Annotated in this window: 53 protein-coding genes (2 of these 53 cut by a window edge); 22 read left to right on the top strand and 31 right to left on the bottom strand. The window is 50.7% G+C overall.

Annotated elements, in window-relative coordinates:
• Positions 1-328 carry the end of an AI-2E family transporter gene (locus tag GmarT_RS29295; protein WP_002644936.1) on the top strand. It extends 1,004 nt beyond the left edge of the window, so only the last 328 of its 1,332 coding nucleotides appear in the window; its start codon lies off the left edge, out of view; the stop codon is at positions 326-328.
• Positions 329-362: 34 nt separating this feature from the next.
• Here GmarT_RS29295 and GmarT_RS29290 read toward each other — a convergent pair whose 3' ends face one another.
• The 18 genes from GmarT_RS29290 to GmarT_RS29205 form a co-directional block, all read right to left on the bottom strand.
• Positions 363-1,568: a type II secretion system F family protein gene (locus GmarT_RS29290; protein ID WP_002644937.1), complete on the bottom strand. Its 1,206-nt coding sequence runs from the start codon at positions 1,566-1,568 to the stop codon at positions 363-365.
• A 15-nt stretch (positions 1,569-1,583) separates the two neighbouring features.
• Entirely contained in the window at positions 1,584-2,654 is a 1,071-nt protein-coding gene (locus GmarT_RS29285; RefSeq protein WP_002644938.1) for a type IV pilus twitching motility protein PilT, read from the bottom strand.
• Between the two features lie 59 nt (positions 2,655-2,713).
• On the bottom strand, positions 2,714-4,462 hold the full coding sequence (locus GmarT_RS29280) for a GspE/PulE family protein (RefSeq protein WP_002644939.1): 1,749 nt from the start codon (positions 4,460-4,462) through the stop codon (positions 2,714-2,716).
• Between the two features lie 18 nt (positions 4,463-4,480).
• The gene (locus tag GmarT_RS29275) at positions 4,481-4,816 is read right to left on the bottom strand and encodes an STAS domain-containing protein (protein WP_002644940.1); all 336 of its coding nucleotides are present in this window, start codon (positions 4,814-4,816) and stop codon (positions 4,481-4,483) included.
• A gap of 10 nt (positions 4,817-4,826) precedes the next feature.
• Positions 4,827-6,338, bottom strand: coding sequence for a GGDEF domain-containing protein (locus GmarT_RS29270; protein ID WP_002644941.1), 1,512 nt, complete (start codon positions 6,336-6,338; stop codon positions 4,827-4,829).
• A gap of 37 nt (positions 6,339-6,375) precedes the next feature.
• Positions 6,376-6,765, bottom strand: coding sequence for a response regulator (locus GmarT_RS29265; RefSeq protein ID WP_002644942.1), 390 nt, complete (start codon positions 6,763-6,765; stop codon positions 6,376-6,378).
• A gap of 57 nt (positions 6,766-6,822) precedes the next feature.
• Entirely contained in the window at positions 6,823-8,289 is a 1,467-nt protein-coding gene (locus tag GmarT_RS29260) for a sensor histidine kinase (protein WP_002644943.1), read from the bottom strand.
• Between the two features lie 211 nt (positions 8,290-8,500).
• Positions 8,501-9,580 (bottom strand): tetratricopeptide repeat protein, encoded by a 1,080-nt coding sequence (locus tag GmarT_RS29255; protein ID WP_002644944.1) that lies wholly within the window; start codon positions 9,578-9,580, stop codon positions 8,501-8,503.
• A gap of 2 nt (positions 9,581-9,582) precedes the next feature.
• Positions 9,583-11,949 carry a secretin GspD/PilQ domain-containing protein gene (locus GmarT_RS29250; protein WP_044236813.1) on the bottom strand — a complete coding sequence of 789 codons (2,367 nt, stop codon included), beginning with the start codon at positions 11,947-11,949 and terminating at the stop codon, positions 9,583-9,585.
• A gap of 59 nt (positions 11,950-12,008) precedes the next feature.
• Positions 12,009-12,665, bottom strand: coding sequence for a hypothetical protein (locus tag GmarT_RS29245; RefSeq protein WP_149303563.1), 657 nt, complete (start codon positions 12,663-12,665; stop codon positions 12,009-12,011).
• A 107-nt stretch (positions 12,666-12,772) separates the two neighbouring features.
• A complete protein-coding gene (locus tag GmarT_RS29240) occupies positions 12,773-13,381 on the bottom strand; it encodes a type IV pilus inner membrane component PilO (protein WP_002644947.1) in 609 nt (202 codons plus the stop codon).
• Positions 13,374-14,258 carry a PilN domain-containing protein gene (locus GmarT_RS29235; protein WP_002644948.1) on the bottom strand — a complete coding sequence of 295 codons (885 nt, stop codon included), beginning with the start codon at positions 14,256-14,258 and terminating at the stop codon, positions 13,374-13,376. Before GmarT_RS29235 ends, GmarT_RS29240 begins: the two co-directional genes overlap by 8 nt.
• A complete protein-coding gene (pilM, locus tag GmarT_RS29230; protein WP_002644949.1) occupies positions 14,213-15,283 on the bottom strand; it encodes a pilus assembly protein PilM in 1,071 nt (356 codons plus the stop codon). Before pilM ends, GmarT_RS29235 begins: the two co-directional genes overlap by 46 nt.
• Before the next feature lie 38 nt (positions 15,284-15,321).
• Positions 15,322-15,948, bottom strand: a complete 627-nt coding sequence (locus GmarT_RS29225; RefSeq protein ID WP_002644950.1) for a GspH/FimT family pseudopilin — start codon at positions 15,946-15,948, stop codon at positions 15,322-15,324.
• Positions 15,949-15,966: 18 nt separating this feature from the next.
• Positions 15,967-17,934, bottom strand: coding sequence for a hypothetical protein (locus tag GmarT_RS29220; protein WP_002644951.1), 1,968 nt, complete (start codon positions 17,932-17,934; stop codon positions 15,967-15,969).
• The gene (locus GmarT_RS29215; RefSeq protein WP_002644952.1) at positions 17,918-18,847 is read right to left on the bottom strand and encodes a PulJ/GspJ family protein; all 930 of its coding nucleotides are present in this window, start codon (positions 18,845-18,847) and stop codon (positions 17,918-17,920) included. Before GmarT_RS29215 ends, GmarT_RS29220 begins: the two co-directional genes overlap by 17 nt.
• Entirely contained in the window at positions 18,828-19,430 is a 603-nt protein-coding gene (locus GmarT_RS29210; RefSeq protein WP_002644953.1) for a type IV pilus modification PilV family protein, read from the bottom strand. Before GmarT_RS29210 ends, GmarT_RS29215 begins: the two co-directional genes overlap by 20 nt.
• 444 nt (positions 19,431-19,874) lie before the next feature.
• A complete protein-coding gene (locus GmarT_RS29205; protein WP_002644954.1) occupies positions 19,875-20,741 on the bottom strand; it encodes a HEAT repeat domain-containing protein in 867 nt (288 codons plus the stop codon).
• Positions 20,742-20,914: 173 nt separating this feature from the next.
• On the opposite strand from GmarT_RS29205, the gene GmarT_RS29200 reads away from it, so the two are divergent.
• The 7 genes from GmarT_RS29200 (at position 20,915) to GmarT_RS29170 (ending at position 30,144) form a co-directional block, all read left to right on the top strand.
• Entirely contained in the window at positions 20,915-22,138 is a 1,224-nt protein-coding gene (locus GmarT_RS29200) for a protein-L-isoaspartate(D-aspartate) O-methyltransferase (RefSeq protein WP_002644955.1), read from the top strand.
• A 288-nt stretch (positions 22,139-22,426) separates the two neighbouring features.
• Positions 22,427-23,503 (top strand): CAF17-like 4Fe-4S cluster assembly/insertion protein YgfZ, encoded by a 1,077-nt coding sequence (gene ygfZ, locus GmarT_RS29195; protein WP_002644956.1) that lies wholly within the window; start codon positions 22,427-22,429, stop codon positions 23,501-23,503.
• 98 nt (positions 23,504-23,601) lie between these two features.
• The gene (locus GmarT_RS29190) at positions 23,602-24,939 is read left to right on the top strand and encodes a hypothetical protein (RefSeq protein ID WP_002644957.1); all 1,338 of its coding nucleotides are present in this window, start codon (positions 23,602-23,604) and stop codon (positions 24,937-24,939) included.
• Positions 24,940-25,185: 246 nt separating this feature from the next.
• Positions 25,186-26,418 (top strand): LL-diaminopimelate aminotransferase, encoded by a 1,233-nt coding sequence (locus tag GmarT_RS29185; RefSeq protein ID WP_002644958.1) that lies wholly within the window; start codon positions 25,186-25,188, stop codon positions 26,416-26,418.
• Between the two features lie 351 nt (positions 26,419-26,769).
• Positions 26,770-27,486 carry a BamJ family beta-barrel-assembly machinery protein gene (gene bamJ / locus GmarT_RS29180; protein ID WP_002644959.1) on the top strand — a complete coding sequence of 239 codons (717 nt, stop codon included), beginning with the start codon at positions 26,770-26,772 and terminating at the stop codon, positions 27,484-27,486.
• A gap of 275 nt (positions 27,487-27,761) precedes the next feature.
• Positions 27,762-28,928, top strand: coding sequence for a hypothetical protein (locus GmarT_RS29175; protein ID WP_002644960.1), 1,167 nt, complete (start codon positions 27,762-27,764; stop codon positions 28,926-28,928).
• A 175-nt stretch (positions 28,929-29,103) separates the two neighbouring features.
• Positions 29,104-30,144, top strand: a complete 1,041-nt coding sequence (locus tag GmarT_RS29170) for a ThiF family adenylyltransferase (RefSeq protein ID WP_002644961.1) — start codon at positions 29,104-29,106, stop codon at positions 30,142-30,144.
• A 6-nt stretch (positions 30,145-30,150) separates the two neighbouring features.
• Here the strand turns inward: GmarT_RS29170 and GmarT_RS29165 are convergent, their stop codons facing one another.
• Positions 30,151-31,674, bottom strand: coding sequence for an alpha/beta hydrolase-fold protein (locus GmarT_RS29165; RefSeq protein WP_002644962.1), 1,524 nt, complete (start codon positions 31,672-31,674; stop codon positions 30,151-30,153).
• A 117-nt stretch (positions 31,675-31,791) separates the two neighbouring features.
• On the opposite strand from GmarT_RS29165, the gene GmarT_RS29160 reads away from it, so the two are divergent.
• From GmarT_RS29160 to GmarT_RS29150, 3 genes are all read left to right on the top strand, one after another.
• Positions 31,792-32,025, top strand: a complete 234-nt coding sequence (locus GmarT_RS29160; RefSeq protein ID WP_002644963.1) for a SlyX family protein — start codon at positions 31,792-31,794, stop codon at positions 32,023-32,025.
• A gap of 234 nt (positions 32,026-32,259) precedes the next feature.
• Positions 32,260-33,741, top strand: coding sequence for a sulfatase family protein (locus GmarT_RS29155; protein WP_002644965.1), 1,482 nt, complete (start codon positions 32,260-32,262; stop codon positions 33,739-33,741).
• A 320-nt stretch (positions 33,742-34,061) separates the two neighbouring features.
• Positions 34,062-35,108, top strand: coding sequence for a fatty acid desaturase family protein (locus GmarT_RS29150; RefSeq protein ID WP_002644966.1), 1,047 nt, complete (start codon positions 34,062-34,064; stop codon positions 35,106-35,108).
• Between the two features lie 76 nt (positions 35,109-35,184).
• Here GmarT_RS29150 and GmarT_RS29145 read toward each other — a convergent pair whose 3' ends face one another.
• On the bottom strand, positions 35,185-36,204 hold the full coding sequence (locus tag GmarT_RS29145; RefSeq protein WP_002644967.1) for a sugar phosphate isomerase/epimerase family protein: 1,020 nt from the start codon (positions 36,202-36,204) through the stop codon (positions 35,185-35,187).
• A gap of 196 nt (positions 36,205-36,400) precedes the next feature.
• Complete coding sequence (gene ahcY / locus GmarT_RS29140; RefSeq protein ID WP_002644968.1) at positions 36,401-37,732, bottom strand: adenosylhomocysteinase; 1,332 nt, start codon at positions 37,730-37,732, stop codon at positions 36,401-36,403.
• Between the two features lie 455 nt (positions 37,733-38,187).
• Here ahcY and metF point away from each other — a divergent pair, with 455 nt between their 5' ends.
• Positions 38,188-39,081: a methylenetetrahydrofolate reductase [NAD(P)H] gene (gene metF, locus GmarT_RS29135; protein ID WP_002644969.1), complete on the top strand. Its 894-nt coding sequence runs from the start codon at positions 38,188-38,190 to the stop codon at positions 39,079-39,081.
• A gap of 22 nt (positions 39,082-39,103) precedes the next feature.
• Here metF and GmarT_RS29130 read toward each other — a convergent pair whose 3' ends face one another.
• Positions 39,104-40,303, bottom strand: coding sequence for a tetratricopeptide repeat protein (locus GmarT_RS29130; RefSeq protein ID WP_002644970.1), 1,200 nt, complete (start codon positions 40,301-40,303; stop codon positions 39,104-39,106).
• A 219-nt stretch (positions 40,304-40,522) separates the two neighbouring features.
• On the opposite strand from GmarT_RS29130, the gene aroE reads away from it, so the two are divergent.
• The 7 genes from aroE (at position 40,523) to GmarT_RS29095 (ending at position 46,082) form a co-directional block, all read left to right on the top strand.
• Positions 40,523-41,380 carry a shikimate dehydrogenase gene (gene aroE, locus GmarT_RS29125; protein ID WP_002644971.1) on the top strand — a complete coding sequence of 286 codons (858 nt, stop codon included), beginning with the start codon at positions 40,523-40,525 and terminating at the stop codon, positions 41,378-41,380.
• A 1,487-nt stretch (positions 41,381-42,867) separates the two neighbouring features.
• Entirely contained in the window at positions 42,868-43,308 is a 441-nt protein-coding gene (locus GmarT_RS29120; RefSeq protein WP_157158910.1) for an NUDIX hydrolase, read from the top strand.
• A 72-nt stretch (positions 43,309-43,380) separates the two neighbouring features.
• Positions 43,381-43,653 carry a hypothetical protein gene (locus GmarT_RS29115; RefSeq protein WP_002644974.1) on the top strand — a complete coding sequence of 91 codons (273 nt, stop codon included), beginning with the start codon at positions 43,381-43,383 and terminating at the stop codon, positions 43,651-43,653.
• A gap of 76 nt (positions 43,654-43,729) precedes the next feature.
• The gene (locus tag GmarT_RS29110; RefSeq protein ID WP_002644975.1) at positions 43,730-44,197 is read left to right on the top strand and encodes a hypothetical protein; all 468 of its coding nucleotides are present in this window, start codon (positions 43,730-43,732) and stop codon (positions 44,195-44,197) included.
• 44 nt (positions 44,198-44,241) lie between these two features.
• Positions 44,242-44,484 (top strand): hypothetical protein, encoded by a 243-nt coding sequence (locus tag GmarT_RS29105; RefSeq protein ID WP_149303559.1) that lies wholly within the window; start codon positions 44,242-44,244, stop codon positions 44,482-44,484.
• Positions 44,485-44,628: 144 nt separating this feature from the next.
• Positions 44,629-45,450 (top strand): hypothetical protein, encoded by an 822-nt coding sequence (locus GmarT_RS29100; RefSeq protein WP_002644977.1) that lies wholly within the window; start codon positions 44,629-44,631, stop codon positions 45,448-45,450.
• Positions 45,451-45,752: 302 nt separating this feature from the next.
• On the top strand, positions 45,753-46,082 hold the full coding sequence (locus GmarT_RS29095) for a GNAT family N-acetyltransferase (RefSeq protein WP_081459409.1): 330 nt from the start codon (positions 45,753-45,755) through the stop codon (positions 46,080-46,082).
• A gap of 4 nt (positions 46,083-46,086) precedes the next feature.
• Here the strand turns inward: GmarT_RS29095 and scpB are convergent, their stop codons facing one another.
• The 4 genes from scpB to GmarT_RS29075 all read right to left on the bottom strand — a co-directional run bounded on the left by scpB (position 46,087) and on the right by GmarT_RS29075 (position 49,199).
• Entirely contained in the window at positions 46,087-46,842 is a 756-nt protein-coding gene (gene scpB, locus GmarT_RS29090) for an SMC-Scp complex subunit ScpB (RefSeq protein WP_002644980.1), read from the bottom strand.
• Positions 46,843-46,918: 76 nt separating this feature from the next.
• Entirely contained in the window at positions 46,919-47,392 is a 474-nt protein-coding gene (locus GmarT_RS29085; RefSeq protein ID WP_002644981.1) for an anti-sigma factor family protein, read from the bottom strand.
• A 159-nt stretch (positions 47,393-47,551) separates the two neighbouring features.
• A complete protein-coding gene (locus tag GmarT_RS29080; protein WP_002644982.1) occupies positions 47,552-48,307 on the bottom strand; it encodes a Crp/Fnr family transcriptional regulator in 756 nt (251 codons plus the stop codon).
• A gap of 193 nt (positions 48,308-48,500) precedes the next feature.
• Positions 48,501-49,199, bottom strand: coding sequence for an NAD(P)H-hydrate epimerase (locus GmarT_RS29075; RefSeq protein ID WP_002644984.1), 699 nt, complete (start codon positions 49,197-49,199; stop codon positions 48,501-48,503).
• A gap of 209 nt (positions 49,200-49,408) precedes the next feature.
• Here GmarT_RS29075 and GmarT_RS29070 point away from each other — a divergent pair, with 209 nt between their 5' ends.
• From GmarT_RS29070 to rpsR, 3 genes are all read left to right on the top strand, one after another.
• A complete protein-coding gene (locus GmarT_RS29070) occupies positions 49,409-50,215 on the top strand; it encodes an SDR family NAD(P)-dependent oxidoreductase (protein ID WP_230682394.1) in 807 nt (268 codons plus the stop codon).
• 165 nt (positions 50,216-50,380) lie between these two features.
• Positions 50,381-50,650 (top strand): 30S ribosomal protein S14, encoded by a 270-nt coding sequence (gene rpsN / locus GmarT_RS29065; RefSeq protein WP_002644987.1) that lies wholly within the window; start codon positions 50,381-50,383, stop codon positions 50,648-50,650.
• A gap of 119 nt (positions 50,651-50,769) precedes the next feature.
• Positions 50,770-51,051: a 30S ribosomal protein S18 gene (rpsR, locus tag GmarT_RS29060; RefSeq protein ID WP_044236819.1), complete on the top strand. Its 282-nt coding sequence runs from the start codon at positions 50,770-50,772 to the stop codon at positions 51,049-51,051.
• A 95-nt stretch (positions 51,052-51,146) separates the two neighbouring features.
• On the opposite strand, the gene GmarT_RS29055 is transcribed toward rpsR, so the two are convergent.
• The 5 genes from GmarT_RS29055 to GmarT_RS29035 form a co-directional block, all read right to left on the bottom strand.
• On the bottom strand, positions 51,147-51,647 hold the full coding sequence (locus tag GmarT_RS29055; RefSeq protein WP_002644989.1) for a 6-pyruvoyl trahydropterin synthase family protein: 501 nt from the start codon (positions 51,645-51,647) through the stop codon (positions 51,147-51,149).
• A gap of 54 nt (positions 51,648-51,701) precedes the next feature.
• Positions 51,702-53,105, bottom strand: coding sequence for a hypothetical protein (locus tag GmarT_RS29050; protein ID WP_002644990.1), 1,404 nt, complete (start codon positions 53,103-53,105; stop codon positions 51,702-51,704).
• A 25-nt stretch (positions 53,106-53,130) separates the two neighbouring features.
• Positions 53,131-53,616 carry a phosphoribosyl-AMP cyclohydrolase gene (gene hisI / locus GmarT_RS29045; RefSeq protein WP_002644991.1) on the bottom strand — a complete coding sequence of 162 codons (486 nt, stop codon included), beginning with the start codon at positions 53,614-53,616 and terminating at the stop codon, positions 53,131-53,133.
• 503 nt (positions 53,617-54,119) lie between these two features.
• Positions 54,120-55,109, bottom strand: coding sequence for a helix-turn-helix transcriptional regulator (locus tag GmarT_RS29040; protein WP_002644992.1), 990 nt, complete (start codon positions 55,107-55,109; stop codon positions 54,120-54,122).
• Between the two features lie 439 nt (positions 55,110-55,548).
• On the bottom strand, positions 55,549-57,671 hold the 3' portion of the coding sequence (locus GmarT_RS29035) for a TolC family protein (RefSeq protein WP_052301227.1). Its footprint extends 181 nt past the window's final position; 2,123 of the gene's 2,304 nt are visible here — the last part of the coding sequence; the start codon falls outside the window, past its right edge; it ends in the stop codon at positions 55,549-55,551.

The raw sequence follows: 57,671 nt of genomic DNA, 5'->3' as shown, positions 1-57,671 counted from the left end.
CAGTGTGCTGGGAGGACTGCAGGTCATGGGGCTCTGGGGCGTGTTTATTGGTCCGATTGTGGCCTCCTGTCTGCATGCTCTGATTCAGATCTTTAATACGGAACTGAAAGCCTTTTCCCAGGAAAAGTTTCAGTCGCAGGGTCTGCTGGAAACCATGGCAGAAGTTCAGTCTGAACCACAGTCTGCCGAAACAGACGAAAAACCAGCTGAGTCACCCAGAAGTGAGTCTCCTGCAGAAGCTTCAAAAGAGGCTGAGAAAGCGGAAAGCAAACCCGCTTCAGAACCAGTGAAAACGTCTCCGCAGAAGAAAAAGAAACGTCGCCGATAGACGATCGAAGTCTTTTACTTCTCTTGGAAACGAATCAGTGACTGGTGCTCAATGTGAAGATCGGCAGTAACATCGAGAGTGCAATAAAGCCGATGATCGAACCCATGCAGACCACCATGACTGGTTCAATCAGAGTGGTAGCAGATTTGATTGCGATTTTGACTTCACGGTCGAAGTAATCACTGAGTTTATTCAGTACCATACCCAGGCGACCCGTCGATTCACCAGAGGCAATCATCTGCTGCATGGTGGGAGGGAACAGTGTTTTTCCTTCCATCGCTTCATGAATCTGTTTTCCCGTTGTCACCAGTTCGCTGATTTCCAGCCAGCTCTGTCTGAAATGCACATTGTCGGTCACGCCTGAGCTGAGTTCGAGTGCTTCCAGCATGGGAACCCCGGCATTGACTGTGGTTGCCAGAGTACGAATACTGCGACTGATCGCCAGTTTTTTGAGCATGGAACCGAAGACAGGCATGCGGATTAAAACCCAGTCAAAGGCGGATTTTCCCCAGACCTGCTTTCGAACATAACAGAAGACACCCACAAAGGCTGCCAGAAACAGTAAAATCAGATACCAGTAGGAAGTGATTGCCGTTGAGACCATGATCATGATTTTGGTCGGTGCCGGTATCGCGGCTCCGCGTGAGGCGAACATCGGCATCAGTTTTGGAAAAACATATGTCAGCAGAAAAATACAGATACCAACACACATCACCAGCATGATGGCGGGATACATCAATGCCCCTTTGACCTGCTGAATGGTTTCCTGCTCTTCTTCCGCCTGGGCAGCGATCCGGTTCAGCATCTGTGGCATGGTACCACTGGCTTCACTGGCTTTAATCAGATTGACATACGTGCGATCAAACTGTCTGGGAAAATCTGCCAGCGCAGCCGAGAAGTCACTACCGGATTCTACACTTTTTTGAATATGTGCTAATATCTCTGCCAGAACAGGATTTTCAATCTGTTTCGAAATGCCTTCCAGGGCAGTGGCTACAGGCACACCGGCGTCGACCATAATGGCCATCTGGTTGGTGAAATAAATGATTTCCTTACGGGGAACCCGTTTTTTTTGTGCGATGCTGATCGTATTAGTGGTACTGGTATCTGATTCCTCCAGCGCCAGCAGGTACAGGCCTTCCTGCCGCAGTTTTGCGACGGCCTCTTCCCGGGAATCCGCAACCAGCTCACCGGTCTGGTTCTGGCCACTTGTATTGCGTGCTGTATATGTAAACTGCATGGGAGTGCTTTCTGATTACGCGAGTAATCCCTGTGAATATTCTTTCGGTGACTCTCCTTTTAACTCCTGCAGATGTTCATCAATGATGTCCGGATCAACTTTTCCATTCAGTAGCTGTTCTTTCAACGCCTGTTCCATGGTCTGCATCCCCATGCGTCGGCTCGTCGAAATGATCCCGGGGATCAAATGCGAAGTCGATTCACGAATACTGGTCTGCACGGCCCGGTTCATGAGCATGATTTCGAGCGCGGCAACGCGCCCGTTACCATCAGCCGCTGGTAACAGTTTCTGTGTGATGACTCCGCGCAACGTTTCGGCAAGGTGACTGCGAACCTGGGACTGTTCTTCCGGCGGAAAAACTTCAACCAGACGATCCACCACGCCGGCTGCGCTGGAAACGTGCAGAGATGACAGCACCAGATGCCCCGTTTCTGCGGCCTGCAAAGCGACGCGGATTGTATCCAGATCCCGCAACTCGCCGATGAGAATGACATCCGGATCCTGGCGGAGAACGTGTTTCAGACCGGACGCAAATCCCGGACAGTCTTCGCCGATTTCCCGCTGTTCGATCAGGGATCGACCATGCTGAAACTGATATTCAATGGGGTCTTCGAGCGTAATAATATGCTTGGCATCCCGTTGATTAATGGCTTCGACCATCGCGGCAAGCGTCGTTGATTTACCGGAACCGGTCTGCCCGGTCACCAGGATCAAACCTGTTTTCAGTCGCGTCAATTCTTCCACGACCGGGGGTAAATCCAGGCTGCTCAATGAACAGATTTCATTTGAAAAACGGCGGATCGCTGCTGCATAGGTGCCGCGCTGGACATGGATGTTGAAACGAAAACGTCCCAGACGCGGGATAGTAATGGCAAAATCAACGTCCTTCTGCCTGTCGAGTATTTCTTTCTGTTGTGGATTGAGAACCTGATCGCACAGGTCGCTGATCGTAACCGGATCGAGTGGTTCAAGCGCCGTTTTTTTCAGTGTTCCATCAATGCGAAACATCGGCGCAGCATCGATGGCGAGCAGGATATCAGACGCATTGCTGTCAACAGCTGCATGTAACAGATCATTCATTTCCATAGTGGAGTCGCTTTCACGAGAATCTATATCTATTCACACCGAGAGGTTAATAACGGTGATTAATGTTTGAGTGAGGACTTTCGGGGAATCCAGCCTTCATCGCTGACTTTAAGGGCTTCCTCGATGGTGGTCATTCCTTCTTTTGCTTTTCGCAGCGCATCATACCGTAGTGGAATCATGCCATTATTCTGGGCATACTCTTTGACTGCCGCCACGGTGGGATTCGTGGTGATGATTTCCCGCAGTGGATCATCGATCGTCAGAATTTCGTGGACGCCGATCCGGCCGGAAAAACCGGTATTGCGACAGCGTTTACAGCCTTTACCTCGATAAAACTCTTCTACATCCAGCCCGATACGTTCCACAGCCAGCTGCATCGCCTTGGGCAATTCATAAGGTGTTTTGCATTTCGGGCATAATTTGCGACACAGTCGCTGGGCGAGCGCCATATTCAGGGCGGCGCCAATGAGGTAATCATCAACCCCCATATTAATCAGTCGTGTCACAGCTGAAATGGCATCATTGGTATGCAGCGTACTGAAGACCAGGTGGCCTGTCAGAGCAGCCTGGATCGCAATCTTGCCGGTTTCCTGATCGCGAATTTCGCCGACCATGATGACATCGGGGTCCTGTCGCAGCAGACTTCTCAGAATGGAAGCAAAAGAGAGCCCAATCTTTTCGTTGACCTGAAACTGGTTGATCATCGGCAGCTGATATTCGATCGGATCTTCGACCGTACACACATTTTTTTCAATGGAACTGACGGCGTTCAGCGCTGCATAGAGAGTGGTACTCTTACCACTACCCGTGGGACCGGTCACCAGAATAATACCGTTGGGTTTATCAAGCTGTTCGGTAAAATGTTCCAGAACTTCGGAACTGAAACCGAGTTGTTCCAGTGAAATATTCACGCTGCGGTTATCCAGAATACGGATCACCACTTTTTCACCGGTGGGCATCGGCAGGGTACTGACGCGCAGGTCAATCGGGCGGCCTTCCATCAAGACGTGAATTCGACCATCCTGGGGAAGTCGACGTTCACTGATATCGAGGCTGGCCATAATCTTGATACGGGAAGAAACCGCGGGTGCCAGGTGCACTGGTGGTTCCAGTGCCTGCTGTAACACCCCATCCACACGGTAGCGGACCCGCAGTTGCTGTTCGGTCGGTTCAATGTGAATATCACTGGCGCCTTCTCGAACGGCGTTGTAGATGATGTAATTCACCAGTTTGATGATCGGGCTCTGGCCGGCAAACTCGGCATCAAAGCCGATGTCATCGATCGACTCTTCAATCAGCTCGACATTCGTGCCGTTCGCATCGTCAATGATATCGTCGATAACAAAGACATTCGTATTCGGCATATAGGTTTGCACCATCCGCCGAATCTCGCGGGCACTTGCCGCAACGATTTGAATTTCCGTTTTGGTCAGGTCTCTGAGTTGATCTACCAGGAAGACGTTCGTTGGTTCAGCGACGGCAACGGTCAGAACATTTCGGACTTTAAACAGCGGCAGAACGGTATGTTTTTCGACAAAATCGCGGGGCAGGATATCAAAAATCTTCGAATCGAACATGCGGCTGTCGAGCTGCACGTAGGGAATCCGGTACTCGAGCGCCAGGCATTCCAGTACCTGATCCTCGGTACAATATTCATTATTGACCAGCAGTTCGCCCAGCAGCTGACTGCCGTCTCCCTGTGACTGTGCTTCCAGCGCGGACTCTAACTGTTCCAGAGTGATATACTCTTTGTAAACGAGCAGATCACCGAGTCGCATTTTCGGTTGGAGCAGTGAGTTGGTATTCATAATTTACGCATCAATTTATTATTGAAAACTGGAGACCGCATCGATCACGGAATCGAACAGATCGATTCGCTGATCAATGCGTGTGATTTCCAGAATCTTCTTGCCTGGATCTTCCAGGCCACTGATCTTGAGATTTCCACCCTGTTCGCGGGTCAGATCCTGAATATCCAGCAGAGCTTCCAGGCCCGCACTATCCAGGGTTTCACTGTGGTCCATCTGCAGCACGACCTGAAAATGTTGTTCATTGATGGCAGCAGTCAGGGCATTGACGAATTCGGTGGAAGTATCATCCGTCAATTCGTCCGGCGTATGAGCCACCATGACATTTCCAAAAATTTCGGTTGTGATCTGCATGATTTCGTATCTAAATACTGGGTTTTCTGGTGGAATTAGGATCGAGTCCGACAACCTGATTTCGACCGCTTTCTTTGGCTTTGTATAAATTCTCATCGGCAATCCGAACCAGTTCATTTGTCGTTGTGGCAGGATATTTGAATTCGGTGACGCCGAAGCTGGCAGTAACCTGCAACTGTTGTCCTTCAAACAGGATCGGGCAGTTTACCAGAGTTTCACGCAGGTCTTCGGCAATCTGCATGGCTTGTGAATATTCATGATCCAGCAGAACTCCGATGAATTCTTCTCCGCCGTAGCGGGCAATAATTGCTTTTTCCGGCATGACGGTTTTCCAGATCCGTGCCACTTCCTTCAACACAAAATCACCAGCCTGATGGCCGTAGGTGTCGTTGAATGATTTGAAGTGGTCAATGTCGCTCATGATGATACTGAGCTGACTAGACTGGGCATCCGCCTGTGTAACCAGCTCGTGCAGTTTTTCCTGGAAGGTGGCATGATTGAACAAACCAGTCAGACCATCGCGGCTGGCCATTTCTTCAATGCGTTTAAACAACTGGGAATTCTTGATACCCAGGGCATAGATATTGGAAAGAATATACAGAAGCCGCCCTATCGTGGGTGATTCCACATCCACTTTATCAATCACCATCAGACCAATCAGGTCGGAACCAACGGTGAGGGGCGCGATGGCATCGGGCATATTGGGATCTTCATCCAGAATCCGTTTGAGTCGATAATCCTGTTCGGCATCGTTTCGCATGACAATCTGACGATGTTCAATCACCCAGGCAGCCACACCGCTGTTGGGAACCGGACGATAATTCAACTGATCGCGGGCACGGGCCGGCAGCGCATTTTTCAGAGAGCGTGATTTACTGTCCCATAGATATACCTGGCAGTACTCACACTGCAGCGAAGCTTTCGCCGTGCTGATGACCGTGGGAATCAGAGATTCATTGGACTGATTTGTAGAGATACGTCGACCAATATCCTGAAGTGTCAGCAGAAGCAGCGGATAATTGACGCCGACTTCTCCTGTAGAAGTATCCCTGGATTCCGCGAGTTGTCTGTTTTTTGTTTCATCGGCGTCTACGGTCTTCTGCTGATGCGTGAATGACTCTTTCTGAGATTCGTACAATTGACGTACCAGATCATCGTTCTGCTGATGAATTTGAGAAAGCTTTCTTCTTAACTTGCCTATGTACAGATCGATCAGTAAGACGAGTCCAATCAGAACGGCAGCGCTTAATATGCTGAGTATGTAGCTGTTTTTTCCGTTTACGGAGTCTGTGCGGAAGTACGTTTCCGCGAAACAGGAACCGACGGAAATGGCCGTGATGGTCCAGTAACAGATCCGCGGTGATGAAACCGCAGCGAGGACCGTGGGCGGTGCAAGCAGCAGCAATGGCGCCACGCCCAGTGGCCAGTTCATGTACGAGCCCAGAAAAACGGCCAGCGGACAAAGACAGACTACCAGCAGCGAATAAGACCAGAACTGGATGGCAGTATAATAATTTCGCATAAATAAGAGTTTCAGAATGTTTGTTTCGTTGAGCGACTTAACCAATTACATCGTTGGTCAGATTGAGCGATTCCTGAACCTGCATCAGCAGTTTTTTGGGGCTGAATGGTTTTACCATCACGTTGGTGATTTTCAGTGTCTGCATATACTCATCATGATCGAATTCAAAACCTTTCCCGGTTAATAACGTAATCGGGATCAATCTGGTTGTTTCCAATGCTCGAATTTTCTCACAAAGTTCCAGGCCGTTCATACGAGGCATCTGCAGGTCTGTGATAATCATATGGGGCGCCTGTTGCCGGGATTTTTCCCAGCATTCAAAACCATCGGGAAAACATTCTACATCAAAGCCTGCTTTTCTCAGCTTCATGCTGATGGCACGAACGATATGCGAGTCGTCATCACAAATATAAATCAGGTGATTCATTTTCTCACTCCTTTTCTCACTACTTCTTTCATTGGGGCTGTGAACGGTACGTTCTACTCAGGCGTTTGCTGGCGGGGCCAGTTGCTTTTTTCGCTTCTGTTCTTTGTGACCCAGTGGGATCGTAACAGTAAAGCAGGTCCCCTCATCGACTTGGGATTGTACTGAAATCGAACCGTTGTGTACGTTGGTGACAATAAAATGAACCAGGGCCAGTCCCAGGCCGGTTCCTGCAGCGGAACGGTTATTTTCCGGAACACGGTAGAAACGATCAAAAATATGAGGCAATGAATTTTCCGGGATACCCAGTCCGGTATCGCGGACTTCAATCACGGCAGTTGTATCTTCCATTCTACTGCGAAGCCGGACTTCTCTACCGTTGGGTGTATACTTCACCGCATTGGAGAGCAGGTTGATGATCGCCTGTCCCAGCATGTCTTTGTCAACAAATACAGGCAGGTACATATCACTCAGTTCTGCGGTAAACTTGATATCCTTTTCGGTGGCGGTAGGCGAAATCACATCCGCGGCTGTTTTCAGAATGTCGTTCAGTTCATGATCGTGTCTTTTAATTTCGACCACACCACTCTCGATGCGGGCCAGGTTCAGCATGCTGTTGACCAGTCGGGTCAATCGATCAATCTGGTCATTGATGAATCCATAAAGCTCGTCTGCTTCCTCTGGTTCACAATCACCGTCAATCAGCATTTCAATGTAGGCTTTGATTCCCGACATGGGAGTTTTGAGTTCGTGTGCGACGGAGGAGACGAATTCGGCGTGTTGCGTTTTCTCATCGGCTTCTACGCCGATATTTTCAACGACGACCACGGTGCCCAGCGCGACCTGATTCTCATCTGTGAGATTCGTCGCAATCGCCCGATACTGGTTTGAGATCCCGTTGCTGGTAAATTCAAATTCGGTACGTCTGCGAAAGGTGGCTTCTTTGCGTTCAATCGTTTTCGCCAGCAGTTTTGCCAGTTCCGGAATGACTGTTTGCTCCACAACCGGTTTTCCCAGCGAGAGACCGGATTCACTCGTCGTTTGTTTCTGATCTGTTCCCGCCAGCAGAAATGAATTTGCAGCCTGGTTGGTAAATTCCAGTTCCTGTTTCGCGTCAAAAACCAGAATTCCGATTTCCAGGTTATCGAGGACGGATTCGACCAGGGCTTCTTTTTTTAACAGCGAATTAACCCTGGCTTTGAGCATGGTTTTGACCTGGTTTGTCGTGGAAAGCTCCGTATCAGATTCTTCCATTTTGTGCATCGCTTCAGCGAAAACAGATCCATAGAAGTTCTTACGTTGAAAATCGGGGCGCGCCAGTTCCGGGTTTCTCAGGCAGGCTGCGATCTGCTGCTGATCGTGTTTGATGCTTTTCATGAACCAGGCCCAGCCAGCCAGTGATGCGGCAAAAGCGATCAGGAACGCATAAGCCGGGCTTACCGTCTGGCTGATGACCAGCAGGTTGTCTACACAACTCACTGTCAGCAGGAGCAGTATCAGAAACCAGTATTTGCCAGATATATTCATTGCCAGTTCTTTCTCAGTCGAATGAATTCCACTGAAAAACGTTGTTCACATTAAAAGTTCCGAAAACGAGTCATTCTTCACAGATTCCAACAGGGCCGTCAGGAAGATAACTCACTTTTTAAATCTAGGTTACAATCTGCCGATTGTCCAATTTCGGAATAGAGAATGTGATTGGCACTTGAATATGTGTAAATGCGGTCACGTGGCGAAGTTACCGTACGGTTGGCTGTTCTGGCGGAATCAAAGCGGCGACTTCCAGCAGGGTCTCATCGTTCGGCCATTTTTTGCGGGCTGTAGCAATAATGTTTTTTGCACTGGTACTCTGGCCCCGGTTTATTGCGCACAATCCGCGTAATATTTCTACATGGATTAACTGGCGCTGATACTTCACGGAAAGACCATCAAACAGCGATTGAGCTTTTTCCAGGTTACCAATCTGTAAGGCAGCGTCACCAAAGGCGATGATTTCCGCGAGCGACAACGATTCAGGATCGTTTTTCTGACAGGTGGAGAACTCTTCGAAAGCCGCTGTAAAATTACCGGAATAATACAGGCAGCGTGCCCGCTGTTTTCGCCAGACATGGTTCTCGGGGAAATGATTGACGACCATGGCGTAATAGACGCTGGCCTGACTCCACTGCTGGCTGGCTTCGCAGATCCGACCCAGGGCAATCGGTAAACGTCGACTTCCCGGCGTGGTGTGCAGTGCTTTTAACAGGACTTTCTGGGCTTCCTCGGTTCTGCCCGCCTGTTCGTAAAAGGATGCGAGTTTGAGCGCATAGTTTTCATCATGCGGTTTTAACTCGATGGCGCGATTCAGACAGGCGATCCCTTCCTGCGTCTGACCTGCCTGAAAGAACAGGGTTCCGATGGCACTCTGCTTTTCGGAATCATCAGGACTGGCCGCCCGGATGGCCCGCAGCGATTGCAGAAACTGATTGCGGTCTCCCATGTCGTAAGAGAGCTGGGCCTCGATTTCGAAAGTGCCAATATGACCAGGATCAATTTCACGTGCGGAGGCCAATAGCACTTTGGCGCGATTTAATTCCCCATTCGAATAATGTTCGAGCGCCTGCTGAATGAGTTGATTCGCCTGCTGATTATAGGGAGATGCAGACTGTCTTTGCGCAGCTTCCTCGGCATGTGGTTCTGCTGTTTTCTGTATCGAACCAGCTTCAGGCAGAAATGCCAGGCTGGTGACGGGCACGGTTTGACAACCACTCAAGACGAGACCCGCTGCACAGAACATCATTCTGACATAATGAAAGGCCCTGTCGTGAACTCGAAGCATGCTCAGGGTGCTCCTTCCAGAGTGGGAGCATGAACTTCCGGACCAGACACGGGCGGTAACCCGATCATTCCCCGGTTGCGATTGATCAATGCCTGTTCGATGTAGTTTTTCAGCTGAATCGCTTCGATATTGTTTTTGTCCAGTCGTACGGCAATTTTGATCTGTTCTCTGGCTTTGGGCAGATTGCCGATTCGCAGGAATTTCTTTGCTCTGTCAATATGTGACTGTACGATGCGCACCTGATTGATGGGCAGGAAACTCTTCTTGAAGTTTTCGAGACGTTCTGCACCTTCGTGTTTCAGTATTTCACCTTCGGCCAGCGCGGCTTCTGCACGCACGATTCGTGGAGTAATCAATACGATCAATTCCGTCCGGTTCGTGATTTCGCGCTGCTGACGAAACGCATTGCCAATCACAGGAAGCGCTCCCAGGAAGGGAACCTGATTCCGGGTATCAGAAGTTCGTTCTTCGATTAAACCACCGATGACAACGGTATGGCCGTCTCGAACCATGACGTTGGTGGTAACCTCGGTCGTTCGCAGGTCGGGCAGATTGGTACTCGGGTTGATGGTGGCAGAACTGCGTTCGGGATGGACTTCCATGCGGATCTGACCATCGGGAGTGATGAATGGCCGCAGGTTCAATACAATCCCGGAGTCCAGAAAGTTTACATTCTGGATCGAAGTGTTTCCATTCTGAGTCACTGTGGAATAACTGATACGGTCACCGATAATCAACTCGGCTTTCTGTTTGTTCAACGCGCGCAGTTGTGGTGAAGCGATCAGATTCGTCTCTGTCACATCTTCCAGTGCTTCGATAAAACCACTGATATCTCCATGCAGGAAACCATATTTCAGACCTGCTACATCTGCTATAAACTGACCCGTAGGCGGCACTATGGAAGAAGAACCTGAACCAGGGAAACCACTGGCATTATTGAGTGTATTTCCATTTCCATCCACGACCAGATTTTTGTTATTTCCACCCAGCATGGCAAAATTGACGCCAAATTTCATATCGTCGTTCAGGGCGACGCTGAGAATCATCGCTTCGATCACGACCTGCATCGGAGGGATGTCCATCTTTTCCAGCAGACGGTCTACTTCTTCCAGAATTTCCGGATAATCGCGTACAAGGATCGAATCTGTCTGCGCAAAGGAGTCGCCACCTGCACTGGTAGGATCGGGTGCGATGCCGACCTCACTGGGGGAGGTCAGTGAAACGATGCCGACATTCTCAGTCAGAATGGGAGTGATCAGGTTCTGTAGCTCTTTGGCACTGATATAGAACGGGCTATATAACTTGGTGATGACTTTGCGGCTGGATTTCTTTTTAAGCTCAAGCTGAGCCTGGGTCATTACATAGATGAACTCGCCTTCTTTTTCGGAGGTCAGATCGCGCGAACGCAGGATGGCATCCAATGCCTGGGCCGGTGTGACATTTTTCAAATTTGCCGAGATCGTACCGGTTACGCCCTGCCCTGTCAGGATATTCAAACCGGAAAGTTCGCCGAGCATGTCCAGGACCTGCATGATTTCGGCATCCTGAATCTGGAGCGAAAATGTTTCGCTGGAATCGTTGTTCGGGCTGATTTTCAAGACCGGTTTTTTCTTTGTCGTTTCTACCGTCTCTGCTGCAGGTGCTTCTGTGACAGGCGGTTCCGCATTTTTTTCTGTCGCTGCGGGGCCGGCCGGGTCTTTGCCCTGCATGCCGTCCAGTTTCCGTTCCAGATCCCGGAGCTGATTCATCTGTTGCATCTGTTGCAGGAGTTGCGTCGCCTGTTCCAGGCGGTTGGTATTCTGCGCCAGTTCCATGTTGGACTGCTGTTGTGCCTGCAGTTGCAGACTGGTCAGCCGGTCGACCTGTTGTGTCAGACTGGCCAGGCGGAGTTCCATTTTTGATGATTTCGGCTGCGGTGCCACCAGGTCGTCATCACTGGCGACGTTGAATTGAATGGATCGCGCACGGGGACTGGCATCTGGAATCGTAGAAATTTCGATACCCGGTTCTACCAGCAGTCGCGATCGTGCAGGCTCTTTTCTGAGCGATACATTTTTTGATGCCGCTTTCGCTGGTAGAACAGCGGATTCCACCGGCGGCGGTAGTTCAGTGGTTTGAGTGAGTTCCGGTTCTGATACAGGTCGAGATTGCGGAGGCAACGTACTGGTTGCTTCAGGCTGTGCCGGAACCGCTGCTGGCTGCGCATCTGCGACCCTGTTCTCAGGAACATCCTGTGGTGTCTTCACTGAGTGTTGAGGGGAAATAAACAGAGACTGTGGCGTTTTGACGTCTGTCATGGCAGCAATCAGCAGCAGTGACAGTCCTGTGAGAGTTGCCCAGAAAGCCGGTAAAAAAAATTGTCTGTTCATGTTTCGACCATCATCCATGATCGTTCGAATCAATCTAAATCAGCCAGTGATGCGAACTGTTATTGTTCATATTTAATAAAAGCGGAAGGGTCATTTTGAATTTTCAGTTCAAACTTGTGAGTCCCCTGGCTCAAGATCACATTCCGTGCAGCGACCTGCTCCAAAACGTAAGTCGACTCGTTGTGCTCAAATGATTTGCCTTCGTAGTACAGTTTGTTATTGATGATTGCGGCTTTACGAGTTTTACCGATGATGGTGGTTTTCAAAACCAGATCTTCAGGCAGTACCGGTGCAGGCTTGGGTGTGCTCTTCTTAGGAGCCTGAACCGGTTCTCGGGGCTCTTCAGCAAACAGAACGGGAGGCGAGAATTGATCCCGGTCGACCTCAAACGGATTCTTCTGCATTGCTCCCATCTGCACCGACTGCACGAGCGGATCGGTCTGCATTAACGTATCAAATTTTTCCCAGGAATGACGTGGTTCGTCCGCCGGTTCACTCTGTGCAAAACTCATTTCCGTTTTCACAGGAGGACGTTGAGGAATTTCTTTTACAGTGGTCCTGGCCGAAGCGCTCGACGCACTCGCGCTTCCTCGAATGGCACGATAGAGTGGTGGAATCCAGAAATAGATCCCTACCAGTAGCAACAGACTCAATATGAGTGTCTTCTGCCAGCTTACTTTTAAATCGTGTATAAGTTGTTCACTGAAAGTTTTCACGCGTGAATCACCACTTTAAATCCATAAGAGACCTGAAGTTACATCAACTGGCCTAAACTGTTTTTCACGAGGAACAGTCTGAGAGCAACTTGAATCAGAGTGCACCCTTATCTCTTATCGGCCGAAAGAAACGTCTTGCTAACCCTATTTTCGGAAAAATCAGAATAATCCCTCTGGTTCTCGCGTAATGCGTAAACCGACAGGTCTATGGTTCCCTTGATAAGTCCCGCAGAATCTCCATTTTGTTTGATGAGTGAGACCTGATTGACGGTAAACACGCGTTTTTCTTTGTCCAGCTCATTCAGAAACTGCAGGAGCCCCGAGTAGTGACCACTGATACTCAATTTAAAAGGCTGCCTGATATAGGTGGCATGTTCTGCCGTCTCGCCCGGATTCAATTCTGAAACGGTGAGCGAAGCCGTTTTTGCCAGCAAAGCAACGCGTTGCAGTACCTGGTGCGTGTCTTTGCCGACAGGAATTCTCTGGCTGAGGCGATTGATGAATGCGATACGTTGATCAAGCTGCTGATGCAGTTCCTCCAGCTGCTTCACCTTGGCTGGAATGGCAGAGATTTTCTGATGATAATCTTCGATTTCCTGGTTCAGCCGCTGTTTGCTTTTCAGGCCGGGCAAATAAACGACAAAGGTAAACAGAGCCACAACTACGGACAGGCCAATAATGGTAATCAAACTGTCGCGACGTAATTTATCATTCATGGAACAAGCCTCCTGCCGTGATCCAGCGATCCAGACCGGCGGTTAAATGCGTATCAATTTTCGGGAGATACATACCAGGTGAATTCACGACCATTCTGAGTCGAAACACCCGCAGGGTTTGCCCCTCAAACATGGTTTCATTCGACTGAATCAGGTCGATTTCTCTGAAGACGCCGATCTGATCCAGATTTGACATAAATCGGGAAATGGAAAGGTGGTCTGGTGAGATTCCCTGCAGACTGACAACCAGGTTTTCCCTGGCGCGCAGCCCCTGCAGGTATTTCAGATCCACCAGTTCCGGTTGTTCGTTTTCCGGTTTTTGGGGTGGACTTTTTTTAGCCTGTGTATCTTCTTTGACAGAAATTTTTTCAAACGTGAACTGAAATTCATTCAGGGAAACGTACTGAGGCAAAGCGTGGCTGATCATATTCAGCAGCTGCGCCGGCGATTCGTCCAGTTGCAGGCCTGCCAGCAGATCGGCCCGAATGTCGGTCTGTTGAATCTGGAGAGTCAGTTGTGTGGGGTCTTCCAGTTGCTCGTTCATCAACTGTGCCCGTTTTTCCAGTGCTTCTTTTTTCGTCTGCAGCTGATGTTGAATTTCGCGCTGGCGCACCGTACTCAGGGTGACCAGTGTCAGAAAAATCAACACGATCGTTCTTCGCCAGATGCGGTTTCGTTGCCGCCTCCTGACTTCGCGATAGCTGGCTGGTAAAAAATCAATTTCAGGTATCATATTCTCGCCCTTAGCGGGGTCTTTTCGAATCGTCTGATTTACACGTCCGTTTGTTTCAATCAGGTTGTCTGTAATGTTGTGTTGACCGGGTTCCGGTTCTAAATCGTTTTTTCTTTCATGGCCAGGCCCAGCGCCGTAGTCCATCTGCCGGGACGTTCCAGAATGGATGTGGAAATCGGCCAGCGTTCCAGGCTTTCAAAGGGGTTGCCCATTTCGCAATCGGTATTTAATCGTTCTGAAAGAAAGTCAATCAGCCAGGGACTGCATTCATTGCCTGTGACGATCAACTGATTCAGTTTTTTCCCGCGGAAGGTCACTTTGTAATAGCGCAGACAGTTTTCAATTTCGGTGCTGATCGATTCCAGCAGTGATCGAATCGAATCGATGACCGACCGGTGCAGTTCATCACTGGCATCCAGTGATGTGGAATTGGTGACGATATTTCGCATGCGAATCGCTTCGGAAAGCGGCAGGTCCAGATTGTCGGCGACCGCGCGATCGAGGTGATTGCTGCCCTGCATGATGTACTTCAGAAACAGCACATTTTGCTGATCTGCAAATATGACGGTTGTGGCCGCTTCGCCAAAATTCAGATAACAGTTGGCAGAATTCGAATGGGCACCCCGCGCGCCGCCATGAAAACACCTCAGAGTTGCCGAAGGTTCCACATCAATGGCAACGGCATTTAAACCGGACTGCTCCAGGAGATTCAGATGACGTTCCAGAATTCCCTTATGGCAGGCCAGTAGGATGACTTCCTGTTTGGTATTGGCTTCCTGTCGCACCTGACCGGCGGGCAAATGACGGATTTCTGCGTCGACCACGGGATAAGGCAGACGTTCTTCTGCTTCCCAGGCAACCACTTTTGTGAGTTCCTCAGTCGGCAGCTGTGGTAATCGAATATTCTGAATGAACAGTTCCTGTGAGCCCAGGCAGCTGATTGCGCGGCGACCTTTAAAATGATGATCGGAAAGAATTCGACGGATTTCCCCAGCGATTTTCGCATCACGTTCATCGAGCGTCAGTTTATCGTCAAAGTCAAACTGTTCCTGCGCAATTGCATGTACCACGCGATTATTGCGCGGCCCGGTCAGTTGAACGAGGGTCACGGAATTCGGGCCCAGCTGTAAACCGATGGGACTGTATTGTGATCGTTTGATTGAAATCATGTTTTCAGTTTCGTTTTCAGTAAATGAATCGCCTGGTGTTATAATGTCTGAATCTCATCCACCCACGCCTGGCCTGTGACCCAGGAAACGGTGATGAGGATGTAAAACGTATTTCCGTTTTTTTGAGTAGTTAACATCAGCACTGTATCTTCGTTGCGTGCAGGGCCCGTGCCGCCCATCGGGCCAAATGTAAGGTCGCTGACCGCTGAATCTGATGTTTTCAATTTGATCTGCCTGAGTACCGCCTGCCCGGGCAGATTCAGAGAATCGATCTGTATCTGTTTGAGGTAGCGGTCTGGATCGGCGGCTGATCCTGCAAGGTTGTTTTTGGGAACCGGTAAATCCCCGGAGCCGGTATGCAGTATTTCATAGGTTTGTGCATTGAGATCAAAATCGACTTTGTATTCGGAATTGAATTTAATGGCGTGGTTTCGTGCAAGATGCAAATCAGCCACCAGCATGCGTGCGGTGGCATCCAGGGCCAGCGCACCACTGCTGTCTGTTGAGACCAGTGATACGGTTGCCAGAATGGAAAGCAGAAGTACCACAATCATCAGTTCGACCAGTGTGAAACCGTCTCGATCGGCGCGCAGGATTTCTGTGGGTCTCCTCCTTTCCAAAGGAGACATGCCGCTGTGCCGATATTTTCGATCATGGTGTTGCATCTGATCTCACAAATAAAACTATTGCGTCTCTTTCCAGTCGATCAGCGACCAGCGATACCCGGAGAGCTCCGGAGTCGTCTCTCCACCATCAAAAGGCTGAAATAAGGGTGGTTCCCAGCGATATTCCTGGTCTTTCAAATGTTGAATATGCAGGGTGGGCTCCAGGCTGAGTCCATACGACTGGTAGTACGAGCCCCAACCCGTAAAGTTGTAAGGGTTCTCCAGCCACTCACTGAATCCGAGTTCCGAATAGCCGAAATAACGCCGCAGATTATTATCGTAGTCCCATTTTTGTTTACGGTCATACCAGTACGAGCTGGAGAGCACCCATTCATCGAGACGGTTAAAATTAAATGTTTCAGCACAAATGGGACCACGAATTTGTGTCAGTTCCTGCTTGTGCCGTTTGATCTCGTAGCCGGTGGGCGAGGCGATATCAATTTCACCGCGTACCGTTACCTGCTGGTGTGCACTGTCCACACCGGTGATGGGATACCAGGATCCGGTCGCTCCGGTTTGCCCGGTTCCCGTTGTTTCGAGCCAGATCGCATATTTTCCATTGGCGGAAATCAGGTCGAGCAGCCTGTATTCCTGGAGCGTCACTGTGCTATAAGGCTGTTCGATCGAAGTCGCCGTGGCAGTGCCCGTGTAGGTGATGTTAGAAACGTTCGCATAATCGACGGAGCCGCCGGCACCGCTGACGTCTCCCTGACATACGACTGCTCCTTCGAGTGTGGTTTGTGTTTCGCGGATAAATTCAATGTCATCGGCTACGACAGTTGGCAGCCTCGGCCAGCGATCTGCATCGCGAACCAGTGATCCCCCGTCAGCGCCTTTCCAGTTGAAGGAGGTAACGTGGATACCTTTGCCGTGGAATGTGATTTTTGACGTTGCGACCAGTGTTCCCTGAATGACAACATTGTCATAAACATTGAGGCTTCCACTGCGGTAGAAGATGCCCAGAGGGTTGGCTGCAGTCGGCTTCAAGGTCACATTATATAATGAGGAATTCAGTGAAACTGCCTGATAGAGCGGGCCGCCCTCATACAGTCGATAGCTGGAGAATGCAGAAAAATCAGAACTGGGAATCCGCAGTCGGTTATTCGTGGTCGACCAGTGCAGTTTGAGATCTGACAAATCTCTACGGCTGGAAGAAGAAGGGTAGTCATAATAGGTCACAGATCCCGCGATGGGATGGGGATACGAAACAGTGGCCTCCGAAAGACTGCTGGAACCTGCTGGAATGGATACAAACCGTTTTCCCACGTCTTCCAGGAACTCTTCCCGTACAGACGAACTCCAGGCAGGGTCCTCGTACAGTACCAGGTTATCGTAGAGCCAGATATTGCCATCAATGCGGTCGCAGGGATCCAGAATGAGTGAACTGGAACCTGTTTCGGCAAATAACGCGTATTGCCGGATCTGATCGAAGTCTCCCGAGTTTGCCGTTTGATCGGTGGCTTCCGCCGCGTCACCCGGTAATATTGAGCGGCCTGCCAGCCTGGGAACCAGTCGCATTTTTGCCGTGATCAGATATTCGGATCGCATGTTGCTGTTGGCAGCTGATGTCCAGGCACCCAGTGAGTGGACTTTGAGTTCCAGAACGGAACCAATGGAATCCCCGATTGTTTCAAAGGAAATAGAGTAAGTACTGTCTCCATCCGAGTCAGAGAAAAACGTGCGCTGGTACTGGTCATTGACCCCGGTCCATTCCAGTGAATTCAAACGATTCAAAGCGTCCGTCATTCCTGCCCGGGCGGCATTCATTGCCAGATCGCGTCTCGAACCATTTTCGGTAACCTGGGTGAGTACGCTCTGGGTCTGGATAAAGGAGTAGGTCAACACAAGCGACATACTTAAAGCGAACATCACCAGGATCATCGAGATCCCCGCGCGCGAAGTGCGCACCGTCAGCCACTGCCGACGATGACTTTCATTGCCCGCTTTCTGACTTCGTAGCTGCTTTGCTTTATGGTGTGTATGCATAGTACCTCGAACCGGATGCAAAAAATGGCAAGGCAGATGTGGAATTGATTTCATTCCATTCTGTCTGTTCTGCAGTTTCGAATTGCACTTCGCAGTTAACGGTTACCTGACGCAGTCCGCTGCTGGCACTGGCGGTCCCCTGAGGCCAGGAAAGATTCATCCAGTCAGCCGTTCCGGGTGAAACACTGCTCAAGCTGGAATCGCTGGGAGTTTTAACCAGGCTGAAAAAAACATTTCCAGCGATTGGTCCCCAGGGATTTCCGCCGAGGACATACTGACTGCATTTAATCCGATTGCTCAACAACGCAGATTCCGCCTGGCTCGATTGAATGGCGGAGCGGATCGTGTTGTTGAAGGACGAACTGTTAAAATCAATTGTGGTACCGGCATTGGGAAACGCGATTTCAATCAGGTTGTGTGGGTCTGCCGGATCGACTGTATAGATCAGAATTTCACTCAGTTCAGGCAGACGTGTGATCGTCCCCTGTTCGCTGAGACCGCCGTTACGTCCTCCGGACCAGACTACCAGTGTGTTGGGAATATCAATGCTGTTCCAGGAATTAGAGACGACCGCAATTCCGGCCCGCGGAGATTGCCCACTGACATGATAAACGCCTGCCTGCGAGATCATCAGTTTGATTCGATCAAAGGCCGCATTGATCTGCGCCTGGGAATCTTCAATTCCCCGCGTATGCTGCCAGGCGGACTGCGTGGCGGTGACAATACCTGCCAGCGCGACAATCAGAATCGAAGAGATCGCCATGGACATCAGCAGCTCGACGAGTGTGAAACCACGATAAAAATGTTCTTTTCGAACTGCGCAGCAACGTACGCAAGTCCGTTTTGAATTGAACGGACCCTCTGAAAACACAGGCACAGCAGCCTTCAGGTTATCAGGGCGAAAGTGGAACATAACTGAATATTCTTGTTGCCTCCGTAATTACATGACTTTGTGAGTCTGCATTCATTGCCAGTTTGATCGTGACGGTGACCCTGCGATAATTCGTATTCGTTTGAGTCACGACCCAGCCTGTGCCGTCGTTGTCGGGCTGGATTCGTTCCACCAGCACTTCTCGAGTCAGTCTGTTTAAAAATCCGGTATCCGGTATCAGCAGGCTGGGACGGGAAATCGGATATCTTTCCAGAATCGTGACAGGTTCTCCGCCCAGCGAGTAACCCTGTTTGTTTTCCGGTGGTGTAGAGGACCAGCTGTCGTAGTCATCCAGATCATCAAAGTATTCCCGGGAACTTTGAAACCCGGGCCTGGTGTCACTGGCGAGGGGAAAACGGACCGCGGCGAGTTCTTCCAGCATCTGGTCAGCGAGACCGGTTCCGATGTTATGATTCAAAGCGGAGTAACAGGTGCCCAGGGACGCACCGATGGCAGAGAATAGAGCGGCTCCGGCAATCGCAGTGATCGTCACAGAGACCAGCGATTCAATCAGAGTAAATCCGTTGCGGCAGGATCGCTGCAACCACAGTTTTCTGGTTGCCATGAGCTTTTCCAATGTAATACCGCTTGAGGGTGCTGATCTGCGGCCCTGCTATCCACCATTTCAGAAGCAGTACACGCGATCTGAGTATCCAGCACCATCAAGCCAGATGGTTCCAAGACAAAAAAGAGCGCGGCAAGGTCCCCTCAAAGCTCCCAGCTTTCCTTGCCGCGCTGTAAATCCTCGCCTCGATAAGAAGCGGAGGAAATTGTTGACTGTGTTCGATGAGCGGGTCAGTTGCCCCTCTCTGCCAGTAAAAGTAGTTCACGCAATTTGTTAGTCAAACAGAATTGCGCAAGAACTCAGGAAAAGGCTGTTCTCCGATATGTTTCGGAATGCGCAGGAGGTCTGGACAGGCATTTAACCGTTAAAATTGCTACAGGCAGAACGGAAGTGTAGCGTAGCTGCAGGTCGGCAGAGCAGTTGTGAGGTGCTGGCGAGACCGAATTATTTTTTCAGGCTCTGCTCGATCTGAGATTTAGAAGAGAGCGCCGCCTCGCGCAGGACTTCACTGGTATCAGTGTCGTCGATGAGAGTCTGCAATTCTGTCAGAGTGGCTTTGGCAGGATCTCCCATCTGGCCGATGACTTTGATGGCCGCTAATTGAACCTCCGGATCTGAATCGTTGAGCGCGGTTTTAATAGCCTTCAATCGGTCTTCTGACGGCGATTCCAGATTTCCCAGGGCGTAGATGGCAGTGAGTCGGGTATTGGGATCGGGGTGTTCCGTCAGGCTGATCAGTACGGGAATGGCTTTCTCACGATATTCAGGAAAATGCGTGAGTGTTGAGGCAGCATTGACCTGTGTAAACGGAGATGCGTCCTGCAGGGCTGTCTCCAGAACCGGGGCGGCCTCTTTCGCTTCCGGACCCAGACTGGCCAGATACATGCTGGCCAGTTCTCTGGCACCAGGATCGGGGTGTGACATGGCTGCTTTTAAAGTCGGGACGGCTGTCTTGCCAAATGCGATCAGTTTTTTATCAGCCTGCATCCATTCATCGGGATCAGGTTCCGTGCGAATCGACAACAGCGTTTCAAATACGGCTTTGACTTCTGCCTGGGGATCGGCGGGTTCAGCGGCGGACGCGGTCGGCTTTTCCGTCTGCTCTGTTGACGCTGTCGCCGAAGCGGTCTGATTTTTTTCCACTGGAACGGGAGCCGGTCGCTGATTATCAGAAGTGGTGGAGCTACCACAGCCCTTCAAAGAGAAGGTACACAAAACCAGGCTCATGACGAACACAACTCGAAACACTTGCATCTGACTGGAATCCATCCATTGAATATTTCTACTTAAATCCTGATAGATGCGAATCATAGCGAATTCCCTGATCTGTGTGGATAGAAATTAAAGAATCCGGTTTCAATCTGTTGAAACACCACTGATATCGGAAAATCGCCATTAACGTAAGTCCCCCCCAAGTGCTATAATTTCTGCTGATTCCTGTTTAAATTGATCTATTTCAATCACAGACTGCATCGAGGTTTCTCATGAGGCAGCTTATATTCCTGACCGCGTACCTGGTAACCGGTTTCTCATTTTTTGTGACTCCCACCCCTGTTTTTTCACAAAGCAGTGCTTACTTTCGAAATCAGCGGAATGACATGGTGACCCGCTATATTGAGGGAGAGGGAATCAAGAACCCGCGTGTTCTCTCATCGATGAGGCAGGTCCCCCGACATGAATTTGTCAGTTCGAATCTGAAGCATCTGGCCTACCAGGATCTGGCGTTACCGATCGGCTATAAGCAGACGATCTCGCCTCCTTATGTGGTCGCATATATGACAGAAACGATTGATCCTCAGCCGGATGACAAAGTGCTGGAGATTGGTACCGGAAGTGGATTTCAGGCGGCGGTGCTTTCTGCTCTGGTGAAAGACGTTTATACCATCGAGATTGTCGAAGGACTGGGAAAAAAAGCCGCCGTTCGACTGAAAAAACTCGATTATGACAATGTGCATACGCGAATCGGTGATGGATATCTGGGCTGGCCGGAAGAAGCACCCTTTGACAAAATCATCGTGACGTGTTCGCCGGAAAAAGTTCCTCAGCCTTTAATTGATCAGTTAAAAGAGGGCGGAATGCTGCTGATCCCACTGGGAGAACGCTATCAGCAGGTGTTCCATCTGTTTCAAAAAGAAAAGGGAGAGCTCAAGCACAAACGGTTGATTCCGACACTCTTTGTCCCCATGACAGGACGTTCGGAAGAGAAGCGGGAAGTCAAACCTGATCCGCTCAAACCGGAAATCGTCAACGGCAGTTTTGAAATCGATGCCAACAATGACCAGAAAGTCGATAACTGGCATTATCAGCGACGGGTGAGCCGGATGACTTCGCAGGCACCGCAGGGGGCCGCTTATCTGCAGTTCGAAAACGAGACCCCCGAACGGCTTTCACAGATCCTGCAGGGAATGGCCATTGATGGATCACATGTTAATTCACTCGAAATCAGCCTGCAGTTGAGTTATCTGAACACAGTTCAGGGAAAACAGTCCTATCAGAAACCAGGTTTAATCATTCACTTCTATGATTCGATTCGACGCAACATAGGACAGGCCTACCTGGGCCCGTGGCTCGGAAGTCGTGGCTGGCACCAGGAAAAGAAAACGATTCCCATTCCACCACAGACACGCGAAGCAGTCATTCAGCTGGGTTTGAATGGCGGAACAGGCATTCTCAATGTGGATGCGCTTAAGATAGAGAAGGTCAACTGACTTTAACAGCCTGAAGACATTGAATTTACAGGCTGAATGGGTCTCAGAAACCGTCAATCCGAGGGAGGTTTTCCATGGAGACTTCGATTACTGCTGAAAGAGTACATCCCAGACCTTGGAAAATAGAGCAGACCTTCTAGAATACTGCTGTGATTCACATCATGAATGGGACGAATTTCTATTGCGGTAAACGACTCTTCTTAATTTCGTCTTATATCGATGTGAAACGTCCTGCCTTTACCAGAGATCTACAATCCCACCTAATCATTGCGACCATTCGGAAAACAAATGTCATTACGTCAGTTTCAAGTTCAACAACAATCATCTGGGGCCGTTTTTGAGCATCCAGAGGAAAACTATCCTCTGGCGTCTCATTTTGGCTCTCCTGAAAAAGAGTATCAGGCTGCCCGGAAATCGGCAGCGGTTTTTGACTTGAGCAATCGGGATCAGATTGAATTATCAGGTACAGACCGACTCAAATTTCTGCATAATTTTTGTACGAACGATATTAAAGGTTTGCAGCCAAATCAGGGATGCGAAGCATTTGTAACAAATGTCCAGAGTCGAATTCTGGGACATATCAATGCGTTTCATCATGGAGATTCAATCTGGATTGATACGGCGCCAGGACAGGCCGAGGAAATTACCCGTCACCTGGAACGTTATATTATTCTGGAAGATGCCCGCCTGCTTGTTCGGACTCAGGAGTTTGGCAGCCTGTATCTTTCAGGTCCAGACGCGACAGACATTCTCAAGCAGCTTGATCTTGAAGTGGAGGGGCTGGAAGAGTTTCACCAATTGAGCGTGTCAAACAGCGATGCGAGACTGACTGTGCGGCGCGTTGACTGGTTTGGCCAGCCGGGATATCTCTGCAGTCTGCAGTATGTCAAAATCGGCGAGTTCTGGAACCGTCTGATTGAGTCAGGCGCTGTCCCCGCAGGTCAACAGGTTTTTGACGCACTCAGAATTGAGTCACTGTATCCAATCTATGGTGTCGATCTGTCGGACGCGAATCTGGCTCAGGAAGCAAGCCGCACGGCGCAGTCGATTTCATTTAAAAAAGGCTGTTATCTGGGCCAGGAACCGATTGCGCGAATTGACTCTTTAGGGCACGTCAATAAAGAAATTCGATCCATCGGGCTGGAGGGAGCGTGGGTTCCTCCTGCAGGAGCCAAAGTAATGTTCGCTGGAGACGATGGGCCTGAGGAAGCTGGCACCATTACTTCTGCTGCCAGATCATTTGGAAAATATCCTGTGGTGGCAATGACCGTACTCCGCAAATCAGCGAATGCCCCGGGTACTGAAGTCGAAGTAGTTGCCGATGATCAATCAGCGACGGGAACAGTATTTACAGAGTGGAATTGATCCGACAGATTCGCATTTTCTTGAGAGTTGATTGGTCAGAACGCAGAGAAACCTCAGGACGTGCGGTATAATCTGAATTAAAAACGGCAATTCCATTCATGTTCCGCGAGCCACTGAAATTACAACTGCGAATTCTCCAGATAACCATGGCACTGTTTGCATTGGTGCTGTTGAGTCTGACCTGGAAACTCTGGACGCCGCAAACACTCTTCCCACAGGTTCCCTTATTTTCACGGGTGTCTGAATTACCGCCAGCTGTCGACTGGCTGTCCTTTGCCATCATGGTCCTGACCCTGATCAGTCTCTTCGTGTTGTCGGTAGCATCACTGCTTAAGAAGAAACCCGAGGACGAATCTGCTCCGCGGTTTCAGATGCTTTGCGGTTGTCTGTTTCTGCTCTCATTTCTGTTGGAAGTTGTTTTCGATCAACATCGTCTGCAGCCCTGGGCCTACCAGTTTGCACTGGGGTTGCTGATCCTCACGGTGCTTAAGCCGCCTCGCGCGATTCCATTGTTTCGCCTGTTTGTACTCAGCATTTATTTTTATTCCGCACTCTCCAAATGTGATGCCAGTTTTGTTCAGACACTGGGGCGTCAGTTGGCGGAAGGGCTGTTTTCAGCAGTGGGTATTTCAACGACTTACTGGTCGCCACAGACTTTAAGCTGGATCGCAGCCTCCTTTCCGATCGGAGAATTTCTGATTGCATTCGGGTTATTTTTCCGCCGCACGAGGCAAGTCGCTTTATGGGCGGCCGTGGGAATGCATCTGACGCTGATGCTCGCGATTGGGCCCCTCGGGCTAAATCACTACAAGGGTGTTCTGATCTGGAATGTGTATTTCATTTTTCAGGATCTGATTCTGTTTCATACCTGGTTTCAGAATCAGACGTCTGTTGAGCCTGTGGGCAGACAAGCTGAAGAGCAACTGTCGCCGCCGACATATAGCGGTCTTGAACGAGCCGTGCAAACGCTGATCTGGATTGCATTGCTGGCGCCTCTGCTGGAGCCCACCGGTTATTTCGATCACTGGCCCAGTTGGGGATTGTATGCGAGCCATCATGACCGCGTGGTTCTGTTGATTGACGAAGAAGCAAAGTGGGATCTCCCCCCTGACCTGCAGCCCTTTGTAGATTCTCCCCGGCCCTTAAGTCGCTGGTGTCGTGTGCGCGTCGAACGCTGGTCACTGGCAGATCTGGGGGCACCCCTGTATCCGCAGGCCCGATTTCAACTGGGAGTGGCGATTGCTGTTGGCAAAGCAGTCGAACAGGATTCACCCGGGGATGCGTCGCAACCCCGAATCAGACTGCTGTATGAAAGTGCCGCAGATCGCTGGTCGGGTGAGCGTAAAATCAGAGAATATAACGGCTTATCCCAGATCGAGGCTCTGTCTCAGGAATTCCTGTTGAACGCCACTCCCCGCCCGTTTCCAATGAAGTAACCAGAGAACCTTTTTAATGAAAAGCGGTCTCTCCTGTGTGCGTCGGTTGCAATTCGTCGAGTTTCAAAATACAACGGCTTTCTGAAATGGAAACGAATTCCAGGCTGTCATCCAGCGATTAGAGCGTATCACATTTAGACAGAGTATCTGCCAGGCAATTAGACCCGGTCCAAATGGTTCTGGAGACGCTACAGTAAAACGGGACACAGTCTTACGTTCAGCATTTATCAAGATTCGAGGCGAGAAATGGCTTTTATTAACGATCACTATCTCAAGCTCAAAGCGGGTTACCTGTTTCCGGAAATCGGACGTCGCGTCAATAAATTCTGCGAAGAGAACCCGAATGCCCCCGTCATTAAACTGGGAATCGGAGATGTGACTGAGCCACTGCCGGCTGCGATTCGTGAAGCCATGCATGCTGCCATTGATGAGATGGGTGATGCGGGCAGCTTTCGTGGCTATGGTCCTGAGCAGGGTTATGGATTTCTGCGGGAAGCGATCGCAAAGAACGATTTTCAATCGCGGGGCGTTGATATCTCAGCAGACGAAATCTTTGTCTCTGATGGTTCCAAGTGTGATACCGGAAACATTCTGGACATCTTCGGCGCCAATAACAAAGTCGCTGTGACGGATCCGGTTTATCCTGTCTATGTTGATACGAATGTGATGACTGGCCGCACGGGCGCTGCAGATGAAAGTGGCCGCTATGCTGGTCTGACCTATCTCCCGGTGACCGCCGAAAACAATTTTGTGGCTCCCCTGCCCGAGTCCCCGGTCGACTTGATCTACCTCTGTTATCCCAATAATCCCACGGGAACTGTGGCGACAAAAGAAACCTTGAAACAGTGGGTCGATTATGCCCGGGCCAACGGATCGATCATTCTGTTTGATGCTGCCTACGAAGCATTTATTACCGATCCAGAGATTCCTCATTCCATCTATGAAATCGAGGGTGCTAAAGAAGTGGCGATCGAGTTTCGCAGCTTCAGCAAAAATGCCGGTTTCACAGGAACCCGCTGTGCGTTCACAGTTGTTCCCAAACAACTGAAGGGGACGACTGCCAGTGGAGAGCCGGCAGAGATTCACCCACTCTGGAACCGCCGTCATTGTACGAAGTTCAATGGGGTTTCCTATATCATCCAGAAAGGGGCAGAAGCCGTCTATTCCGAACAGGGCCGGGAGCAGATCCAGGGCCTGATTTCCTTCTATCTGGAAAATGCACGACTTCTTCGCGAAGGGCTGGAATCGGTGGGAATCTCTGTTTATGGCGGCGTCAATGCTCCTTATGTCTGGTTGAAAACACCCGGTGAATCGACCAGTTGGGAATTTTTCGACGAACTGCTGCAGAAAGCTCATCTGGTGGGGACTCCCGGCAGTGGTTTTGGTGCTTCCGGGGAAGGTTATTTCCGGTTAAGTGCTTTCAACACCAGAGATAATATCAACGAAGCGGTTACCCGTTTTCAGAAAGTGGTCAGCTGAGGCTTCCGGACTGTGTCCCACTATGCTGTAGCGTCTCCGGGTCCATTTGGACCGAGTCTAATCGATTGAAAGACGCGATGGTGAAACGGGATGCGCTTCAGCGAGTTTTCTCGGGACAAACTGCAGGAGAAAGCCCTGTTTTCAAGGAGAAGGGTGCTTTATTGTAGACACTTCCCTTGATAGTCTCATATAATCGATACTTTGAAATTGTCAAAGATCCTCTGCGCAAGAGGACGCCATGCAATACATCACCCGCTAATTCGGGGGCAAACGCAGCCAGCCGAATCTCGCCGACTCGTATGGTCTCTCCCGTTTAAACTCGTTTTCATTGTTCACCGAAAGGTTTTTCTTATGTCGAAATGGCATCTCGCTGCCTGTTTATGTATCGCGTCGTTCGGTTTTTCCGCTTCGGCTAATGCACAAAACGAAAAAGCAGCTTCCGGTAAATCAGGTCTCAAAGACCAGAAACAGAAAGTCAGTTATGGAATTGGCTTTAATCTCGGTCAGAACCTGATGCGGGATCAGCTCGATCTGGATCCGCAAGTTCTGGCGAAAGGCATCGTGGATGCCATGACCAAGCAGAAACCCCAGATGACAGAGGATGAAATCCGCGCCACGCTGCTTGCTTTCCAGCAGGAACTGCGTCAGCAGCAGGAAGCCAAGATGAAAAAAGCCCAGGCTGAAAATGTGGCCAAGGGCAAAAAGTTTCTGGAAACCAATGCGAAAAAAGAAGGTGTGAAAACCACCAAGAGCGGACTGCAGTACAAGGTGATCAAATCGGGTAAGGGAAAAACTCCCGGTCCTAAAGACAGTGTTACCACACATTATCGTGGTACTCTGATCGATGGTACTGAGTTCGACAGCTCTTACAAACGCAACGAGCCCGCTACATTTCCTGTCAGTGGCGTGATCAGTGGCTGGACAGAAGCATTACAGCTGATGAAAGAAGGGGATAAATGGCAGCTGTTTATTCCCAGCGATCTGGCCTATGGCGAGCGTGGTTCAGGACCTGATATCGGTCCCAACGAAGTACTGATCTTCGACATCGAACTGCTTAAGGTCAACTGATCTGCATCGACCGATCACTTGATCGGACAGCATCAGACATTCAGCCGACGTGCCTTTGGGTACGTCGGCTTTTTTTATAGACCATCATTTTTACAGACTGCCTGTAGGGATTGCAGGGATTGTCTGGAGTGCGGTGTGCAGTTTTTCATTCCTCTGTGGTGTTTTATCGAAGTCAAAGTTCGTTGAAGTGGTGTTTTGTAAGCTAAGGTTCACGGAGTCTCGCAACAAATTGTGTTGATCTACATACTCCGCCAACTTCAAAAAGTCACTGAGCCATGCCAGATACAAAACAAGATACAGACCAGCTTCTGCAACAGTTTCAAGAGTTACAGGCGCAGCCAACCTGCTCGGAATGTGGTACGTATGAGCCTTGGGGGCTCTCTTCGTGGTGCCCCCAATGTGGTTTCTATCCCAAGCTGGGGAAATGTGTCGGTCAGACTGACATGCAGGGCCAGTCACTGGAACAGCAACCACAGCCTCAGAATATCTGGGAACTGATTCCCGCCTGGGGTTGGGTGTTGGGTGTGGGAACAGTGGCCGCAATCGGTTTGAGTGTGGGCGGGCGTTTTTACTGCGAAGATCCTGGTCAACTCTGTCTGTGGACAATCACCCAGGCGACGGTTGGTCTGATGATGTTTTTAGTCGGTCATTTTATCGCTTATCTGAATGCGGTCTCCCGTTCGGCAGATTTCAGTATCCTGAGTATCATCGTAACGCCATTCAAAATCTGGCGACCCGCGATTCGCCGTTTTCCTCAAGGTGCCTGGAAACTGGATCTGGCTGTCTGGGGGCTGACGCTGGTTGTGGGTGCGTTTGCCATCGTCGGCGGTTTCGAATTCAATTCTCTGTTCAAAGACTGGGGTGTTAAAAAAACAGCCAATGTCAATCTGCTGTCATCAGTCGTTGATCAGTCCAAATCCGCGGATGGTGAAGGTGGCGCAGACAATATCGAAGATGCTTTAAATGACTTTGCCGGTGGTACTGAAGAAGAAGATTCCGCAGCATCAGCTGCCAAAGCAAAAGCCGCTGCCGTTGCTCAGGCTGCAATGCCTGCACCGGAAGAAGAACCCAAACCAGAGCCGGAACCGGTGGCAGAACCTGAAACGGCGCCACGCCTGGAGTCTGACTGTCTGCTCGTCGGCTATTCGGCTCTGCCAAATGGAACCATTGACGCAGTGCTGTTAGCTTCTTCCTATAACAAGCAGCTGGTGTATGCAGGTTATATCCGAGGCAGTGAACTTCCCGAAGACATTCGACTGGAATGGCAGAAACGTCTGCCCCAATTGGAACAGAAACAGCCTTTTGTAAAAACCAGCCAGGTTGCGACCTGGATCAAGCCCAGAATCACTTTGAAAGTGAGTTCTGAAGGCTGGACGGATACGACTCATCGACTGATCAAGCCGCAGTTTGTCTCAGTCCTGCAGGAAATCAGTCTGGATTGAATCAGCACGGAATCCGTAACACAAAAAAGGTCTCGCTGAAGGTATCGGTGAGGCCTTTTTTCCATGTGCGATAGAGGATCTTTTCCGTTCTGAGTCTGGATACCTGTTATCCCAGTGTCCGCCTGCTAAAATAACAGCAGATATTCTTCACTGGAACCAGACGGACAGACAGGCAATGAAACCCGAATTAGAACGTTACAGTCGCCAGGTGCTTTTTTCAGAACTGGGCGAAGCAGGTCAGACGCGTTTAATGCAGAGCAGTGTGCTGTTATGCGGCTGTGGTGCGCTGGGGACCGTTCTGGCAGAAACTCTAGTCAGAGCGGGTGTTGGTCAGATCAAAATCGTGGACCGGGATTTCGTGGAGATCAGTAACCTGCAGCGACAGGTTCTGTTTGATGAGAACGATGTCGCTGCGAAACTTCCCAAAGCGATCGCGGCTGTCGAAAAACTGAAAAAAATCAACAGTGAAGTACAGATTGAGGCTGTCGTAGAAGACATTGACCATACCAACATCCTGAGGCTGGCGGAAAACGTCGATCTGATTCTGGATGGCACGGATAATTTTGAAGTCCGTTACCTGATCAATGATGTCTCACTGGAACTGGGGATTCCCTGGATTTACTGTGGTTGCATCGGTAGTACCGGGCAGACCATGACGATTCTGCCAGGCAAGTCGGCATGTCTGCGGTGCCTGATTGATTCCGCACCCGAACCCGGCAGTACAGAGACCTGTGATACCGCGGGCATTCTGGGTCCAACCGTCAACGTGATTGCGTCGCTGGAAGCCGTCGATGCGATCAAGCTGCTTTCCGGCCAGGTCGAACAGATCAAACCGGTTCTGACGGTCGTCGATGTCTGGGAAGGATCGTTCCGGCAGATGAGTCTTGCCGATCTGAGGGAGAAAGGGGGCTGCAAAGCCTGTCACCAGGGGGAACGAATCTGGCTGAACGGAGAACAGGGGTCCCGTACGACACGTCTTTGTGGTCGCAATGCGGTTCAGGTTTCTCCCGCCGACAAAGGCAAAATTGCGTTTGAAGAACTGGCACTGAAATTACAGAACTCAGGCAGCGTTGACGTGAACCCTTATCTGCTGCGGCTGAATCTGAAAAATCCTGATTATGAAATCAGCCTGTTTCGTGACGGCAGGGCGATCATCAAAGGTACCGATGACCCTGCAGTTGCCAAGACCATCTATGCCCGCTACATCGGCAGTTGAGACATGTTATTCTGCCGGCTGGATTTCAGCCTGGTACTTGAGAAAAGCCTGAACCATTTCTGCGCGGATGCGCAGCATCAATTCACGACTCAATAAATTTGAATGGTCTCTCCCCTGGTGAATCTCCACCACGGCGTCGGCATCGAGTTGTTCCAGCGTCTGCTTGAGCAACTGGGTGGCACCATTCAGGTAGAAGGTGTCCTGGTCTCCCATGAAGACATGAATTTTTCCCGCGAGTTCGGGTGCCAGCTGTTTCCAGTTAGCTTCCAGGATCAGGCGAATATCATATGCTTTCCAGGCATCTGCCACTTCTGCGTTGATTGTGCCGGTTTCCCAGTCGTAGAGCTTCAGCGGTTCTCCGTCAGCACCGCGGGGACTGAACACCGCTTCAAAACTACGGAGCTGTCCGCCATGCCCGAGCACCTGTTCCATTTTCGCGAAAGGTTCGAACCAGAGGATGGGTTGATTTCCTCTGCGGGCGATCGGGCGGGGCTGGTTGTTCGCATCTCGATAGACGTTGCTCCCCGGTTCGTAGATGTTGATCTGCTGGAAGTCGCGAAAATCAACCGGGTCGGGAGCGGTGCTCCAGGTGCCGCCAAAGACAGTGGGATAGGTGACCTGCAGCCAGAGTGACGACCATCCGCCGGAAGAGTGTCCGGTTAAAAATCGCGCGCGTGAATGGGGGATGGCTCGAAATGCTTTTTCCAGCTCTGGTATAAATTCGGTGGTAAACGCTTTTCCGACAGGTCCATTGGTAGCGGAATCAGCAAAGACATGATGCCCCCAGCGACATTGCGGATTGAGAAGTACGCGGATGAATTCAACGCCGCCGACATTTCGTTCTGCAATCGGTGCTTGAGGAAGGCTGCGTAGATGATCGCCGCCAAACCCGGGAATGGAATAGATGACCGGATATTTTCGTTGAGGCTGCTGATAATAACTTTGCGGCAAGATCACGCTGGCTTCCAGGCCTGTCTCCTGACCGTGAAACTGAGACAAAAGAGGAGATCGCATCTGGAAGTATTTGATCCACTGGGTTTCGCTAATCGTTTTTTCCGGCACCAGTTGATCAATGATGAAGGAGGGGATGTTTGCGACCAGGCCGCCGTTCAGCTGATGAGTCTGGCTAAATCCGTTTCCGGGGGCGGTGCCGATTTTGGGATTTGAGTTGTTAAAGCGTGCGACCGCCTGCGCGCGATATCCGGCCAGATCCATTTCTGCTAATGGCTGGGGATATGAGAGTAGTCCTTTGGTTTCAGGTCCCAGCTCGAGCGGTTCGCCTGGCTGCCAGTTGGTCACATCACAGGCAATGAAGGACTCCGGTTGGAACCAGGAAGGTCCCAACCGCGGCTCACGTCCGGATTTGGTAAAAATCAGATAAACGCGGCCCGTGAAAGGCTCAGGATGAATCGATTTCAGGAAACGGACCTGGAAGTGATGTTCGGCTGCTTTGGAATCGTGAGCATCTCCGAAGATGATGACGCAGGCAACTATAAGCAGCAGCAGCGAGTACCGAAATCGTGGATTCATGGGGAATCGGACCTGTCAGGTTGTTTCAAAGTCGAACGCGAGTCAATAAAATCCAGATGGTATTTTAACCCACAAACTGTATAAGAAAAACAGCTTCCCTGAAAGGCGATTTTCACTATGACTGAGAATACTTCCCGTCTGGAAGAACTCATCGCACGTTTAACTCAGGTAGAATCCGTCTTGATGCACCTGCAACACGATGTCGAACAGTTGAATGAAGCTGTACTGCAGCAGAACGCCATCGTGGATACATTGGGAAAGTCTCTCAAACTCCTGGATTCGCGTATGGGAGCGCTGGAAGTGGAAGACGAGGGTCCCGATCCGCTGCAGGACAAACCACCTCATTATTAGACTGTGTGCAGTTTTATAAATGCGTCTCCAGGTCCATTTGAACCGAGTAGATTAGATTGACAGACGCGATAGTTATATGTGATGTATTCCAGTCTGTATTCAGGTCACATCTCTGGCCTCCCCGTTTTTCGCTAAAAACTCTGCCGTGATCAGAGTACAGCTTGAAATGCGAATGGGGATGAATCATGCTTGATATCAACATTGTTACATTTGATATCCTGGAGGGCTGCCATCATGTGCCGGTTATATTCTACTGTCTGCTGTTTCTGTCTGATTCTATTACTGAATTTCAGTTTTACGGAGCAGCTTGCAGCGGCGGATCAGCAGCGTCCCAACGTCGTGATCATTATGACAGACAATCATGGCGAGTGGACCCTGGGTTGCTATGGAAATCAGGATATCAAAACCCCCCACATCGATCAGCTGGCCAAAGAAGGGACCCTGTTCACCCGTGCGTTTGCGAATAACGCCGTCTGTTCGCCGACCAGGGCAAGTTTTCTGACAGGACTGATGCCCTGCCAGCATGGCGTACATTGTTTTCTCAGAACCCGGATTCAAACCGGCCCCGATTCGTTCAATACCCTGGAGGAATTTCAGTCAATTCCCCAGGTACTGCATGATGCCGGTTATGTCTGCGGATTATCAGGGAAATGGCATCTGGGTGATAACCTGTATCCGCAGGAAGGTTTTTCGTATTGGATTACCAAACCGCATGGTGGCAGTGCCGGTTTTTATGATCAGAACGTCATTGAAAACGAGAAAATACGCAAGGAACCAACGTATCTGACTGATCTCTGGACACAACATGGAATCAGGTTTATCAAACAGAATCAGGAGAAGCCCTTTTTTCTGTTCCTGGCTTACAATGGTCCTTACGGTTTAGGTTCGGCGATGAAAGAACCGATTCGCAACCGGTTCAAAGCTGAATATGAAAAAATGACTTTCCCTTCGTTTCCCCGGGAAAAAGCACAGCCCTGGAATTTCAACTACGGAGACTGGATTGGTGACCTGGGGATTATTCGCAAATACGCGGCCGAAGTATCTGCCGTGGATGATGGGGTCGGCCAGATCATGCAGACGCTCAAAGATCTGGGTTTACGTGAAAATACACTGGTAATTTTCACAGCAGACCAGGGATTGTCAGGCGGCCACAGTGGTTACTGGGGCATGGGAGATCACACACGACCGCTGACCGCTTTCGACTGGACCATGACGATCCCGCTTATCTTTTCACAGCCGGGAAAAATTGTCTCCGGAGCACGCCAGGATATGATGGTGGCTAATTACGATGTGTATCCCACGCTGCTGAATTATCTGGGACTTCAGGATAAAATACCTGCGAAGCCCGCAACGCCAGGGCGTAATTTTGCGCCAGTTCTCAAAGGAGAACAGATTCCCTGGGACGAAGTCGTCTTCTACGAATTCGAGAATGTACGTGCCATCCGTACAAAGGACTGGAAGTACATCGAACGGTATCGCGAATCACCGAACGAACTGTATCATCTGGTCACAGATTCACGAGAGCACAGGAACCGGATCGACCAGCCTGCTTCGAAACAGACCAGAAAGGAACTCAAACAGCGACTGGATCAGTTTTTTTCCAAATATGCCGACCCGCAATGGGATATCTGGAAGGGCGGCAAATCCAAGACGATTTTGATGACAAAACAACTCTTTCCTGATTCTTACCTCTATCTCCCCCCCTCAAAGCAATAATTTTTCGGGTCAATTTGTCCACGGGAATTAAATTTGCTCGCATGTGTTCTGTATAGTCGCTATATTCGATACAGACTACATAGATTTCATAGATTGTGCAAATTACCTGTGTTGTTGCATGTTTCAATTATGCATCACCTCTTTTTCTGACTTATGGTTATAAAGTCGGGAAGATTGGGTAGTTCAGGCAGACTCTGCCGGGGCGCAATGTGATCTGGGCCAATTGTTGCATTTCACTTGATGGTGTTTGGTCTCAACTTTCCGATACGTATTTTAACGATCCGTTTTGAAAGTTTGAGCACAACCAGGAGGTACGTGCCATGTCGGTGACCCATTTTACCGCCAAAGAGATTTCTGATCTCGAGACAAAGTCGACAACTCCCCGTTTTTTACATTCCCTGTTTGGTTCAGCGGCCATCATGGCACTGGCTTTTCAGTGGCCGACAACCGCCTGGCCGTTTGTGATCGGCTGCACGCTGGTTGCCGCTTACAGCATGTTCTGCTGGTCGAGTTGTTTTCATGAAACATCGCATCAGGGTATTTGTGGCAAGCCCTGGGTAAGTATCTGGCTGGGTCGTGCTATCGGCACGATGCTGTTCGTCTCATATACTGCCTACCGTGAAGCCCATATCCGTCATCATGCCTACTTGAATAAACCAGGCGACTGGGAATTGTGGCCCTATTCGGACCCCACGACATCCCTGACGTTTCGTCGCATTTTCTGCTGGCTGGAACTCCCGCTGGGATTCGTGACTTCCCCCTTCGTTTACAGCCGCCTCTGCTTCAGCAGGAAAACACCGGTTAAAAATCCCAAGGTGATCAAAACCATGCGGATTGAATACGCAGTGATGGCCGTCGTCTGGGCAGCCATTCTGGGTGCCGTTACCTGGTTTTCCGTCTGGATTCCTTTCCTGATGGCCTGGGTGATTCCTCACTGGATTGCCAGTGTGATTCAGACCTTCCGTAAATATACCGAACACCTGGGGATGCAGAGTTATGATCCCCTGCTGGGTACTCGTACCGTGATCGGATCGAATCTGATTACCCGAATCTGTACTTACATTAACTTTGATATTTTCGTGCATGGTCCTCACCATCGTCATCCCAAAATTGCTCATAACAAGCTTGTGGAAAAGATGGATAATTACCAGGCGGATAATCCCGATACGAAATATCCTGTTTTCACGACTTATATGTCGGCCATCAAACATACCCTGCCCGCTTTATGGAATCCGGGTGTGGGAATGAATGTCGGGGCCCCTGCTCCGAAAAAAGAAAAGTGGCTGGGAGCAGATAACTTTGTAACGGATGTCGCACGCGAAATTCTTTCCGATCGTGACGTCTCCAAAGTCCATCGGGCTTCATAAAGAAATCGAGATACACAAAACGCCCCCTGATCTACTGGACCAGGGGGCGTTTTTTATTTCATAAACGGTCAGGCGTTTATCTGCGGAACAAACCACGACGGAACAGACCACGTCGGGGGACGTAGTAATTTTCCTGAGAGCAGCAGGGATCGGCAGTCTCTTCCGGGGTCAGTTCTTCCCGGACCTTGAGCAGCAGTTTTTTGCTGGCTTTAATGCCGGCGTACTCATCGAGTTTTTTGCCTTCATATTCAATTCCCACATAACCGTGGTAGCCGGCGTCGAGGACGATCTGCATCATCTTCATGTAGTCCGTGTTGATTTCATTTCCGTCTTTATTGAAATCATGGGTCTTGGCACTGACGGCTTTGGCATAAGGCATCAGTTCTTTGACCCCTTTATAGCGATCGTATTCTTCGCCGGTTTTACGGTCGAGCACGAAATTTCCGAAGTCGGGCAGCGTTCCACATTCGGGCAGGTTGACCATTTTCATCACGCCCGCCAGCCAGGCACCATTGGAGGAGAGACCACCATGATTCTCCACCAGCACATTGATGCCGTACTGCATGGCAAACTCGGTGAGTCGACGCAGGCCATCGGCGGCCAGTTTCTGCTGCTCTTCAAAGCTGCCATTGCTGCGGGCATTCACCCGAATGGAGTGGCAGCCGAGTGTTTTGGCAGCGGTCACCCACTTGTGATGATTTTCAATCGCGAGAGTTCGCTTCTTTGCATCAGGATCGCCAAGCGCCCCTTCTCCGTCAATCATGATCAACACATTTTTCACGCCGACAGCCGCGGCCCGCTTGTTCATCTCAGCCAGATATTTTTCATCGTTGGCTTTGTCTTTGAAGAACTGGTTCACATATTCGACTGCTTCGATGCCGAATTCTTCTTTGGTGACTTTTGCAAAGTCGAGGTTATCCAGTTTCCCGCCACGCAATGCGCGATGCAGAGACCATTGGGCCAGTGAAATGTCAAACAGAGGCTGGTTGACTGCAGTGGTCGCCAGAGCGGAACCGGCCCAGCTGGAAAAGGCGAGCCCGGCAGTGAATGCAGATGTTTGTTTCAGAAAGTCACGGCGTGAAGTGATGCGTGTCATGAAGCAGTCTTTCTCTGTTCGATGGGAAAATTTATTGCAGGATCTGGCTTAACTCCAGTCAGTTTCTGCGATTATAAAAACTCAGCTGCAAAGAGACAATCAGAGTTTTCCCTGCATAACAAACAAACCCTCCGGACCACGATAATGCGTCATCCGGAGGGTGTTTCAAGTTTCTAATTTCAGCAGACGATCGCCGTTAATAGCGATAGTATTCAGGTTTGTAAGGACCTTCGACGGGAATGCCGAGGTATTCAGCCTGCTTGTCGCTCAGTTTAGACAGTTTCACACCCAGTTTGTCCAGGTGGAGACGGGCGACTTCTTCGTCCAGATGCTTAGGCAGCATGTAGACGCCGATTTCGTATTTATCAGATTCATTCCAAAGTTCAATCTGGCCGATGACCTGGTTACTGAAGCTGTTAGACATGACGAATGAAGGGTGTCCGGTGGCACAACCAAGGTTAACCAGTCGGCCTTCTGCGAGGACGATCAGAGCTTTGCCATCGGGGTAAACGAACTTGTCAACCTGTGGTTTGATTTCGATCTGTTCGATGTCTTTCCGGTTTTTCAGGTAGGCGACCTGAATTTCGGAATCGAAGTGGCCGATGTTGCAGATGATGGCTTCGTTCTTCATCTTATCAAGGTGTTCGCCACAGATCACATCGCAGCAGCCGGTGGCAGTGACGAAGATATCGCCACGGCTGGCAGCGTCTTCCATCGTGGTGACTTCATAACCTTCCATCGCAGCCTGCAGGGCACAGATGGGATCGATTTCTGTGACCAGAACGCGGGCTCCCAGACCTTTCATGGCGTCGGCACAGCCTTTACCGACATCACCATAGCCACAGACAACAACGACTTTACCGGCGATCATGATGTCGGTGGCACGCTTGATGCCATCGGCCAGTGATTCACGGCAGCCATACAGGTTGTCGAATTTACTCTTTGTGACCGAATCATTCACATTGATCGCAGGCACGCCCAGTTTTCCCTGTTCGTGCATCTGGTGCAGACGGTGAACGCCAGTGGTCGTTTCTTCGGTCAGACCTTTGATTTCTTTCAGCAGTTCCGGGTACTTCTCGTGAACCATGACGGTCAGGTCGCCGCCGTCGTCGAGAATCATGTTCAGACCCTGTCCGTCGGGCCAGAACAGAGTCTGTTCGATACACCAGTCAAACTCTTCGTCGTTCATGCCTTTCCAGGCGAAGACGGGCACGCCTGTCGCTGCGATGGCAGCAGCAGCGTGATCCTGGGTGGAGAAGATGTTACAGCTGGACCAGCGGACTTCTGCGCCCAGAGCGGTCAGAGTTTCGATGAGGACTGCCGTCTGAATGGTCATGTGCAGGCAACCCGCGATCCGTGCCCCTTTCAGGGGTTGATCTTTACCGTATTTTTTCCGGAACGACATCAGACCTGGCATTTCCGTTTCAGCCAGTTCAATTTCCTTACGACCCCAGGCAGCGAGCTTCTGGAATTCTTCTGCGCTGTAATCCTTTACTTTATACGGCAGTGAGTTGGTTTCGGTCGACATTCTCAATCCTTGTTGGTTCAATAGAAAAGGGGAGTATCTAAATTCAATTCAAGCAGCAATCGACTTGAATCATCGTTTTAAAGCTGTTTTACTTGAGCGGAAAAAATCACACTGACCAGAAACAGCATCATCGACTATTATATAATTGAATGGAACGGAGCTGATTCTGTGTTTCTACAGAGTCTTCAATCTGAGGTCATTCATCTCTGAGTCAGGGAAAGGTGATTATCACTGTTGCTTCATCTAGTTCAGGAAGCATAAACTGCCATCATCCGAGTCTGAAATCAACGTGGTCTACCCTGACTGCAAGATAGGCAATACGAACCGGGCTGGCAATAGAAAATACAGGTTTGTTGACCTGCAAAACACATAATTTATACACTACGCTAGCTGGAATCTCTCTCATTTTAGATCCTGACAGGCGAATTTAAACCCTCTGAAGACAAGAAAACCTAATGCGCATCAGTGAATTATACCAAGGTGGAACGTTTGGCCTCTCTGTGGAAATCTTCCCCCCACGCAATGAAAGCGGGGATGCAGAGCTGTTTAAAACGCTGGAAGAGCTGGTTCGTTATCAACCCGCTTTTGTTTCCTGTACTTATGGCGCCGGGGGGTCTACCAGTAAACGAACCATCGAATTATGTGCGCTGATTCAGAATCAGTTACATAATACAGCGACCGCTCATTTTACCTGTGTGAATTCGACCCGGGAGGAACTGGTCGAATGGCTGCAGAATGCCGTCGATGCGGGCATCACCAACATCATGGCTCTGAGGGGTGACCCTCCTGCCGGCCAGGAAACGTTTGTTCCCGCGGATGGGGGCCTGAAATATGCCAATGAGCTGGTATCGCTGATTCGTAAACATTTCCCAGATATGGGTATCGGCGTTGCCGGCTATCCCGAATGTCACCCGGAAGCCTCGGATGCCGAGGTCGATCTGACGAACCTGAAACGGAAAGTCGATGCCGGCGCCGACGCGATTTATACACAACTGTTCTTTAACAACGAACACTTTTATCAATTCCGTGAGCGATGCCTGAAAGCGGGAATCGACCGACCGATCGTTCCCGGAATTATGCCGATCACCGAGTATCGGCGGATCCAGCGGATCATGTCGATGTGCAGCTCCGAGTTCCCCGCCGATCTGGTAGGCCAACTGGAAGCGGCGCAGGATGATCTGGAGGCCCAGTTTGAGATTGGGGTGGAATATGCGATCCGCCAGTGCGAGCAGTTGATCAAAGAGGGTGTGCCCGGGATCCACTTTTATGTCTTGAATCGTTCACAGGCCTGCAAACGGATATTCGATGCCCTCGGTTTTCCGGAGACCCAGGAGAATATTGCGACGTAGTCAAAGAGGCTGCCAGCGTGAATCAGCGCGTCGGCGTGGGTTGCCTGCTTTGAAACTGGTACACCAGATTTTTCCAGGCTGCTGCCTGCTTCTGTTTGCCCAATATTTCCAGGTGATTGGCAATCTCTTGTGCCATTTCAACGTCCGGTGATTCCAGTGCACCGCTGGAGACGATTTTATACAGCTCCCGATGACTGGCGGCCAGCTGCTTGACGCGTTGAAATTTCTCCGCCGCCTCTGCTTTTTTGCCCAGCGCCTGCAGCAGCATGGCTTCCTCCTGCAAATATTTAATCTCTCCCGGATGCAGACGGGAGGCTGCCTGGATAGATTCGAGCGCGGCAGATGTTTCTCCCTGCTGTTGCTCCAGGCGACTCTGCAGCCACAGCCAGCGGTCATCCTGCTGGAGCTGTTGCTGAAAATCCTCGGGCTGGTTTTCTAATTCGGTCACAAGTTGCTGAACCGCTTCCAGTTCTCCCAGTTCAAGATAAAATTCAAAGGCGACCAGCAGAGTTTCCACGTTTTGGGGTTCCGCCTGTCGGGCCGCTTCGAGATAGGATTTTGCCTGGTCGATCTCTCCCAGCTTCCAGTGACAGTAAGCGAGGGCCCGCATGATGGAAGGTTGTCCCGGTTCTTTCTCATTAATGCGGTTCAGCAGTTTGATCGATTCCTGCGCAATCGGGTTTTTATGTTCGGTATTCAGCAGATGATACAACTGGAGGAACTGGTTCGGGCAGGTCTCCAGGCTGCGCTCCAGCAGGTTTTCCAACTCTCGCAGACGAATCTGGTTGAAATAGATCCACTGCAACTGTGTGACTGCTTCCTGTGAATCCGGAAACGCAGCCAGATGTGCTTTTAAAGTGCGTTCGGCCTCGGCCAGCTTAGCGGTGTTTTCATAACTGCGTGCCAGCGCAAAGGAGGACCGTCGGTAATCGGGAAACGTTTCGTTCAGTTGAGAGAGCGACTCAATCGCCGCCGGATAATCTTTTTTCACGAAGTAACATTCACCAGCCAGAAGTTGTGCGCGTGGCTGATCGGGTTCGAACCAGCGGAGCCACTCGAGTTCATTTAATGTGGCATCCGGCTTCCCTTCTGCCAGGAAGCGTTGTGCGCGACTGAGGGTGACACGCGCATTGGATCTCACGTTCCAGCCGACAAACAGGAAGAGGCAAACAGGCAATAGAACCAGGAGTACTGCCAGCGTGATGAGAATTCGTTTTTTCAAACGTCAAGTTCTTTCGGACAGGTGTCAAAATGTTACTGATCAGAGCGTCGTGTTTCAGATTTTCAGTTTACGCGGGAAGTGGACCCGCTGCAATCAGGGAATCCGGGGATCGGCTAAAGTTGTGACTTGAAACGGGGACGCGTATGATGGAATCTCTGTGCCGAACCATTCAGCGCGAAGGCGTTTTTGCTCAACCCAAATTCAGGAACTGATGACATCATGACAAAGCCGTTGAATTTCAAACAGGAACTGACGTGCGTTTTCGGGCAGCCGGTGGCAGAGAACCCGACCCAGTGCATGATCGAGGCGGCTTACAAAGCCTGTGGTCTGGAATGGCGGTATCTGACGATTGAGGTCGCGCCTGAAAATCTGGAGTCGGCGGTTGAAGGGTTGCGGGCAATGGGCTTTCGCGGTGCGAATCTGACGATTCCCCATAAAGTCGAAGTCATTCAATACCTGGACGGCATCAGCGATGCGGCGGCGATGATGGGAGCCGTCAACTGTATTGTCCGCCAGGGCGATCACCTGCTGGGTGATAATACGGACGGCAAAGGTTTCGTGCAGTCATTAAAAGAAGTAACCGATCCGCAGGGGAAGAAGATCGTGATGTTTGGTGCCGGCGGTGCAGCCCGGGCCATTGGTGTGGAGACGGCGCTCGCGGGAGCCGCAGAAATTACCATCGTCAATCGCAGTGCCGAGCGCGGCGAAGCGCTGGTCAGGCTGCTCAATGAAAAAACCGAAGTGCGCACCCGCTTCGAACTCTGGGACGGTAATTATACATTGGCCGATGATGTCGATGTCGTGATCAACGCCACGTCGATTGGCCTGTATCCCGATGTGGACGCGGTCTTCCCACTCGATTTCAGTTCACTCAAGTCGAACATGATCGTCTCAGACGTGATCCCCAATCCTCCCGAAACCCACCTGCTCCGCGAAGCAGCGAAAATCGGCTGTCCGACGCTCGACGGCCTGGGCATGCTGGTTAACCAGGGCGTGATCGGCTTCCAGCTCTGGACCGGCGTGGACCCCGATCCCAAAGTGATGCGGGCCGCGCTGGAAGAAGTGTTCGGCGTCTGAAAGAAACGCAGAATCATTTCAACAGGATCGAATCCCCCAAAATTCAGGGTGGGCCCGAATATAATTCGGGCCGAGCGCAGCGAGCAGGAGGTCATGGCTGACACGTTCGAATCAGAGCCATGTTTCCTACCTGCTCCAGGCAGAGTAAGGCTAAACTGATCAACAGACAATGTTCACACTACAACTTCCTGTTGTCTCCGACAACACCGAATTTCATTCGGTGTTACCCACTAGATTGGTTGAGTTGAAATATTTCTTGATTAAAATAAAGGTTCCAGGAACCAAAAACAGGTTCGGGGCAACCCGTTTCGGGAGGTTTCTCGGGGTTTGTATCAGCACCGTCGGACAAGCCGACGTTGGCACACGCACGTCTGATCCGATAGGGGATATTGCAACTAATAGAGGGGTTTTCGTGTGCCACGGACCGGCTTGTCCGGCCGTGCCGAATGGGTATAGGAAGCCCGATTATGGATAGTACGTGATAGCTGCGACCTCCTGCTCGCTGCGCTCGGCCCGAATTTCATTCGGGGTTACCCTTTTTTCTTATGGCTGGTTTTGGGTTTTCGTGGTCGAAATTTCTGATTGGGGTGTCTCAGCTGTTCCCATTGTCCGCTATGCCGTGTTGATCGTCGCCAGGCGGGCTGACACATGGGACAGCCCCTATCGGCAAGGCAGGTCGGATGTGTTGTTCTGAATTGTGCGCTTGTTCTGTCAGTTTCCTGTTCGCTGCGCTCACCCCGGATTGCATCCGGGGTTACCCTTTTTTACTTTCACGTTAGCCGCGGTTTTTGTGAACGGGATCGGAAAGCCGGAGGCAAGGGTTCAATGGCTCATCGGGAATGTTCTATGGTGAATATCGATGACAGCTTTTTGAACCTCCTTTTTAATCTTCGAGTGGTTCGGGATTTTCATCTGCGGGGACTGGGGCGTTTCTTTTATAATGCTTTGGAAAACGTGTATGGAGACGTTAATACCAGCACTGTCGGGCAAGCCGACAGAGGCACCCGCACGGGGGAGAGGATATTGAAAGTTTGTTATTGTTGTGGAGTTCATTCTGGTGTTCGATCTGTGGTTCAGTGGTCTGTGGCTTGTTGCATTGTGACTATTTTGTGGAAAGGCGTGGGGAGGTCAACGGGAATGAACAATAAAATGTGGCGATGGGCGTTGATAGGGGGCCGATGTTTGGCGGTGCTGAGGTGGTGCCGGGACGAAAGCCTGCGATGTGGGGCGACCCGCAGGATCACATCACGAACCGGTGTCATTTCAGGCAGTGCAAATCTGGAAAAAACAGGCCCATTTGTAGTGAAGAATACAAACAAGTGGCCCGTGTTTCGGTGCACTGTAAACTGGGCACGCGCGCGACCCAGATCAACGCTTATCGCCAGTGGCGCGACGGGGTCAAGTTCAGTTTGAGCAGTCGCGGTGACCCGATTTTCACAGTGCCGTCTATACAGTTGATTGTGAAAGGGATAATGAGGGAGAGAGAAATGCAGATTCGCACCAAAGTCATTATATCACTGATCCACCAGGGGCAGGTGTTGCTCTCTGAGGGGTTTGATCCCAGCAGGAAATTCCAGTTTTATATTCCCGTCGGCGGAGGCGTCGAATTTAGAGAAAGGCTGCAGGATGCCGCTGCGCGGGAGCTGTTTGAAGAGCTGGGGCTGAAAGATCAGACGCTTGAGTTCCTCAATTTTCATGAGTCGATTTTCGAATTTAATGGGGTTCCCGAACATGAAATCATGTATCATTATCAGTGCCGCATCTCTGATTCTGTGAAAGCTGCTTTGCTGGCAGAAGGGATTGAGTCGGATGGCGCGACGTTTAAGGTGACCTGGTTTACGGGTGAAGAACTGGCTGCGATACGGAAGGGACTGGTGCCGCCGAAGATCTATGATGATTTGTGTCCGGTGCTGTTACAGGATGATTGAGGGAATCAGGCAGCTCACAGTCGCTCCTTTCAAGTAAGAACTTTTGAATCGAGTCCAACAGCAATGAAAAAAATGGATCTGTATCCTGCGTTAATCAACTGGCCGTTTCTGATCATGGGATGTCTGATCGGAGCCAGCGGCGGAGGCCTGATTGTTCTGCTGGTGATTGGTTACGAACTGATTCGCGTACAGAGAATAATCAATACGCTGGCTGATGACGTGACCGCCGAGATCATTCGCTCGTATTTTACCAGAGACAATGCCTATCACTGGATTCCCTGGCGCGACCAGGTGCGGGGGATTAATGAAGAATCATACACGAAAAATCAGCCAGAACGTGTCTGAGCTTTTGTAAACGGGAAAACCCCAGATTTTTCCGACCGCTTTAATGCCTTGATGGAAAATCAGAAAGGAGTCTCTGATGTTGAAAAAAGTAACGTTTCTGATGTGTCTGCTGATCACCGGTTTCACCGTTGTAAATACACCGGCTGCAGATGATTCAAAAGAAAAACAGATCTTTACGATCAAACTACTGGAGCAGACTCAGTCCGGGAAGGTGAAACGGCTGTTGGACTGTGACGTGCAAGTGAACCCCCAGGGAAAGATCCGTTCTTTTTCCGGCGGTCTGGAGCCAGGATTTCAAGGGGAACAGGAGCTGAAGTTTGGCGTCTGGGTCAAGGGGACAATCAAACCGGCGGAGAATGGAAAGTACCGGACGCTACTCAAACTGCGTTGGACCGAACGCGTCTCTCAGCTGAAAGGAACACAAGAGACAGGCACCCAGCTCACCAAAACCGAGGCAGTCGAAATCCGGACATTTCTGGAGAAAGGGAAAACAAAACGACTCAGCTGCGGCGGTCTGCAGGCAGTGGAATTACGTCTGGATTGATGTTGCATTTAACAGAAATCAAAAATCATAGTAGAGGTACCAACGTGAAACAGTTTCCCATTACCCGTAAACAATACTGGATATTTCTTATTGTGTTCTCCTTGTGTGCCCTGCTCGGCTTTGCGAGTCTGATTGTGGGCGAAATCTTTCTGCCGCGCAATGTTGGCGGGATGGAAGGCAGGATGGCGATGTACCGTTCACTGGGACTGTGGTCGCTTGCCTGGCTGGGGATTGCGGTCTGGGCCGGTTACCGTCTGTGGACTGGTGTTTCAAAGGGAAGAGAGTGACAATTTTGAGTCACAGAGTTTGCTCTGTGGATTTGTTGATCTGATTGAATTTACACATTTTTCATTGGAGTCATCGGGAACATTATGGCATGATATTCGGATGTCTCTATTCGATGAAGGTTCAGGAACAGAAAAAGGACTCCGATGAAATTTCTGCTGACAGGTATCATGCTGCTGTGTTGTTTTCATTCCACCGTTTCAGCAGACAGTTTCACAATCGGTGATAAAAAAATTGAAGTCCCGGCTCCGGCAGGCTATGCGCGGGTGACTCCTGACATGGGGGACGTTTATCGCCTGGCGCGCAATCTGGCCGATCCTGCCAACGATCTGCTGGCCTATTATATTCCCGAATCAGCTGTCGCCGCAGCGAAAGCGGGACAAATGCCGCCCCTCGACAGGACCTTCATGCTGAAGGTGAATAAAAAACTGAAAACCGCAGAGCTGGGTACCGGGGATTTTGCAAAACTGAAAGAAGCAGCGATCCAGGAAAACAGGAAAATTACAGAGACGTTGAAAAAGCAGTTGCCCGATCTGTTTGATAAATTGAATCAGGGAATCAGTAAAGAGTTCGATATGGATTTTGCGATGAAGGTTTCGCAGGTGGTGCCCCTCGACCCACATTACGATGTCCCGAATGCAATGGCATTCTCCATGTTCGTGACTTACAACGTGTCCGCGGCGGGAGAGAACTTGGATGATGTGGTCTGTTGTACGACGACCTTTCTGGATACAGACGGCAAAGTTCTGTTTCTCTATTGCTATGCGCCTCAGGATGAACTCAGCTGGACGCAAAACGCTGGCAAAGACTGGGCCGAATCGGTGATGGCCAGTAACCCTAAGCCCCCGACAGGTACAGTCGAAGGAGGCGGTTTCCGTAAATACCGGGGTATGGTGAAGTGGATTATCGCCGGCGTTGTCTTTTTACTGATCTCCGTGTTTAAGGGTCGGGGCAGCAAATCTGCTTGAGCTTCTGACAGGCTGAACCGAACACGTTCCCTCGGGAGCGTGTCATTGATTTACGTGTTTGTAACCGTCTTCACGTAGGGATTGTAGAAGACAAGACCGTACTTCAAATGTGTTACTTCCTTTGACGAGTCCCGAATCATGGGCTTCAGAGTCAGACAAATTGAATTAGATGATCTCGCTGGATTTCGCGCAGCGCTGCAACGCGTGGCAGCGGAAAAGAAATATCTGCTGACCGTCGAGCCCCCTTCCCTGGAGAACATGGAGGCGTACGTCAGACATAACGTCGAACAGAATCATGCCCAATACGTGGCCGTGATCGAGCAGCAGATCGTGGGCTGGGCCGACTCATTCCTCACGTGCGCGATTCCGTCAGACATGTGGCGCGACTGGGCATGGGAGTCCTCCCTGAATTTCGAGGCCAGGGAATCGGTAATCAACTGCTGGAACGCGCGATGGCACATGCCTGGGAACAGGGATTGAAACGGCTGGAGCTGGAAGTGTTTGCCGATAACGAAGTCGCGCTGAACCTGTATCGCAAACACGGTTACCAGGTGGAAGGCGTGAAGCGGTTCGCGAGATGCCTGGACGGGGTCTATCAGGATATTGTGATCATGGGCCAGTATCGAGTCTGAGGATTTACTTGTGACTCAACGATTCGATGTAGGGCAGCTCTTCGATGTTGCCTAAGCCGAAGACCTGCAGGAAGCGGGCGGTGGTGATGTATTTGACTTCCGCTTTTTTATCTTCATTGCGTTCGATGGCGATCAGTTCGCGTCTGAGCAGCTGGCGGAGGATGCCGTTGGCTTTGTCTTTGCCTGCTTCGATAATCTGCTCTTTACTGATCGGCTGCTGATAGGCGACGAGCGCGAGGACTTCGAGGGCATCCTGTGAGAGCTTGACTTCTTTGGGACCGAAGCCATACACGCGGTTGCGAATGCGTTCGAAGTCATGCCTGAGGATGAGGCGGTAGCCCCCTTCTTCCATGCGGATCTCATACGGTCGCGCCTCTTCGATGTACTGGCGGTTAAGGTCATCCAGTAAATCATCGACATAGGAAGAAGAATACTCATCGTTGAGCAGTGAGCAGAGCTTTTTGGTCGTCAGTGGTTTGCCGCCGACAAACAGGGCGGCTTCGATGATGTGACGTGGAGGAATGCGGACTTCGCGCTTTACCGATGTACTGCTGCTTTTCGGCTGCTCGACGGTTTCTTCGGCCGCCGGTTCGTCTGGCAGTTCCAGATCCCGTTCAACGGCTTCGATGGCTTCCAGCGTCCGTTCGTAATCGGCGTCGATCTCTTCATCGACCTGACTGCTCGCAGCGAAGGCGGCCAGAAAGTCGTCTTCGTTGGAACTGGTATCGTCGTTGACGGGTTGTTGTTCTTCTTCAGACATCCCCTCAATCCTTTCAGGGAATCAGACAGTATCGCTCAGAGTGCCAGACAGGTGATCAGCGAGTCTTTACAGAGTATCAGTCATTCAAAGCCAGCACATACGCTTCCCAGTCCGCCTGCTTTTGCCGGGCGGCTTTGAGCTGGGCCGGGTTATTGTGCATATTAGCTTCAATTTCATCAACCTTTTTCTGGCATTTGGGACAATGGGCGAGATGAACCTGCATCTGTTGCTCGGTATGCTGGTCGAGCTGATGTGCGAGATAGTCATTCGCATAGTCAAGGGCCTGCTGGCAGTTAATGCCTCCGGGCATTTTTTTGCCGGCAATCTGATCGCCGGAGGAGCCCGCGGAGCCCGAAATCTGATACATGCCGACGAATCCAATCAGGCCGACGACCAGGCAGACCGTCAGGATCTCGGCACCGGTGATCAGGTGGCTGATCTGCTTACGTTTTTTCATCGCTGACACAAACTGACACAGGTCACCTGGTGCGCAGTCGCGCCATTCTGTTTCGGTATCGATTGAGGATGGAGTTGGGTTGTTTTTGTTCATGTTCAAACCTCCTGCTACATCAGCAGGAATTCTGCTTTCTTTCTTTTGTGGGACTTTTCCCCTGCTTTTATTATCGTAGCCAGTGCCCGTATGATCTGTGAGATAGCATACAGTTTCCCTGCATTTCAGCTGACTGTGGGGAGAATGGCGGGATTTATTTCAGGCTTCGGCTCCTCTTAAGACGAATTCACCCGACTGATCTGGTTTCGACTGGAAGGCGGGTGTCAGTTTAAAATCAATCGAATGTGCCAGGTACCGGGCTTTCCGTAAGATAATGTGTCGCTTCTGGATGTCGATGCTGCGTTCGTCCTGAAGTTCGCCCAGCAGCACGGTCACGGTTTCCCGCGTGCTGCCGATGATGCTGGCCAGTTCCTGATGCGAGAGCTTGATGTTGATCAGAATTCCTTCATTGGTGAAGCGTCCATATTTTTCTGCTAACTCGAGCAGTAAATGAGTGAGACGATCGCGGTTTGAGCGAAACAGTAGCGATTTAAGGCGCTGTTCGATCCGTTGTCGCCTTAAGCCCATCAGCTTGGTCACGCCCAGCGAGACGGTCGCGTGATGTTCCATAAGATCCTGAATGATCTGCCCCGGGATGCGGAGAATCGAGGCTTTGAGCATGGCTTCTGCATATTCTTCGCGTTCACCACCACCCAGGATGGCCAGCTCGCCGAAGAGTTCGCCGGGTTCGATCAACGCCAGCAGGGCCTGTTTTCCTTCGGTTGTCAGATGATAGAGTTTGATTCTGCCGGACAGGAGCAGATAAACCGAATCGCTGCTTTCTGTGGGGAGGTAAACCATATTTCCGCGTGCAAAATTCCGAACCGAGGAATTACGTTCGACATGCGCAATCTGATCCTGACTCAAGCGTTCAAAGAGATCGCAGTTCTTCAGATACCAGAAATTTTTGTCCATGGAGACGAACCTTGCCCTGTTTCCGTTCACAGGGAATGACATGAGAAAGCCAACAGTGATTGTAGATTCCGGAAATCGCGTGCACCGTCTGCTACCTAATATACAGCGTGAGAAGAGGTTTTGAGAACCCCCGTTTTACTGAAACGGGCTATTTTTTGAGTTTGCATTGATTTTACACAAAGCGGAAAACGGATCAATTTTCGCCGGAATCCTGTTTTTGCAGGAGATCCTGCACGATTTTGCGTGGTGCACCGATTGGCAGAACATGGATGGTCCCCGTGTACTGCCGGGAATCGGGATTGGCGAAACCTTGTTTTTCGGCGACGAAGGTCGCGGTCTGATGGGCGTGAATACATTCGCCCAGTGGTAGTCCGGTATCGCAATCGAGGCCTGAAGGCAGGTCGACCGCCAGCTTGAAACCCGGTGCCTGATTGATGATTGAAATCGCGGTGGCGTAGGGTTCGCGAATTGTGCCTTGCACGCCGGTCCCCAACAGGGCATCGACAATCCAGTCGGCTGAATTGAGGAATTCACAGAATGCGTCCGGCTGATCCAGGTCGGGATCAATGTGCATGTCGATTTCCATGCGTCGCGCCACGTGAAAATTGATGGCGGCGTCCCCTTTGAGTTCTGAGGGATCCGCCAGCAGATAGATTTCGACAGGCATGCCGGCGTTATCGAGATGACGGGCGATGACAAAGCCGTCGCCGCCGTTATTGCCTTTGCCAACACAGATTTTCACGGGTCCCGTTGCTTTCAGAGAGGTAAGCAGTTCGAACACGCCACGGCCGGCGTTCTCCATGAGGGCGACGCCGGGTAAGCCGAATTCCTCGATGGTGCGCTGGTCAACACTGCGTACTTCGTCGCGGCTGAGTCTGTCGACAGGGGTCATTTTTCTCCTCGAATTCTGATTCTGACTTGATTGAGCAATGAAAAAAGGGTGAAAAATCGATCAAAGTAAGTTTATTATCAGTGGTTACGGGGTTTTCAACAGAGGGAAATTGAATTACGATCTCCGAGGACGCGGGCAGCACTTCTTCCCGACCTCTTTTCAAAATGGAAATCTCAGTCTCCAAACAGGATACTTCTGGAGAGTCAGCAGTGATAGATGAATATTCTGATCGATGGGCTCTGATTACGGGTGCTTCATCCGGAATCGGCCTGGAGTTTGCGCACCGGCTGGCTGCCCGGGGAATGCATCTTGTGCTGACGGCCCGACGTAAAGAGAAACTGGAAGAACTGGCTGCAGAACTGCTGACCCGGCATGGCACAAAAACCGAAGTGGTTGTGCTGGATCTTTCCGAGCAGGAGGCCCCTGCCCGACTGTATGACGAAGTCAAAGCGCGGGGCGTGCAGGTTGAGTTGCTGATTAACAATGCGGGTTTCAGTGTGGTTTCTGATATCGCAGCGACGGATCGGGAACGGGTGATGCAGATGGCCCGACTGAATATTGGTGCCCTGACAGACCTGACTTATTTTTATCTGCCCGAGATGATGGAACGGGAGCACGGGGGGATTATCAACATCGCCTCGGTTGCTGCGTTTCAACCGGTTGCCTACATGTCAGCTTATGCGGCCAGTAAAAGCTATGTGCTGCATTTCACAGAAGGCCTCTGGGCCGAAGCCCGCGATAAAGGTGTGACGGTAACGGCCCTTTGCCCGGGAACGACGCAGACCGAGTTTTTTGATGTCGCCGGTGTGGAAGGCTGGTTGAAGAAACATCGTTATCAGACCGTTGACCAGGTGGTCAAAACCGGTCTGAAGGCGCTGGAGAAGAAGCGGCAGTACACGGTATCCGGCTGGGGTAACTATTTTCTGTCGCTGCTGGTACGCATCGCGACCCGTCGCACGGTGGTGGTGGAATCCATGAAGTATTTTCGACCGCAGCCCCCCAAAGAGAAAAAATAGCGCGCATGTACACTTTGTCGCTGCCTGCGAGCAGGGGTTCGCGTTGAAGTTTGCGTTTTTTTAGTTGATTTTGCTTTGAAAACAGCCCGCCAAGTTGACGATCTGGCGTGGCGGGCAGTATAACTGTCGTTCCCTATTTTGGAATTTGTCGCAGAAGGTATATAAATGGCTTCCAAATCGAAGATTGAAAAACAGAAACGAAACGCAAAACTGGTTGAAAAGTACGCCGCTGTACGGGCAGAACTGGTTGCAAAAGGTGATTACGAAGGGCTTGCTAAACTGCCCCGTAGTTCCAGCAAAACCCGTCTCCGCCGTCTGTGTCAGCTGACCGGACGTCCCCGTGGCAACTATCGCAAGTTCCAGATTTCGCGTATCGCTCTGCGGGATATGGCTTTAGATGGCCTGATTCCCGGCATGAAGAAATCAAGCTGGTAAGCTGATCGTTCCCACGAGGTCGAAGAGTGTGATCTTCGATTCCAGCCAGCAACAGGAAATCAGCGTCGCCCCGGCTTTCGGGTGTCCCTAGTTTACGGCGCATGAAAAAGGAAAACAGAATGTCAGTCGGTTTATCACGTAAAGAGATTGTCAAACGGCGGAAAAAACGAGCTCGTCTGAAAAAGAAGCTCAAATGTCGGTTCTGCCCGGATGGTAACATTCCACGTCCCGTCTATGTCGATTACAAGGATCTGAGAACACTGCGTTCTCTCCTGGATCGCGAAGGACGTATTCTGCCTCGTCGTCGCACAGGCACCTCAGCCCTGTATCAGCGTGCTGTGCGTAAAGCCGTGCTGCGAGCTCGCTTCATCGGTCTGCTGCCTTACGTTGCAGAAGACTAAGCTGCGAAGCGAAAAAACGATAAATAAAAAAGCTCTGGACCAGATCAGTCCAGAGCTTTTTTGTTGAGTTTGTTGTCGACTGGATTCCGCGAGGCTTACCAGTGCAGGCCGGTCGGAAAAGAATCGGTCTGAAACGCATCCAGCAGACTGTGTTCGGATTTGTCTTTCTGATCGATGGTTGCTTCCGCACACGATTCTTCGGTTTCCCAGATGACGACTTTGACAGCCTGGACGCCCAGGTCGTTGAGCAGGTTCGGGCAGACTTCATCCAACAGGTAGCGGGCCATGTTTTCCGCCGTGGGATTGTAGGGCAGTACGAAGTACTTGGTGGGCTCGACCATGCGGATCGCGTTCAAGCCGTTCTCGTCCTCGATATTTAGCAGGAAGCCGTGATCCCAGTTTTCATCGATCCAGCCTTTGAGCAGGCTTTTGAGGTGCGCAAAATCGATAATGCGTCCGACCGCGTCTGTATCGGGACCGGTGACATAAAAGTCGGCCACATAATTGTGACCATGAAAAAACTGGCATTTCCCTTCATGGCGGAATAAGCGGTGACCCGCATTAAACTTGATCCGCCGCATGATTGTCATACCCATGATATTATTTCGACCTCGTAATAAACGTAATTCGTAATACGCTGATTGATATTATTAACTGTCCAGCAGAGATTTCATGCCCTGCGTCATCACGGCGTCAATACCGGGATCGCAGAAGGCCACACTGACTTCGTAGCCACCTGCGGGATATTCTTCCGCGACGGGAATGTACCAGGGTCCGCCATCTCCATAAGCGGCTGTTGCGATAAACTGATCAGGCTGAATGCTCTGTGCACGCAACTGGTACTCGATAAAGCTCTCCGCCGGCAGGTGCAGCGTTTTGATATCATTCATCTGCAGAGAACTGAGTGTAATCGGAATTTTCTTCTCGACCCGTTGTAACCAGGCCAGCGTGTAGGAGGGTCGATTGCGATTCACAACGCTGTTGTCTTTGTTGGAAATTGTCTTCGTCAATTCTTCTACGCTGAAAGTGCTGCGAACGGGAGGTAAAATGTCATGTGTTTTCCAGGTCAGCTGTCCGACCGGTTCCGGTTTGAGCCCTTTTTCGGAAGCGATAATGCCATCATAGATGCGCTTTGCCAGAATCCCCCGCAGGGGTTTGGTGCCATCGTTGTACTTGCCGGCTGATACATTCCCGGCACAGCCTGTGAAATAAATGTGTGTGCAGCCTGGTTCTTCCTGCTGACGCTGTTTACGGGCGATACCGGTGAAGTCACTGCTGACGCGTCCGTCGCCGTAATAGCTCATGGGATGCGTCGAATAGTAATGACAGGAGACCAGTTTTTTGTCTTTGTTGTAAAAGGCGATCGTTTTCAGGAATGGATCGATAGTCCCTTCGGTCATGCTTCGCAGGGTCTCGTCTTTGCAACTGCTACCTCGCATGCGGACAATTTTCCCGTTTTTGTCGCGGTCAATCCGACGGTTGGAGGCGACCTTGTCGACTTTCCCCTGGCTGTGTGCAACATGCGTTACGGGCTCTGCTTTGGGAAGGGCCGCGGTGACTGCTTTACGGGCTTTGTCCAGACATTCATTGAAGAAGTCGAGCTCGACGATGTGCGGCAGGTCACCTTGTTCCAGGATGATCTGTTCGGCGTTCAGGCAGGCGAACGGCGCGTTATGCTGATGCACACACTGAACGGCCACCCGATCAATGGTGGTACCGGCAGCTTCAGCCAGCGCAGTGCGCCAGGCGATATGAGCGTCATTCAGCAGCCCGGTCCAGTCGACGGCGCAGACGACAATCGGTTTGCCGGCTCCCAGCAGAACGTAGCCGATGGCTTCCAGTGAATCGTCATATCCTACGACCGGTTTGATCCAGCCGCCGCAGAGGGAATGCCCTTTGGGAGGAGAAACATCAAACCGGAAGGCCGCGATATGCAGATTCGGATTGCGGGTTGTGTCTGCCTGATTCGCGCAGGCCCACTCATCAAGGGAAAATGCAGTGCCTGTCGCAGCCAGGGAGGCAGCGAGAAAGTCACGTCGACTGAATTGGCTCATAGGTCACCTGTGTTCGTGGTACAGTTTACAGTTTGGTCGGATTGGGAGCGTCTCCGTAGACATCTTTGGGGTCGAATACTTTTTCTGTTTCGGTGAACTCCAGTGCCAGGCCTTTTTCTTTCGTCTCTTCACCCACGGGCACGCGGCGGTAGAAACAGGAACGATAGCCTACGTGGCAGCTGGCTCCGCCTCCCATGACATCGACCCTTAACCAGATGGTATCCTGGTCGTCGTCAATCAGCAGAGCTTTGACTTTCTGTACGAGCCCGCTGGTGGCACCTTTGTGCCAGAGTACCTGTCGGCTGCGGCTCCAGTAAACGGCTTCGCCCAGTTCGATGGTTTTTTTGAGTGCTTCCTCATTCATATAAGCATGCATGAGCAGTTCACCCGACGTAAAGTCGGTCGTTACGACAGGAATTAAACCGTCTTGATCAAATTTGGGGGCCAGTTCATTTCCTTCTTCCACCTGCTCGACGGTTGTCCGTGCCGCGAATTGAATTCCATCTGACATGATTTTGTCTTTCCTCACTTCAATTTAATCTTTTGTCTGTCTGTGGAGAGAATCTCCACTTCTTACTACCCGTAAAACGGGGTCTTAACTGATAGCAGAGCCATTTGCGGATTCGTTTCTGAAACCGGTGATTGCTCTGGTCTGGATAACGGGATATTCCCGGGACGGGATCTGGTTCCCTCCACGGGGAGTTTTGAATCTGTGTGACTGGTAACATCATACGCAATGGCTGCGGTCAGACACACGTTCTCGGGCGCTCTTCAAGCGGAAATTAGCAGATTTCCTGCGTTGAGGTACGGATTTCCTACCCTGAAATAGTAAACCTAATGGTGAGGCAGGTCAGTAGTTTGATGCGGGATTTTGAGAGGTTTCACAGAATAATCGGCTGTGAAGTCGATGTGAGTGTACATGCGCGATCTTTATCAAAATCTGTGAGAGCTGTTTGTGGGTGATGTGTGAGTTTAGACAGCTGATTGACAAAGAAGTTCGCCTTGATTTTGAAATCAGTTCCGGCTCGATTTCTTACTGTAAATCTGTGACATTTCAGAAATACGGGTTTTGATCAGTTTTCGCAGTGAGGGGGGGGAGATCACTTCCGCCTGGTTCCCGAAACTCAGCAGCCAGTCAGTCATCTGTTCCAGGTCACCAACGCGTGCCCGGAATTCGATGGCACCCCCTTTGAGCTTACGGATTTCCTGTGACTTGTCCCAGATGATCTGTGAGACAGTCTGAGCAGCCTGGCTTTCAAAGCGAATTTTCACAGAAACGGTTCTGGATGACTGCCGCACAGGATCCCAGGAATGGTCGAGATAGCGGTCGAGCTTAAAGCGGGAGGGTTTTTTGAATTTTTCGTCGAGCAGTTCAGATTTGATCATTTTCTGAATCGGAAATACTTTGATCCCCCGATCGACGGAGGAGCGTCCTACTACATACCACTGGCGATTCGAATAGAGCATATGGTACGGGCTCAGCATGGTAGAGGCTGTTTTTTGCTCGTTCGGGCAGACATATTGAATCCGCACGTTTTGTTTTGATGTGACTGCTTTCAGAATGGTTTTATAGTGCAATTCGTTCCGCAGCGACGGATTGCAGGGTGTGAGCCAGATAGATATGGACTGAGCCGCTTCAATCACTTGCTCGCGCAATGCGTCGGGTAAACTGCTGAGAATTTTGGCGGACGCGGTATGTGCAATGCCATCCAGTGGCAACCCCACGATGGTTTTGTCGAGATCCTGGCTGAGCACAAACAGGGCAAGGACTTCTTCGAAGGTGAGGTCTTTAAACGGGACAATGGTTCTCCAGGGAAGCTGATATCCCTGTTTCTCATCATCGTACAGAACGTAGATCCCCGATTCCTGAAGCGTTTTCAGGTCGCGAAAGACGGTCCTGCGACTGACTTCACATTCGCTGGCAAGTTGTGCAGAGTTGTAAACACGTCCCGACTGTAACAGCGCAATCAGTCTTAGAAGACGAGGAATTCGTCCAGCCACCATTGATTATCTTTTGTATGCTTTCCACAGGCCTGGTCAGTGGCGGGTGTTCAATCCCGAAAACTCAGTGTGAACTGTCTGCGCAGGTCTGACAAAATGGAAGTATCGTCAGCGCAAAGACAGCTCAACATCAGGAAACAACAATCGATGGAGATGGACATCGATACTGGTATTTTTGTGTGAAACAAGCGTCAGCGATGAATCAAACGAAAGTTATGTTTAAAACTAGCACCTGTTTATGGAAATGCATACTGAAATTCGTAAAGGTCTTTTCAAAAAATTGAAGGACCAAATTCGCAGTCAGCGGAAGCTGTGCAATCAGGGCAATGCGTGCATTTGTTGTTTCAGGATGCATCGCTTTTGGCGGTAACGTCTCCCAATCTGCTATACTCGCTTCAATTGTTCCTGGAGACGCTATAGCAACACGGAACACAGTCAGTGCTCACTCTACAAAACTGGTGGCGGGCATGAACTCAACCTCAAGGTTTTTCTCAGTGTCAGCAATCGGCAGCTCTTGCTGTGTGGAAGAAACCTGTTTAATCCTGGGCTGAGGCGCCGGTGGTTCCGACTCGAGCGCGATTTTCACCGCGTTCTCGATGTCGGACTGGACAAACGGGTTTCGACTTTGAGTATCTTCGTTGAGTTGCAGACGTGCTTCCGGTTCGCCTGACGTGGCAGGTGCCGGGGGAGCATATTCCGGGGTCATTCCCGGTTCCGGAACTGGCAGGATATCCGGTGTCATCCCTTCCTGTCCTGAGGAGAACGATTGACCTTCGGCTGCAGGCATGACACCCACTTCTCCGATGTAGCCATCCGAAACAAATGGTTCCGGTTTGCTTCGCAGTTTATGAGCGTCGACTCCGTGTGTTCTGGCCCAGGCACGTCGCACAGCCTGTTGATAGGCAACCGGAGACCATTCACCTTCCATGAGATGCACATTGTTATGTTGCAGCAGTGTGCCTTTCCATTTGTGGAGGTTCTTGATCGCCACGTTGTAGGCCACCAGTGAGCGGTAGTATTCGGTTTCGGCGGCAGCCAGTGAGGACTGGGCACGTAACAGTGTATCGAGTGTTGTCGTTCCTGCCTGAACTTCGGCGTCAAACAGTTCCACACGTCTGCGGGCCGCACGCCAGCGGTTAAAGTTGGACTGTGCCGTCGCATAGTTTTTGGTCAGGTCCTGAAAGGTGATCGCCAGTTCCTGGCTGACATCCATTTCCTGTGCTTTGAGCACGGCTCGTGCTTTCGAGAGGCGGAATTCGAGGTTTTCCACCTGGGCATGTGCCGAGCGGAAACCAAGGGGCATACTGAATTCCCAGCCAACAGTCCAGCTGTCCTGGTCATTATCCATCAGGGTTCCATAAGCACTATGCAGACCCTGTGAAGTGACGCCATCGGTGTTTTTCTGGCTCAACAGACGATCGCCGAAGCCATTCACCTGGTAGCTGGAAACCAGGTCCAACCGTGGCTTGGTCAGACTGGTGGCAGCCATTCTCTGGAATTCCAGACTTTTAATGTTCCATTTCTGTTTACGTAATTCGACGCGATGTACGAGGGCTTCAGTCAGACACATACTCCAGTCAGGAGTGAATTCTGCTGCAATCGGGTCATCGATCGGTCGAATGATTTTTCCATCATTCACCGGCAGACCAACCAGCCGTCGAAAGCGGCTCTCTGCTGTGTAGATATCGCTGCGAGTTGACTGAACCAGTGACTGTGTTTCAAACAGACGGTCTTTCGCCTGTGCCTCATCAGCGGGTTTGAAGTTTCTGGTACCGCCGGCTTCCAGTTTTGCATGGGCTTCCCGCCAGCTGCGAAGTGCAGAGTTCCGGGCGACCACCTGTGTATCATACAGGCGGTATGCCAGGTAAAGTTGCCAGTAACTTTCTTCAATATCAGAAATGAGGTTCCGTACGTTTCGCTCGAAATCTGCCAGTACCAGGTCATTGTTGATGCGGGCAATCACGACCCCCTGGCTGACCCCGGTAATTCCGGTGAATCCGGAACCAATCGGACCGGCAATGCGGGTGTAATCAACGCCGGCTCCTGCCAGGAACGGTTGGCGATAAGAGAGTCCCGCGTTTCCGGCATAGGTAGAAGGAAACAGCTGGCTGGTGGCGTTACTGCCTGTGTAGTTCCAGTTATGAGACAGGGCAAACTGGCCGCCGTTCGCGAATGTTTTGGACAGACCAGACTGAAATTGTCCGGTTTCCTGTGTGAGTGTACCGCCGGGAATACCACCAAAGAACGGGCTGTTCTGCACCTGTTCGGAGCGGCCCCAGAGCATGTTCGCAGTAAATGTAGTATCAAATGCCGACAATGCCGCCTCGACACCACGCGATCCACCCAACAGCACGTTGGTTTCCTGGATGGAAGGGTCATAAATCGAAGGGGTGCCATCCGGATTATTTAACAGTGCGTTGCCGTTGGTTCCCAGCGTACCGGAAACACGGATGACCTCACTGTTGGCCAGCCCCAGATGAATTGCGTCCATCAGGGGTAAATCCCAGATTTCATCCTGCGAACGATCCGTCAGCGTCCGTGGTTTCCCTGAAAATGTGATCTCTT

It is taken from the genome of Gimesia maris, from assembly GCF_008298035.1.
Lineage (GTDB): Bacteria > Planctomycetota > Planctomycetia > Planctomycetales > Planctomycetaceae > Gimesia > Gimesia maris.
This window is presented reverse-complemented; position numbering and strand designations above follow the sequence as displayed.

Coding starts and splice junctions, on each gene's coding strand:
- GmarT_RS29290 (WP_002644937.1), bottom strand. CDS start 1,568: ATGCAGTTTACATATACAGCACGCAATACAAGTGGCCAGAACCAGACC.
- GmarT_RS29285 (WP_002644938.1), bottom strand. CDS start 2,654: ATGGAAATGAATGATCTGTTACATGCAGCTGTTGACAGCAATGCGTCT.
- GmarT_RS29280 (WP_002644939.1), bottom strand. CDS start 4,462: ATGAATACCAACTCACTGCTCCAACCGAAAATGCGACTCGGTGATCTG.
- GmarT_RS29275 (WP_002644940.1), bottom strand. CDS start 4,816: ATGCAGATCACAACCGAAATTTTTGGAAATGTCATGGTGGCTCATACG.
- GmarT_RS29270 (WP_002644941.1), bottom strand. CDS start 6,338: ATGCGAAATTATTATACTGCCATCCAGTTCTGGTCTTATTCGCTGCTG.
- GmarT_RS29265 (WP_002644942.1), bottom strand. CDS start 6,765: ATGAATCACCTGATTTATATTTGTGATGACGACTCGCATATCGTTCGT.
- GmarT_RS29260 (WP_002644943.1), bottom strand. CDS start 8,289: ATGAATATATCTGGCAAATACTGGTTTCTGATACTGCTCCTGCTGACA.
- GmarT_RS29255 (WP_002644944.1), bottom strand. CDS start 9,580: ATGCTTCGAGTTCACGACAGGGCCTTTCATTATGTCAGAATGATGTTC.
- GmarT_RS29250 (WP_044236813.1), bottom strand. CDS start 11,949: ATGAACAGACAATTTTTTTTACCGGCTTTCTGGGCAACTCTCACAGGA.
- GmarT_RS29240 (WP_002644947.1), bottom strand. CDS start 13,381: ATGAATGATAAATTACGTCGCGACAGTTTGATTACCATTATTGGCCTG.
- GmarT_RS29235 (WP_002644948.1), bottom strand. CDS start 14,258: ATGGACTACGGCGCTGGGCCTGGCCATGAAAGAAAAAACGATTTAGAA.
- pilM (WP_002644949.1), bottom strand. CDS start 15,283: ATGATTTCAATCAAACGATCACAATACAGTCCCATCGGTTTACAGCTG.
- GmarT_RS29225 (WP_002644950.1), bottom strand. CDS start 15,948: ATGCAACACCATGATCGAAAATATCGGCACAGCGGCATGTCTCCTTTG.
- GmarT_RS29220 (WP_002644951.1), bottom strand. CDS start 17,934: ATGCATACACACCATAAAGCAAAGCAGCTACGAAGTCAGAAAGCGGGC.
- GmarT_RS29215 (WP_002644952.1), bottom strand. CDS start 18,847: ATGTTCCACTTTCGCCCTGATAACCTGAAGGCTGCTGTGCCTGTGTTT.
- GmarT_RS29210 (WP_002644953.1), bottom strand. CDS start 19,430: ATGGCAACCAGAAAACTGTGGTTGCAGCGATCCTGCCGCAACGGATTT.
- GmarT_RS29205 (WP_002644954.1), bottom strand. CDS start 20,741: ATGATTCGCATCTATCAGGATTTAAGTAGAAATATTCAATGGATGGAT.
- GmarT_RS29200 (WP_002644955.1), top strand. CDS start 20,915: ATGAGGCAGCTTATATTCCTGACCGCGTACCTGGTAACCGGTTTCTCA.
- ygfZ (WP_002644956.1), top strand. CDS start 22,427: ATGTCATTACGTCAGTTTCAAGTTCAACAACAATCATCTGGGGCCGTT.
- GmarT_RS29190 (WP_002644957.1), top strand. CDS start 23,602: ATGTTCCGCGAGCCACTGAAATTACAACTGCGAATTCTCCAGATAACC.
- GmarT_RS29185 (WP_002644958.1), top strand. CDS start 25,186: ATGGCTTTTATTAACGATCACTATCTCAAGCTCAAAGCGGGTTACCTG.
- bamJ (WP_002644959.1), top strand. CDS start 26,770: ATGTCGAAATGGCATCTCGCTGCCTGTTTATGTATCGCGTCGTTCGGT.
- GmarT_RS29175 (WP_002644960.1), top strand. CDS start 27,762: ATGCCAGATACAAAACAAGATACAGACCAGCTTCTGCAACAGTTTCAA.
- GmarT_RS29170 (WP_002644961.1), top strand. CDS start 29,104: ATGAAACCCGAATTAGAACGTTACAGTCGCCAGGTGCTTTTTTCAGAA.
- GmarT_RS29165 (WP_002644962.1), bottom strand. CDS start 31,674: ATGAATCCACGATTTCGGTACTCGCTGCTGCTGCTTATAGTTGCCTGC.
- GmarT_RS29160 (WP_002644963.1), top strand. CDS start 31,792: ATGACTGAGAATACTTCCCGTCTGGAAGAACTCATCGCACGTTTAACT.
- GmarT_RS29155 (WP_002644965.1), top strand. CDS start 32,260: ATGTGCCGGTTATATTCTACTGTCTGCTGTTTCTGTCTGATTCTATTA.
- GmarT_RS29150 (WP_002644966.1), top strand. CDS start 34,062: ATGTCGGTGACCCATTTTACCGCCAAAGAGATTTCTGATCTCGAGACA.
- GmarT_RS29145 (WP_002644967.1), bottom strand. CDS start 36,204: ATGACACGCATCACTTCACGCCGTGACTTTCTGAAACAAACATCTGCA.
- ahcY (WP_002644968.1), bottom strand. CDS start 37,732: ATGTCGACCGAAACCAACTCACTGCCGTATAAAGTAAAGGATTACAGC.
- metF (WP_002644969.1), top strand. CDS start 38,188: ATGCGCATCAGTGAATTATACCAAGGTGGAACGTTTGGCCTCTCTGTG.
- aroE (WP_002644971.1), top strand. CDS start 40,523: ATGACAAAGCCGTTGAATTTCAAACAGGAACTGACGTGCGTTTTCGGG.
- GmarT_RS29120 (WP_157158910.1), top strand. CDS start 42,868: ATGCAGATTCGCACCAAAGTCATTATATCACTGATCCACCAGGGGCAG.
- GmarT_RS29115 (WP_002644974.1), top strand. CDS start 43,381: ATGGATCTGTATCCTGCGTTAATCAACTGGCCGTTTCTGATCATGGGA.
- GmarT_RS29110 (WP_002644975.1), top strand. CDS start 43,730: ATGTTGAAAAAAGTAACGTTTCTGATGTGTCTGCTGATCACCGGTTTC.
- GmarT_RS29100 (WP_002644977.1), top strand. CDS start 44,629: ATGAAATTTCTGCTGACAGGTATCATGCTGCTGTGTTGTTTTCATTCC.
- scpB (WP_002644980.1), bottom strand. CDS start 46,842: ATGTCTGAAGAAGAACAACAACCCGTCAACGACGATACCAGTTCCAAC.
- GmarT_RS29085 (WP_002644981.1), bottom strand. CDS start 47,392: ATGAACAAAAACAACCCAACTCCATCCTCAATCGATACCGAAACAGAA.
- GmarT_RS29080 (WP_002644982.1), bottom strand. CDS start 48,307: ATGGACAAAAATTTCTGGTATCTGAAGAACTGCGATCTCTTTGAACGC.
- GmarT_RS29075 (WP_002644984.1), bottom strand. CDS start 49,199: ATGACCCCTGTCGACAGACTCAGCCGCGACGAAGTACGCAGTGTTGAC.
- rpsN (WP_002644987.1), top strand. CDS start 50,381: ATGGCTTCCAAATCGAAGATTGAAAAACAGAAACGAAACGCAAAACTG.
- rpsR (WP_044236819.1), top strand. CDS start 50,770: ATGTCAGTCGGTTTATCACGTAAAGAGATTGTCAAACGGCGGAAAAAA.
- GmarT_RS29055 (WP_002644989.1), bottom strand. CDS start 51,647: ATGGGTATGACAATCATGCGGCGGATCAAGTTTAATGCGGGTCACCGC.
- GmarT_RS29050 (WP_002644990.1), bottom strand. CDS start 53,105: ATGAGCCAATTCAGTCGACGTGACTTTCTCGCTGCCTCCCTGGCTGCG.
- hisI (WP_002644991.1), bottom strand. CDS start 53,616: ATGTCAGATGGAATTCAATTCGCGGCACGGACAACCGTCGAGCAGGTG.
- GmarT_RS29040 (WP_002644992.1), bottom strand. CDS start 55,109: ATGGTGGCTGGACGAATTCCTCGTCTTCTAAGACTGATTGCGCTGTTA.